This window comes from Pseudomonas sp. MT92 (assembly GCF_058792515.1).
Map to the genome: position 1 here is coordinate 165,065 of NZ_JBXAFA010000012.1, position 57,671 is coordinate 222,735.

Consider the following 57,671-nt stretch of genomic DNA (forward strand, 5'->3'; position numbering starts at 1 on the left):
TTCTGGGCACCAATTCAAATTCAAGGTTACGGCCTTGAATTTCACAGAAACCCGCGAAAGCGGGTTTTTGCGTTTCTGGCTTTGAAAATCAACACGCCCTCCCCCCGTAGGAGCGAGCTTGTTCGCGATGCATTTAAAAGGCGGCGCTCTCTCGCAGACAGAACGCTTTATCGCTCTTGCCGATCGCGAGCAAACTTGCCCGCGACGATATCACCCCTGACAACGCATCAAGCCCTGAACTGCCCCAGACTCGCCTTCAACTGCGCTGCCAAGCCGTCCAGCACCTTGCCACTGGCCGTGGTTTCCACCACTGCCTGAGCCGCCTTCTCGGCCTGCGCATGAATGGTCTCGACCCGACCACGCACCGCTTGCGCACCCTGAGCCTGTTGCGCGGCGGCCTGGGTCGCCAGACCGATCGCCGCATGCACTTGCTCCACCGAGGCCTGCACAGATTGCTGAAGACGCGCACTGTCCCTGAGCACCAACAATCCTTCGTCGGCCTGGCGCCCAGCCTGGCCAATCGCCGCTACCGCCTCACGCGCACCCTGCTGCAACGCCACAATGTGCGCCTGAATATCGCCGGTGGAACTCTGGGTCTTGCTCGCCAGTGCCCGCACTTCGTCCGCCACCACCGCGAATCCGCGCCCGGTCTCACCCGCACGCGCCGCTTCAATGGCCGCGTTCAGTGCCAGCAGGTTGGTCTGCTCGGCAATCCCGTGAATGACCGTCAGCACCACCTCAATCTGCTCGCTTTGTTGCGCAAGTCGCTCGATCACCTGCGCTCCGGTTTCGACTTGACCCGCCAGCGCCTCGATCAGGCTGCCGACTTTCGCCGAAGTCCGGGTGTTTTCGTCAGTGGCCTGACGGATATCCACGACCTGTTTCAAAGCCGCCTGCATGGCCTGGCTTTCAGATTGGGCTTCGTCTGCCATTTGCGACAAAGCACGCAGACTCTCGGCCACTTCATCGCGCTGCATACCCGCTGCCGCATCGGCTCCGGCATTGCGCAGGGTCATGGCGCCGATTTCCACGCCAGTCCGCTGGGCTACGTCGCCTGCTTCGCGCACGATCGGCTGCAACTTATCCACAAACCGATTGACCGCCGACGCCATGTCGCCGATCTCGTCCTTGCTGTTGATTTGCACGCGCTTGGTTAGATCACCCTCGCCCGCCGCCAGGTCATCCATGGCGATAATCAGCATTTTCAAGCGATTGACCACTCGACGCCCAAGCACCACCGCCAGCAACAGCAGGACACCAAAGCCCACGACCGCCAGACAGATACCGATACGCCAGCGCAGGGTGGCCGCGGCTTCTTGCACGGTACTGGTGGTATTGGCTTTCATTTCAGCCGCCGTGGACTGGGCCGATTGCAGTCGCGAACGCATGGCGGTCGCACTATCGGCCGCTGCCCCCTTCAGACTGTCACCCACCAATTGATCGCTGCTGGCGATCAAGGCGGAGAAGCGTTTGTCCAACGCCGCCAGATCGGTCTCAACCGACGCGGTCGAGACACCCATCAAGACCTTGCCGATTTCCACGCCATTGGGGTTGATCGAGGCTTCGATGTAGAAGACCGAAGGATCGTTCTTCGCCGCATCCAGCACTTTGTCCAGCGCCCGCTCACCCTGACCCTTCTCCAGAAGCGCCTTGTTGATCGGGTTTTCCCGGTTGAGGTAGCGCGTCAGGTGCTGACCCGTGGCGTCGTCATACACCACGAACAGTACATTGGGATTGCGCTGGGCCCTGCGCGCGAACTCGGACAAGGTTGGAATGTCGTTGTCCCACATGGCGCGCGGCGCAACCGATGCCAGGAGTTGCGCCATGTCGCCGGCGGAATCCTTCAGGTCCTTTTCCAACGTCTCGCGCAGTTGTGCCTGCTCCTCCTCCAAACGCGAGGACAACCCGGCCGTGAGGCGCTGACGCGTGCTGGTGGAGAGGCTATCGAGGCTCGACGTGACTTCGCGCCCCGCCTGCTCGAGTTCGCCAGAGAGCTTCTGACTGTCCGCGCCCAGGCGCATGCCCAGATCGGCTTCCAAAGCGGTCACCGTGCTCCGTGTCAGAGCGACCGCCACCACCACTTGCACCAATAGAGCGATACCAAGCGTAACGAACACAGGCCTCAACAAACGGCTTTGTAACAATGAGAGAACGGCCGACACTAGAAATCCCTCTGCTTTGGCGCCATTAAATTGATAGCACACCTGAAAGGAGGCTCTTTTCAATGTTCACAGCAAAGGTCATGCCGTTCAGCAGGCAAAAACGACAAAGGGCCCGATGATGGGCCCTTTGTGTTTCACATCAATGTGTTATCAAGCAAACGGATGACGCAGAACGATGGTTTCGTTGCGGTCCGGGCCCGTCGAAATAATGTCAATCGGCGCACCGACCAACTCTTCGACACGTTTGATGTAGTTGCGTGCAGCCTGAGGCAGCTCTTCCAGGGTCTTGGCACCCAGGGTCGATTCGCTCCAGCCCGGCATTTCTTCGTACACCGGCTCCAGGCCGATGTAGCTGTCGGCGTCGGTCGGTGCATCGATCACTGCGCCGTCCTGATTCTTGTAGCCAACACAGATGTTGATGGTTTCCAGGCCGTCCAGAACGTCCAGCTTGGTCAGGCACAGGCCCGAGATGCTGTTCACATCGATGGCGCGACGCAGGATAACGGCGTCGAACCAGCCGCAACGACGGGCACGGCCGGTGGTTGCACCGAATTCGTGGCCACGCTTGGCCAGGAACGCGCCAACGTCGTCGAACAGCTCAGTCGGGAACGGACCCGAACCGACACGCGTGGTGTAGGCCTTGGTGATGCCGAGGATGTAGTCCAGGAACATCGGACCAACACCCGAACCGGTCGCGATACCGCCAGCAGTGGTGTTGGAACTGGTGACGTACGGGTAGGTACCGTGGTCGATGTCCAGCAACGAACCCTGGGCGCCTTCGAACATGATGTCCTTGCCAGCGCGACGCAGCTGGTGCAGCTCGGCGGTGACGTCCAGCATCATCGGCTTGAGCAGCTCGGCGTATTCCATGCACTCGTCCAGTGTCTTCTGGAAGTCGATTGCAGGCTCTTTGTAGTAATTGACCAATACGAAGTTGTGGTAGTCCAGCAACTCGCCCAGCTTGGCGGCGAAACGCTCGCGGTGGAACAGGTCACCGATGCGCAGGCCACGACGAGCAACCTTGTCTTCGTAAGCCGGGCCGATGCCGCGACCGGTGGTGCCGATCTTCAGCTCGCCACGCGCTTTTTCACGGGCCTGGTCCAGTGCGACGTGATAGGACAGGATCAGCGGGCAGGACGGGCTGATGCGCAGGCGCTCACGCACCGGCACACCTTTCTCTTCCAGCTTGTTGATTTCCCGCATCAGAGCATCAGGTGCAACCACCACGCCGTTGCCGATCAGGCACTGCACGCCTTCGCGCAGCACGCCCGACGGGATCAGGTGCAAGACAGTTTTTTCGCCGTCGATCACCAGGGTGTGGCCAGCGTTGTGGCCACCCTGGTAGCGCACTACGGCGGCAGCATGTTCGGTCAGCAGATCAACGATCTTGCCTTTGCCCTCATCACCCCATTGGGTGCCCAGGACTACGACATTCTTACCCATAACACTTGTCCTCATTCGCGCAAACTTGGTGCCGGCGGTGGCCGGCAGGAAAACTCAAGAAGCCAGTGGCGATACTTGCCAAAGCCCGTTCTGCTGAATCAATTGCCGGTCGCAGTCCGCTTCACGGGCGGCGGCCAAAGGTTGTCCAGGCAAGGCCTGAACGACACGCTGACCCTCACTGCGCAACTGGCAAACCTGCTGCCAGAGTGCCGCATCCGTACTGTCAGGCATCCAGATACCGCCAGACGGTAGCTCGATTTCAGCACGCCCCAGGGTCACCAGGGTTTTCAAATCAGTGGAGAAGCCGGTTGCCGGACGGGCGCGACCGAAATCGGCGCCGATGTCGTCGTAACGACCGCCCTGGGCAATGGACTGGCCAACACCCGGCACGAACACGGCGAACACCACACCCGTGTGGTAGTGATAGCCACGCAATTCGCCCAGGTCGAAGTACAGCGGCAAATCCGGGAAACGCGAGGACAAACGCTCGGCAATCGCCAGCAAATCATTCAGCGCCGCCAGAACCGGGGCCGGAGCCCCCGCCAGACGCTCACGCGCAGCGGCCAGTACTTCGCGACCGCCGCACAGGTCGACCAACGCCCGCAGCATGCCCGACAAATCGGCAGGCAAACCTTCGGTCAAGGTAATGACCTCGTCGATGGCCTTGCGTTGCAATGCATCGAACAACTGCTGTTCGACTTCACCGGACAAACCGGCGGCGCGAGCCAGGCCGCGATAGATGCCGACATGACCGAGGTCCATGTGCACGTCCGGCACATCGGCCAGTTGCAGCATCGCCAGCATCAGGCTGATGACTTCGACATCGCTGCCGGGGCTGCCATCGCCGTACAACTCGGCGCCCAGCTGGATCGGGCTGCGCGAGGACGACAAGGCGCGTGGCTGAGCATGCAGCACGCTGCCGGCATAGCACAGACGACTCGGGCCTTCGCGACGCAGGGTGTGCGCATCGATACGCGCCACCTGCGGCGTGATGTCCGCGCGGAAACCCATCTGCCGGCCCGACTGCGGGTCGATGACCTTGAAGGTACGCAAATCCAGGTCCTGGCCCGCGCCGGTCAGCAGGGATTCCAGGTACTCGATATGGGGAGTCACGACAAACTCGTAACCCCAGCTCTGGAACAGATCCAACACCTGGCGACGCGCAACTTCAATGCGCGCCGCTTCCGGTGGCAGTACTTCTTCGATGCCATCTGGCAGCAGCCAGCGGTCTACCGTTGCCATTACGCCATTCCCCTATATCCGGGCGGCCAGCCAGCCCTCGGCCGAGCCTTGAGTGAAGCAGAAAATGATTGTTCCGCGCATGAACAACGGAGCGAAAAGCCTTCAACCGGCTTCGCCAACCACTTTCCTCGAAAAACCTGTCGAGCCTTTCGACTCGTACGCGTGCACCAAAAACAGCAATCAAACGTGCAGACGCAAAAAAGCCGGGAATTTCCCGGCTGCCGCATCATACACACGTTTTGCCAAAGGATCACCCCGCCAGAGGCGTTAGCCGCCCGGCGGAATGATTCGGGTCAACGCCGTATCAAGGCTTGGCTTTTTCCAGGTAGTGGAAGAAGTCACTGCTTGGGTCGAGGACCATGACGTCGGATTTATTCGCAAAGCTTTCACGGTAGGCGCGCAGGCTACGGTAGAACGCGTAGAACTCCTGATCCTGACCATAGGCCTTGGAATAGATCGAAGCGGCCTGGGCATCACCGTCACCGCGAATCTCTTCAGATTCACGATAGGCTTCAGCCAGCAACACGCGGCGTTGACGATCGGCGTCGGCACGGATGCCTTCAGCCAGCTCGTTACCCTTGGCGCGGTGCTCGCGAGCTTCACGCTCACGCTCGGTGCTCATACGCTCGAACACGCTGCGGTTCACTTCCTTCGGCAGATCGATGGTCTTGACCCGAACATCGACAACTTCAATGCCCAGCTCTTTTTCAGCCATCTTGTTCAGCGAAGCCGTGATATCCGCCATCAGCGCATCACGCTCACCCGACACCACTTCGTGCAAGGTACGCTTACCGAACTGGTCACGCAGACCAGACTCCAGACGACGGGACAGACGCTCGTCGGCAATTTGCTTGAGACCGGACGTCGCGGTGTAGAAACGCTCTGCGTCCTTCACCCGCCACTTGGCGTAGGCATCGACCATCACGGCTTTCTTTTCCAGCGTCAGGAAGCGTTGTGTCGGTGCATCCAGCGTCATCAGGCGTGCGTCAAATTTACGCACCTGGTTAACGTAGGGCACTTTCACATGCAGGCCAGGCTGTACATCGGCCTGAACCACGCGACCGAACTGCAGCAACACCGCACGCTCGGTCTGAGCCACGATGTAGAAGCAGTTCCAGGCAGCGATCGCCACGACGACGCCGACAATAAGGGCGATCAGCGATTTATTGCTCATCAGCGACTCTCCCTGGTACGTGCTTGCTGTTGCTGCAGATCAGCTGCCGCACGCGCATTCGCTTCATTGCTGGCGGCGGCCGCACCGGTCACCGGAGTGCTGGTGTTGCGACCACTTTCGACCATTTTATCCAGCGGCAAGTACAGCAGATTGCTCTGACCATTCTTGTTGCCGGTCACGAGCACCTTGCTGGTGTTGCTGAAGACTTCCTGCATGGTGTCCAGGTACAGACGCTGACGGGTCACTTCAGGAGCCTTGCGGTACTCGGCAACGAGTTTGGTGAAGCGATCAGCCTCACCCTTGGCGCGCGAGACGGTTTCGTCACGGTAGCCATTGGCGTCTTCGAGAATGCGCTGGGCCTGACCACGAGCTTCCGGCACGACGCCGTTGGCATAGGTTTCAGCCTGGTTGCGCGAACGCTGCTCGTCTTCACGGGCCCGGATCACGTCATCGAAGGCTTCCTGGACTTCGCGCGGTGCCGCTGCGCTCTGTACGTTGACCTGAGTGACGGTGATACCGGTGCGATAGGTGTCCATGAAGCGTTGCAGACGTTCCTTGATTTCGCTGGCCATCAATTCACGACCTTCAGTCAGCACCTGGTCCATGGCGGTGGAACCCACCACATGGCGCAAGGCGCTGTCGGTCGCGTGCTGCAGACTGATTTCCGGCTGATCGACGCTCAGCACGAAATCCTGCAGGTTGCTGATCTTGTACTGCACGGTCAGCGGCACTTCGACGATGTTTTCGTCTTCGGTCAGCATTTGACCCTGCTTGGTGTACGCACGCTCACGCGTGACGTTTTCCATGTACTTCTTGTCGATCGGCGGGAAATAGATATTCAGGCCCGGGCCGACGGTTTCGTAGTACTTGCCGAAGCGCAGCACGACAGCCTGCTCCTGCTCGTCCACGACATAGACCGCGCTGTACAGCCACATGGCCGCCAGCACGACCAAGCCGATACCGAGCAGGCCGCCAAAGCCGCCACTCTTGCCCGGACCACTGCCGTCATCACCACGTTTCTTACCACCACCGAACAACCCGTTCAGGCTTTCCTGCAGCTTTCGGAAGGCCTCGTCGAGATCCGGTGGTCCCTTGCGGTCGCCATTATTGCGACGCTTGCCACCCCAAGGATCCTGATTATTCGAGTTGCCACCCGGCTCATTCCAAGCCATAGCGCTCTCCATCTGATAAAGCAAAGACGCACCCACGGCGCGCCGACCAATGCTACAGAATGCCTGTCACCACGGCACAACCGCTTTCTCAGGCTTTTATTGCAAAGTGTGTTGCTCGATGAATTCCATCGGCTGCAATCCTTCGCGGCTTACCAGTCGATTCAACTCGACCCGGGGCAAACGAACGGCCAGCAAACTGATGCCTTCTTCGTCGTGTTCTTCTTTTTGCACAGCGCCGAGTTCGAAAAACTGCGCACGCAGTCGAGCGAATCGTTGCGGCAAGCGCAGGGTACCGATAAACAAATCACTGCCAAGCAATTCGGCAATGGCTTGCTCAAGCAATTCCAGACCAGTCCCATCACGCGCCGACAGCCAGACCCGCTGGGGCTTGCCGTTTTCGTCGCGCTGGATTTGTGGCTCAACGCCTTCAAGCAAATCGAGTTTGTTATAGACCTCGAGGATCGGCAAGTCCTGGGCACCAATCTCGCCCAGCACCACCATCACCTGCTCGATCTGCAACATGCGATCGGGTTCGGCCGCATCGATCACGTGCAACAACAGGTCGGAGTTGCTCGACTCTTCGAGGGTAGACCGAAATGCCTCGACCAGCTTGTGGGGCAAGTGGCGAATGAAACCCACAGTGTCCGCCAGGACAATCGGCCCAAGATCGTCCAGATCCAGACGACGCAGGGTCGGGTCCAGCGTGGCAAACAATTGGTCAGCCGCGTAGACGTCGGATTTCGTCACGTTATTGAACAGCGTGGACTTACCGGCGTTGGTATACCCCACCAGCGACACGGTAGGGATATCCGCACGCGAACGACCACGCCGCGACTGTTCGCGCTGGCTGCGCACTTTCTCCAGCCTGCCCTTGATCTGTCGCAACCGAACCCGCAGCAAACGGCGGTCGGTTTCCAGTTGGGTTTCACCCGGGCCACGCATGCCGATACCGCCACCCTGGCGTTCAAGGTGAGTCCAGCCACGAACCAGCCGGGTGCTCATGTGGTCAAGCTGGGCCAGTTCTACCTGGAGCTTGCCTTCATGGGTACGGGCGCGTTGGGCGAAAATATCGAGAATCAGACCGGTACGGTCGATCACGCGACACTCGAAAACACGTTCGAGGTTGCGTTCCTGACTGGGCGTGAGGACGTGATTGAAAATCACCAGATCGGCCTCTTCGGCTTTGACCAGATCGCGCAGTTCCTCGACCTTGCCGCTGCCAATCAGGAATTTGGCGGTTGGCCGATGACGCGGCACGTTAAAAAACGCAACGGTCTCGGCGCCGGCCGAATTAGCCAACTCCTGAAACTCCTGCGGGTCTTCGCGCGCCTCAGGGTCCTGTCCATCCAAGTGAACGAGGATGACTCGCTCACCACCACCGTGGCGCTCAAAGAACAAAGGAGACTCCTATCAGGCGTTACCTGGCTCAGCATCACCTGCTTCGGATTCGGTTGCGCTAGGCAGACGAATTGGACGAACCGGCACTACTGTAGAGATAGCATGTTTGTAGACCATCTGGCTGACGGTGTTTTTCAGCAGGATGACGAACTGGTCAAAAGACTCGATCGTGCCTTGCAGCTTGATACCGTTGACCAGGTAGATGGAGACCCCAACTTTTTCTTTACGTAAAGTATTCAAGTAAGGGTCTTGTAGCGAATGCCCTTTTGACATGTGCCGCACTCCTTTAAGGATTCAATATAAAAAAATAGGTAAACAGATGACTTTGGCCGTCACACCCCCAAGGATAGACGGCAATTGCAAGGACTCAGCTCAATATGGAGATGGTCCCCAAGTATTTCAAGGCGCGCGGCAGATTGTCGCAATCGAGGCTGTCCAGCCAATGTAAATCAGCCCAACTGCGCAGCCAGGTGAACTGGCGCTTTGCCAATTGGCGCGTGGCGATGATTCCACGCTCCTGCATCTCGGCTGACGTCAGCTTGCCATCCAGGTAGTCCCAGACTTGTCGATAACCTACCGCACGTATAGACGGCAACCCGGCATGCAGGTCACTTCGCTTACGCAGGGCTACGACCTCGTCTATGAATCCCTGTTCCAACATTAAAGTGAATCTTTGTTTAATTCGCTCGTGCAATACCTGACGATTTGCCGGAGCAATGGCCAAGTTCGCGACAGTATAGGGCAATTGTTGCCGTCCCGAAGCGGCTGCGTCAGTACTTTGCGCAGATTGTTGCAAACGCAGCTCGGTCATGCTTCGACCGCTGACGCGATAAACTTCCAGCGCTCGACTGAGTCGCTGCGGATCGTTCGGATGAATCCGCGCCGCCGAAACCGGATCAATGACTGCCAGTTGTTCGTGCAAGGCTTGCCAGCCAAGGCGTGCAGCTTCTTCTTCGATCTGCGCGCGAACCTCTGGATCGGCGGCTGGCATGTCCGCCAGTCCTTCGAGCAAGGCCTTGTAGTAGAGCATTGTGCCGCCGACCAGCAGCGGAATTTTTCCGCGTGCGGTGATATCGGCCATGGCCTCGAGGGCGTCCCGGCGAAAATCCGCGGCGGAATAGCTCTCGGCGGGGTCGAGAATATCGATCAAACGGTGGGGATATTGCGCCAGAAGTTCTTTCGACGGCTTCGCAGTACCGATGTCCATGCCACGGTAAACCAGTGCCGAATCGACACTGATCAGTTCGCAAGGCAGGACTTTGGTGAGTTCGATGGCCAGGTCGGTCTTGCCGGCGGCGGTCGGGCCCATCAGGAAAATCGCAGGTGGGAGCTGGCTCATCAACGACCGCGCAAGAACAGTTTGTCCAGATCGTCCAGGCCCAACTGGGTCCAGGTCGGTCGGCCATGGTTGCATTGACCGCTGCGCTCGGTGTTTTCCATATCGCGCAGCAGACCGTTCATTTCCGCCAGGGCCAGACGCCGGTTCGCCCGGATGGCGCCGTGACAGGCCATGGTCCCAAGCAATTCGTTCAGGTGCGCCTGAATCCGGTCACTGGTGCCGTACTCCATCAGGTCGGCCAACACGTCGCCGACCAGTCGATTGGCTTCAGCCTGCTTGAGCAAGGCCGGAATCTGCCGGATGGCCAGTGTTTCCGGGCCAAGCCGCTGCAGTTCGAAGCCCAGGCGCTGGAACCAGGCAACGTGCTCTTCGGCGCAATCGGCCTCGCGCTGGCTGACCGCCAGGGACTCCGGCACCAGCAGCGGCTGCCCGCTCAAGCCTTCGCTGGCCATGGCGACTTTCAGGCGCTCGTACATGATCCGCTCGTGAGCGGCGTGCATGTCCACCAGCACCAGGCCCTGGGCGTTTTCCGAAAGGATGTAGATGCCTTTGAGCTGCGCCAGCGCGTAACCCAGCGGCGGGATATCGTCCTGACCGGCCGGCAGCGCTACAGCATTGGCCTCCGGCAACGGCGCGAAGAATTCACGATAGGCAGCCTGGGCCTCAGCAGCGGGAACCGCGGACTGAGGTCGCGGGGTGTATTGATACTGATAACCCGAACCAGATCCCGAGCCGGCCGGCGTATTGAACGACGGTTGCGCTTGAGGCTGCTCCAGCAACGCATTGGCAGCCAGGCGCATTTCGCCCTGCGGACCGAACTCGCCGGCCTCAAGCCCGGTAGGACGGACAATGGCCGTCGCCACCGGTGCAGCCAGTTGATCTTCCGGTCGCACATCACCCAGGGCACGGTGCAACGTACCGTAGAGGAAATCGTGGACCATGCGCCCGTCACGGAAGCGTACTTCGTGTTTGGTCGGGTGCACGTTGACGTCGACGCCCGCCGGATCGACTTCGAAGAACAGAACAAAGGTCGGATGCCGGCCATTGAACAGCACGTCGCGATAAGCCTGGCGCACCGCGTGAGCCACCAGTTTGTCGCGTACCGCACGGCCATTGACGAAAAAATACTGCAAATCCGCCTGGCTACGGTTGAAGGTCGGCAACCCGACCCAGCCCCACAGATGCAGACCGTTGCGCTCGATTTCAATCGGCAGTGCCTGTTCCAGGAAGCCCGGACCGCAGATCGCGGCCACTCGCCGGGCGCGGGCCGCATCATCATGGGCCTCGTGCAGGCTGAGAATGGTCTTGCCGTTGTGGCGCAAATGGAACGCCACGTCGAAACGCGCCAGGGCCAGACGCTTGATCACTTCCTGTAGGTGATCGAATTCGGTTTTTTCGGTCTTGAGGAACTTGCGCCGCGCCGGTGTGTTGAAAAACAGGTCGCGGACCTCCACCGAGGTCCCCACCGGATGGGCGGCTGGCTGCACGCGGGGCGCCATGTCACGGCCTTCGGTTTCCACCTGCCAGGCCTGATCGGCATCGCGAGTGCGCGACGTCAGGGTCAAACGCGCCACGGAACTGATCGACGCCAGGGCTTCACCACGGAAGCCCAGGCTCATGACCTGCTCAAGGTCTTCCAGATTACGGATCTTGCTGGTGGCATGACGGGCCAGCGCCAGCGGCAGGTCATCGGCGGAAATGCCGCTGCCATCATCACGCACCCGCAGAAGTTTGACGCCGCCCAGCTCCACATCGACATCGATGCGTTTGGCGCCGGAGTCGAGGCTGTTTTCCAGCAACTCCTTGATCACCGACGCCGGGCGCTCAACCACCTCACCGGCGGCGATCTGGTTCGCCAGTCGCGGGCTGAGCAGCTCGATGCGGGCAGCGTTGGTCAGCACCTGATTCATTCTTTGGCCGCCAGTTCAGTGCCGGGAATGGTCAAGTGCTGACCAATCTTGAGTTCGTCGCTCGACAGGTTATTGGCACTGCGCAGCGTGGCCGGCGACACCTGGTAACGCACCGCGATCATCGCCAGCGTCTCGCCGGGGCTAACCCGGTGGTCACGCGGGCCCTGGGCGATTTTGCCCGAGTCACGCAACCAGGCGATGTAGGTGCCAGGTGGCGGGTTTTGCTGGAAGAACTGACGCACGCCACTGCTGATAGAGCGCGCCAACGCCTGCTGATGGCTCGACGCCGCGAGTTTCGATGCTTCATTGGCGTTGGAGATGAACCCGGTTTCCACCAGGATCGATGGAATATCCGGCGACTTCAGCACCATGAACCCGGCCTGCTCCACCCGCTGTTTGTGCAACGGCGTGACCCGGCCGATGTTGGTCAGGACTTTCTGACCGACGTTCAGGCTGGAGGTCAGCGACGCCGTCATCGACAAGTCGAGCAACACGCCTGCGAGCATGCGGTCCTTGTCGTCGAGGCTGACGTTGCCGGCACCGCCAATCAGGTCGGAACGGTTTTCACTGTCGGCCAACCAGCGCGCAGTCTCCGACGTGGCGCCGCGATCAGACAGGGCGAACACCGAGGCCCCGAATGCGGCAGCTGAAGGCGCGGCATCGGCGTGGATCGAAACGAACAGGTCGGCGCCCTTCTTGCGGGCGATTTCGGTACGGCCGCGCAAGGGAATGAAGTAGTCGCCGGTGCGGGTCAGTTCGGCACGGAAGCCTTTCATGCCGCTCACCTGGCGCTGCAGTTCGCGGGCGATGGCCAGCACTACGTCTTTTTCGCGCTGACCGCGAGAGCCCGAAGCACCCGGGTCTTCGCCGCCGTGGCCGGCGTCGATCACGACAATGATGTCGCGCTTGCCGGCCGGCGCTGGCGGCAGCTTGATTGCAGGTTCCGCAGGAGTCACCGGCACTGCCGGCACGGTCGCGACCGAAGGCGTCGGCGCTGGAGGTGGCGCGGCGTCGGACGGATTGTCGAACAGATCGACCACCAACCGGTTGCCATACTGCGCGTTCGGTGCCAGGGAGAAACTTTTCGGGGTGACAGCCTTTTTCAGGTCGATGACCACCCGCAGGTCGGTCGGCGTGCGCTGGGCCGAGCGCATGGCGGTGATCGGGGTATTCGAGGTGTTGACGTTCAACGGCGATCCCAGGGTCGCGCCATTGATATCGATGACCAGGCGATCCGGGGATGTCAGGGTAAAGACACTGTGCTGCACCGGCCCCGTCAGATCAAACACCAGTCGCGTGTTGTCCGGCGCCCGCCACAGGCGAACACTGTTGACCTTCGTGTCGGCCACAGCGTCGACGGTTACCGCCAAAAACAACACCCCAACGGCAGCAACCAACGCGCGAAAGCGCATACCTAACCCCATCATTTATTTGGATTCCAATGCCAAAGCGGCACACCAGGACTCGCCACGCGAGCCTTGGGGCAAAATTTTCAGCGAACGCCCGCTGTCATGCGGGCTAATGGTAATGGTCAGGTCGGGCTTTGGCAAAAAGCCTGCACCCTTGTCAGGCCATTCGATCAGGCACAGCGCGTCATCTTCGAAATAGTCGCGGATGCCGAGGAACTCCAACTCTTCCGGATCGACCAGGCGATACAGATCGAAATGAAAGGCACGAATATCGCCGATCTCGTAGGGTTCAACCAAAGTGAACGTCGGACTTTTTACCGCCCCGACATGCCCCAGGCCACGGATGATGCCCCGGGACAGCGTGGTTTTCCCCGCCCCCAGATCTCCCTCGAGAAAGATCAGACCGTGCCCTTTCGTGGTTTGGGCGATGCGTGTACCCAATTCAGTCATCGCCGCTTCATCAGCCAGGTACAGGGTTACTTCAGACACGGTGCTTGCTCCTCCAACAACTGACGAATGGCTGGAATCAGATCACTGGCCGCCAGCCCACGGCCGAATTTACCTTGTTGCTCACCGGCATTGGCATGCAGCCAGACCGCCAGGCACGCGGCGTCGAATGCCTCCATGCCTTGGGCCAGCAACGCGCCGACCAAACCCGCCAGCACATCACCCAACCCGGCGGTAGCCATCGCCGGATGACCCTGGTGACACACGGCCAGCCGCCCGTCCGGACTGGCGATCAAACTGCCGGCGCCTTTGAGCACCACGACCGCTGTATATTTTTTGCTCAGCGCATGGGCCGCACCGGGCCGATCCGCCTGAACTTGCGCCGTGCTGATGCCTAACAAGCGAGCCGCTTCGCCCGGATGCGGGGTAATCACACAATCCCTGGGCAACCTCACCCGTTCCTCGGCCAGCATGTTCAGCGCGTCGGCATCCCAGACTTGCGGTACCGGCGCGTTGGCGGCAGCCGACAATAGACTGCGCCCCCAAGCCGCCTGGCCCAAGCCTGGGCCAACCACCAACACGGAAACCTTTTGAAGCAATCCCATCAGTTGATTGGCTGACGAAGCGCCCACCACCATCGCCTCGGGGATCCTGGCCAATGCGGCAGGCACGTGTTCACTGCGAGTGGCCACCGACACCATGCCGGCACCGCTGCGCAGCGCACTTTGCGCACTCAGCAGGATCGCACCACCGAAACCGCGATCGCCGCCCATCAGCAGCACATGGCCGAATTTGCCTTTATGAGAAGCAGGCGGACGCGCAGCCAGGCGTGGCAGGTTGCCGGCATTCAGACGACGCGCACTGACCGGCGCGCCCTCAAGCAACTGCGGATCGGCGTGCAAGTCGTTGAACACCAGTTCGCCCACCACATCCGCCGCGTCACCGGTGAACAAACCCACTTTCAAACCGATGAACGTCACGGTCAGGTCCGCCCGGACCGCGTGACCGAGGATGCGCCCGGTATCGGCGCTCAGACCGGAAGGGATATCCACCGCCGCCACCGGCAGACCGCTGGCATTGATCGCAGCAATGGCACTGGCATACGGCTCGCGCACGTCGCCGCTCAGACCCGTGCCGAGCAAGGCGTCGAGCACGACACCGCGCAATTCGGACTGCGCGTTCCACGCTTCAATAGAGACCTTTTCAGACATTGCCTCGGCATGGGCCAGGCCCGCATCACCTTGTAACCGTTGCGGATCGCCCACCGCCAACACCCGTACCATCCATCCGGCGCGCCGGGCCAGCACCGCCACTAGATAGCCATCACCGGCATTGTTGCCTTGCCCTGCCAACACGCTCAATTCGTTCGCCGATGGCCACTGACGAACCAGCGCTCGCCAGGTTGCCCGAGCCGCACGCTGCATCAATTCGAAGCCCTTTGTTCCGGCCGCGATCAGGCTCGCATCAAGTCCCCGGACCTGTGCGGCGCTGTACAGCGCGTCGGGTAAATCATCTTTAGTGTGCGGCATGCGTCTTCAGGCTCCGATGTCTGGCAGAATTATACGCACCTCAGCTCCGGTTTCTCTCGCCTCATGCCCGCTATTACTCCAGACCTGCCCACTCTCGCCCAATCCATCAAGGACTGGGGCCGCGAGCTGGGCTTTCAGCAAGTCGGCATCAGCGGTCTCGACCTGGGCGAGCATGAGCAGCACCTGGAGCGCTGGCTCGACGCCGGCTACCACGGCGAAATGGACTACATGGGCGCCCACGGCAGCAAACGCTCGCACCCGGAAGAACTGGTGCCGGGCACATTGAGAGTCGTTTCCCTGCGCATGGACTACCTGGCGGGCGACACGCAAATGGCGCAAATGCTCGCCCAGCCGGAAAAAGCCTACGTCTCACGTTATGCCTTGGGCCGCGATTACCACAAATTGATCCGTAAGCGCGTGCAACAACTGGCGGAAAAGATTCAAGCTGAAATCGGCCCGTTCGGCTATCGCGCCTTTGTCGACAGTGCGCCTGTTCTGGAAAAAGCCATCGCCGAACAGGCCGGCCTGGGCTGGATCGGCAAGAACACGCTGGTTTTGAATCGCAAGGCCGGCAGTTATTTCTTCCTGGCCGAGCTGTTTGTCGATTTGCCGTTGCCGGTGGACCCGCCCCACGCCACCGAGCACTGTGGCCGATGCAGTGCCTGCCTCGATATTTGTCCAACCAACGCCTTCGTCGGCCCCTATGTGCTGGACGCCCGGCGCTGCATTTCCTACCTGACCATCGAGCTCAAGGGCGCCATTCCCGAAGACTTGCGCCCACTGATTGGCAACCGTGTGTTCGGTTGCGATGACTGCCAGATCGTCTGTCCGTGGAACCGTTTCGCCCGACCGACCGGCGAAAGCGACTTCAAGCCCAGGCACAATCTGGACAACGCCGAGCTGGCCGACCTGTTTATGTGGGACGAGGATAAATTCCTCAACAGCACCGAAGGCTCGCCATTGCGCCGCACGGGTTATGAAAACTGGTTGCGTAACCTGGCGGTAGGCTTGGGCAATGCGCCTTCAACGATTCCGGTGCTGGAAGCGTTGAAGGCGCGTCGGGAATACCCGTCGGAACTGGTCAGAGAGCATGTGGAGTGGGCACTGCGTCAACACTCGGCCCGACAGGCTTAGCCGGAGTGCCGGGTCAGGTATGCCCTCCCACTTCCAGAATGGTGACTAACCGATCAGTATCATCCACCAGATACGTGACACGATCTTTCCCTCCGATCCGCACCTCCCACATGTTTACTTTGTTGGTTGCGTTGCCTTGGGCGTCTCGACCAGCCTTTGAGACGCTTTGCAGCATTTTTGGAAAAGGGTTATCCATGCTTCGCGCGGCCTCGGAAGGGTCGACTCCCCCGTGATAAATGGCGTTCTTGAACTTGTCGTACTCGCCCTGTTGGGATCTGCCCAGTTGCTTGATGATCTTGTCGGGCTTGGCCAGCTTGATTTTCCAGGGACCGTTCCCTCTGAAAGCGTCATCCATGCCGGCTGTCGCGGCCCGAGCCGACCTTGAAGTTCCCTGTCCCATCCCCCTGGCCATGGCTCTCGCTGCATCCGCGGGTTTTCCACTCAACCCGGGCTTGAAGGCATTAGCCAATTTACCCCCCAATTGAGTGGCACTTTTGCCCAAGGCGCCCAAGCCGGCCCCTGCCGACAGCACACCAGTGGCCAGGCTGGCCCAGCCCAAAATCTCTCCGATCCCTGACTGCGGCGCCACCTCGTCGACAATGATGCCGGCAATCCCCAACGTTGTAGAAGCTGCCGCCAGCGTCAGGCCAATAACCGCCAGTGGCGTGGCTGCGCCCATTGTCACGACACTCAGGGCAAAGCCGACAACGGACAACGCTATCCCCAACAAGGCTTTCCAGAAATGCCCTGTCGGGTCCACCCGATTGATGGGGTCGCCGCCGCAGTAGGCGTAGGGGTTCAATCCGCCGGCGCCGAACGGGCTCATGCTGTCCGGGCTGACAAAGCGCATCAGCGCAGGGCTATAGGCTCGGTAGCCATTGCCCAGCAAGTACAAGCCTGTCGAAGGATCGAGCGCTTCGCCACTGAAACCCAGCACGCTGAACAGGCCGCCCTCTGCCGGACGATGTCCATATGGGCTGTAGGCAAAATCCTGGCGCCGTGACCCAGCGACTTCGCTCAACACACTCTGCTGCTGGTCGGCACCCAACAATCTGGTGCCGGCGTCCTGCCCTTGCCGGTTCTGCCCCAATAAAATGTCGGCGTTGCGCAAGCAGGTCCTCTTGTCGGGGCCGCACACTTGGTTCAGCACGCGGCCTTCGCGGTAATATCGCTGGGTCGGCGGGCCGACCGGCTGCGACAGTTCGACCAACCGATCCTGCGCGTCGTAGTGATAGCCGCGCACCACGTCCCCGACGGCGCTGGCCACTTGAGTCAGGCGCCCTAGCGCATCGTAAATCAGCCTGCGGGCCTGTTCGTCCCTGATCAACTGACCGTTGGCGTCATACTCCAGCACGACCGGCGCCGGATAATCCTTGTGGCTGTGCCGGATGCCGATCAATTGAGTAGGATCGCTGGCACTGTAATCGAAGGAAGCCAGGTTTTTACCACCGGGAAATTCGGTTTCCAGGGAGACGATGTTGTCCATCGCATCAAACACGTAGGTTTGCTTGATGATCTCTTTGCCATATGGGTCGCGCGGTCGGTGCGTGCCACGGCTGCTGTACTGGCTCAGGCGGCCGCGCGAGTCGTACGTGAAGCGCTCGTCGCGTATGACGTCATCGCCGCTTTTCAATGTGCGTTGCGCCAACTTGCTGGTCGGTGTGTAACTTGAAGTCAGGGTTTGGCTGCCTGATCCGCTGGCCTCGAAACGGCGTGAGATTTCGCGCCCCAGATCATCGTAAGCCAGTCGGGTGACCAGCGAACTTTCCCCCTTCATGTCTTGGGCGTCGACCTCAGTCAATTGGCCCAGCGCGTTGTAGGCAAATGAGGCTTTGAGTGCATGTTGTTCAAACGATTTGGGACGCCCCCATTCATCGTAATCCGTCGTGTGTCGGTGACCGAGCACATCGGTGCACGTGAGGGGACGCCCCCCCAAGGAATAGCTATAGAGGGCCTTCTCCTGCTTTTCTCCCACGATGGACAGCTCACGCTTGAGTCGCCCGGAAGGGTAATACTCGAAACGGGTCTCGCGTCCTTGTTCCGTACACATCGTCGGCAGGCCGAGCGTCGGATGGTAGGCATACCTGGCCACTAATCCATTGGCACTGCGTTGAATCACTTGCCCGCCCAGGTTGCGTTCGTACTGGTATTCGATCCTTTCACCACCTGGCGCCTGCTCCCAGGCGGGCTTGCTGAAGCCCGATTCGAACCCCGCCCTGGTCACTCGACCGCCGACGTTGCTCTGGATCAACCGTCCGAGCCCATCAAAGGCCTGCTGGCCCAGACTACGGCCCGCGACTTTGACCTCGACGGGCATTTGTCCGGGACTATGGAGTGCATACTCGGTTTCCACGGCATGGCCATCGGGCAATACACTGCGCCGGAGTCGATTGAATACGTCGTACTGATAACGCGTTGTATTCCCCACCGGATCGGTTCGACTGACAGCCCTTCCCAGGCCATCATATTCGTGAAGGGTCTTGCCCAGACTCCTTCCCTTCAGGTCGAACACCTCGACACTTTCGGGTTTGCCGAAACCCTGGTAGAGCGTGACGGTCTTGCCCATGCCTTCTTGCCACTGCTCTTTGCGAAGGGTCACTGGATCGAATTCCACGTGCTCTTTTCGACCGTCACCATGGAGCGTGGTTTTTACCTGCCCCCACTCATCAAGGATGAAGGCGGTTTTTATCGCCAGGGGAGCGCCCTGCAACCAGTCAGTGCCGGTTTCTTCGATGAGCTGGCCCGCCGCGTCGTATTGCGCCGAGTAAACCCGGCGTAGCGGCCCATCGGCCTGGTGGTCGCTGTCTTGCTCCTCGATACGAATCGTACGCCCCAGACCATCAAAAGTGACGCGCTGCTGCTGGCCGTTTACGTCAGTGCTGACAATCGTCGCCGGCGTGCTATTGCCAACCGCAGGCTGATAGATATTGCGGCGCCTGGCGGTATACGCGGTGTCAGGCGCCACGGTCTCCGTCACCACTCGGCCAAGAGCGTCGTACTCGAAGACAACTGTCCCTTCATCCTCGTTGCGCTCGGATAATTTCACCCCATTGAGGGCCGAATAGGCGGTGGTGACCGTTTTGCGGGTGCCATCAAATCCTATCAGCGTGGTTTGCAGCGTGCGGGTCGTGCCACCATGGCTGTACTGGAATTCAGATTGGGTCGATTGGCCATTACAGGTGATGGTTTGCTTTTCCAGCAGACCGTGAACCAGGGGATCGGTGGGGCGATCGATGTAAACCAGGTCAGTTTGAGAGCAGAGCGTCTCGCTGCCTTGTACCCGTTCAAGAAATTGCTCGTGCACGCGGACGATGTTCTGCACTGATGCGCCGTTCACCCCACGCTGTAGCTGATAACGATAACGCGTGGTGGTGGTCTCGGCCGCAGCGAATCCAGGTGCCGGAAAAACTGTCCGCTGTTTCTCGAACCGCACGAAACCCAAGGGGTCCGCCGGACAACCATCGGCGCCCGCCGCCGGGTAGAACTCACAAACCGTGGTCACGCCACTCGGTTCGACCTGTTTGAGCAAGTTGCCAAAAACATCGAATTCGGTACGCAGAACCTCGTCCCGCGATCTGTTCGTCTCGCGGTCGTGGTAACGCAGGGTCTGAACTCTTGGCAACCTGAACTGTGCTGGTTGCTCTGAAAAATCTCTGCGCGGATCAAGGTGATACTCAATCAGTTGCGAGGTAGCCACCTTCTTGCAATTCGCCACCTCCGAGACCTGCAGATGATATTTGTTGTAGGTACGGACAGTAGAGCGATGAACCTTCCCATCCAGCATCAAGCGCTCGGTCGAAGTATAGGAATAGTCCTCTGAGGCCTGATAAAGGTTATCTCCTCCCTCCGTCCACTTGATGCCCTCGGCGTCGAAGCCCAGAAAATTGTTGTCGGAAAACTCGTAATTGGTGGTTATCGCCGGCTGATTATGCCGAGGGAACACCGTATGCGAGTTGACATAGGGAATGGATCGCAGGGGAGCTCCGCGCGGAAACCGATGCCCCTGCTGCTGATAACCAATGAACTCGCGTGCACCCAGCGGCGAGTCGACTTGCTTCAGATAACTTCGACCTTCGATATCCTCGTACGTCAGGATCCACGCATCACCGGTCGGCAAATCAATGGATACAACCCGGTCATTGACGAGCGACAGAACAAAGCGCGCCTCACAGGGGGTGTCGGGGTATTGAACAAGGCTAACTGCACCGGGCGTGCGCGAAACACTCAGCAAAATACGCTGATCGTCCCTCACTTTCCTGAGTATTGGCTGATCGTTTATAGCGGTGTAATCGAGCGTGATGCTGCCGCCATTTGGCGCGACAATCCGCTTTGGAACCGCTATGTCACTCGCACCGTAGACTTCGAGTTCTTCACGCAGGCCGCTCTTATGCACAATGTCGTAGCGATTGGGTGCGGGACGACTGGCCTTGATGGTTTCCAGCTTCAGTTCATCGAAGGCCAAGCGTGTGGCCAATGTCCTGGCCTTATAACTTTCGCCGCTGGACAGCGTCAGCGTCTGCGCCGCCGAGTCATAGCGGGTCAATGCCAGCGACCATCCCACCCCCAAACCGATATCAGCGCCGTTGAGCGGATTGAAATACAGGTTGATCGGCAAGGAGGGGCCATTTAACCCACCGGACTTGATTTCACCCATCGTTATGGAGCAGGTATAAATTCCCGTACGTGGGTCGACCCCCCCGGAAATAAAATCATGAAAATTAAAAGCATTCGAATAAATACTTCTTGAATTACTTGTAGTCATTTGACGTTCCCATCAGCATGAATCCCAGTCTCTTTCATAGAGACGAGACTGGCGCCAAACTTCCGAAAAAATTCAGGCGCCAAGCGAGTATCAACCCCTGCGCAGATTAAACTTTAGATTACGCTCGTCTATTTCGACCGACAGGGCATGATCATTGCCATATTCATCAATAACGGTAAACGGAAACACCTCATTTCGAGTCTGAAAATTACCGCCAAGCCTTGACGAAAAACCATTAACCAACGAGAGCTCCCCAGAACGCTTATGCACTTCAATATCGTATTGCCCGCCGGGCAAATTGACTCGAACACTTTTCTGAGTAGCAGAAGGTAAAACACCAGTGAAATACTTGATCGCCCACGCGAGACTATTCGGGCGCACCCGACAAAACTCTATTGGGTATCTGTTATCCGGGTTGTACCTGGCACTTTCCCAAGAGAACAGCTCGACCTGTCTCGAACCAAGATAGAGCCCCAGATGGTATAAGCTAAAAGTGTTAAATGCATCACCAACCTTGAGCGGCTCCGACTCCCAGCGAAACTGCTCAACGGCATAAGTCGCCTTTTTCTCTGCATGAAGAACGACACTATTGTTTATTTTTGTGCCACCTGGGTTAGTTGTATTGTTAGTTCTGTAAACTTTCCCTTGCACCGTCACCTCTACCGCGACCTGTGTCTGTCCGACCACAGAGGACGACACCCAAAACACCAGGGGTGCCTGTCGAAATGCGGAAAGACGATCGCTGACCAAGGACGACAGCCCCCATCCCGGCACCTCGTGGGAATACTTGTTCTCGACATGGCTGGAGTTCCAGCCCTGCAACGGTCTGCCGGTATAGACATCCTGCTGCAAGGGCTTGCCAGTGTGATATTCAATCAGCCTTGCCGAAACCAGGTCAGGAAAATATGGCAGCGAAACAGCATTGCCATCTGCATCCTGGGCTTCTACAAAGACCCATACCTTCACTTGCATTCTGCCATTGGCATATAACCGTTTCGACTCAACGCCAGGCGCTTCGAATCTGACTTCAAGCCGGGTTACTTTATCGATCTGCACGGATGCCTGCGCTTGCAACGCATTTTCAACAGAACCCACTTCGACACCCAGTTCCTTCGAGTCACTCATATCCATATTCCTTGCCATTTTTTAGTAGCAACCTTTTGGCTGCATTTGGATGCTGCACCCAACAACTGGCAACTTCACCAACTGCCTGACTACACGCGTTTACCAAAAACAAATAACAAGAAAGATAGATCGCGACCATTCATAAGATTAACAGACTATTTCCACCACCCCCTATAACCACCGAGAACACTCAGCACTCGAAGAAACGCAAGAGCTGAAGACCGCACGCCCTCTAACTTAAGCACTTGGCGCGCGACAACCTCAGCTCTTCTTGACTTTATATTTCTAAATCCAGACCGACTACAGCCCTCAGAAAAACACGCAGCAATCGCAACAACAATCAACACGTCGATTGTATTCAGTCGTCATCCACACTACTTTCATCACCCGTTTCCACCCCACTTTCATCGGATTCCGTTTCGACACCCAGATCATGAAATTCGTCTACCAACTCGTCATCCACCTGAATCAGGATCTGCTTATCAATGCTGAAATTGTTTTTATATTCGGCAACACGTTGCTGACTCGCAGCACTCAGGGGGTTATCCGTAAAGTTGTAATTCACAGGGCGGGTATCAGGCACATCGAACAACTCATCAGGCATTTCTACAATGTCATTGAACGTCAAGTCGGCAAACGCCAACTTTTCCAACCCAAACAGTCCATCGGGCACTTCCCTCAATCCGGTGGACTTCAAGTGGAGCCGCTCAAGCTTCTTCATGTGGACCACCTGAGGGCTGAGACCCAACGGATTATTGTCCAGGTCCAACTCTTCAAGGTTCTCCATATGAGCCAACCCTTCTGCAGTAGCCTGCGTCAAACGAAGGTTGCAATTCTCGAGCGTCAGGCAGATGAGTGATCTCATCTGAAAAGTCTCGACAGGGAAGGCTTCCAGGCGAACGCCCCTCATCGTCAGGAACTGAAGATTGGGGAAGCTTTCAAGAAAGCGGCCCGCCCTTAGACAACCACTGCTGTTGACCAGCAAAAACTCGGACACATGACTGAAATCCGCCGACAGTTCAGGCAAGTCGCCAATGACGTCCAGTTTTGAAAAGAACCGGCTAGTGTCAAAGCGGTTTTCCGGGGTCAGTTGCCGGCGCCAACAGGCCTTCACCACCTCAATGAAAGCGGCGCGATTACGCCTTTGCGCGGCGCTCACCTCGGCAGACAGTGCAACATCCGTCAGAGGGTGACGGGCGGGCACATCGTCGGCCCAGATCTGCAGGTCATTGAGCAGTGTCAGGTGTTCATTTTCCAGATGGGCCAGGGCTGGCAACGGATCGGCACCCAGGCGGGTCTCTCGCAAGGTCTGTAAATCTTCTTCCGCCAACGTGGGAAACAGCCTGCGCAAGCGCGGCTCAATCGCGCCGGATGCCGCGGGCAGGCTGTCACCACCGCCCAGCAAATAACCGGAACGACCAACCGCCAGCCCCATGGGAGAGCGCGTACCGGGTTCCAGAGGCGGTTGCCCGAACAACGCTCGCAATTCGGACCGCGGCAGCAATGGCCGACGCCTGATGGCCTGCTCCAACTCCCTCCCCTGCCCGACGTGAGGCAAACCAATGGCTTCGCGCTGCGCCTGGGGCAACGCATGCTGGACAGCACCGAACAGATTATCCAGGCCATGGAGCGCCTCGCCATGCTCATCAAAGGCCTCGTATCGCCCCTGTTGCCTGACCAGAACCTTGCGTATCGGCGCATCGGGGCGGCCGATGCTGTCATGCAGAGCGCCCGCCACATCGACGTCACGCACTTCGATGCGAATGTCCGCCGACCAGCCGTCGAGCGTTTCGAGCATATGCAGGGCCAGCATGTCCGTATCCGTGCTTGATTGCGCCTCCAGGTAGAGTCCCTCATAGGCGCGGTTCAGGCGCAATTCACGCAGGTAGTACAGCGCTTCGTGAGCCATTCGCCGCGGCATGCCATGCCTGTTGTGCAGGTGCAGGCGTTCAGCGGCTCCGGACTCGGCCCACAACTCCTGCGCGATCGTGCGCGGCAACCGTGGAAAAACCCGGCGCATCTGCCGGGTGTGGCTGTCCGCGCCTGACTCGAAAGCCTCCTCAAGGGCCTCGAACAACTGTTCGCGACGGGTTTGTGCCCATTGCGCCATGCGGCTGCGCAGCAGCGAGGCACGAACCGACACTGACGGCAGCGCGTCACCCGGCGCGGTGCTCAACCCAAGGAGTCTTTTCAGGGCCCCCTCTTCCAGTGTGGTCACAACGGTTTGAATCACGTTGCCGTCAAGCAACTGCCCCTCGGACAACACCACCTCCTGCGTCTTCAGCAGCTCCAATTGCAGAGACACGTCAGCCTTGGCGTAAAGGCCAGGGTCCGGGCTGGCGACGTATTCACGGAACGCCCGAACCCGCTCATCGACCTTGAAACGTCGAATCGTATCCTCCAGCAAGGCCGGTGGACGCCGCGCGTTAACGTGCAGGTGCCGCAGCATCGCTTCGTCGATCCCGCTGACCGCCAATATGCGTTGCGCGGTCTCGTCGGAAAATTCTGCAACCGAGTGCCCCAGCCGCCGGAACAGTTGCGCACCCTGCCATTGCATCGGTCGCTCGACCTCGTGGGCCCAGGCGCCGGTGCCGTTGTGGGCGAGTCGCGGTCGGTAGGCGTCGGCCCGCTGCGGGTGGCGAATGGAATATGTACCGCTTTCAGCCTCGGCGCCCACTGCATAAGTGCGCCCCTCAAGCGTCAAAAAGGTTTTGCCAGCGTGATGCTGTAGCCCCTGCTCGTCCGGTATGCCGCCGGTCGGCAGCGCAGCGGTTTGTTCGTAGGGTTGCAGGTCGGGATTCCATAAACGCATGCGACCGTCGGGCAGTGCTACCGGTTTAAGCCCCTCGATAAACGCCGACGGCTTGAGGGGGAGCACCTTTGCGGCCACAGCCCCCGCCACCCCGAATGCGCCGAGCTGCGCGAGGTTCTCGGCGATGACCAGCAGATGATCAGCGGCCTCGGACACTTGCCCTTCAGCCCAATCGAGAACACCGGTAAAGGCTTCATCGAGCAATTGATAAGCGGTATACGCCAGCATCACTTCACCCAGAAACGGCACGAAGGGCATTGCCACCAGGGTTGCGACCTGCAAGACGATCGAAGCCACGTTTTCCAGGCTGTCCCACAGCGCCCAGCGCGACTGGCGATCCTCATCGGCCGTGGGCACGGCGATGATGCGCGCATCATTGAGGATTTTGTCGAGCTTGTCCTGATACAGCCATTGCCATGGATCACCCTGAACCGGGTGCGCGTGGAATCGCAACTTGGGGTTGTCGACGGGCGTGCGTCGCCAGGCCGGCCGCGGGTCACCCGGCTGTACTGCATGCCAGGTCTCGGCATTCAAGTGCTGGTCGAGCGCGGCAAAAAAATAACCGCGCTGCTCATGGGCGATGAACCGGGCAAAAAACCGTTGGTAGGCCGGTGAACGCAGTTGCTCCGTCAACGCTGTCTTGAACGCCAGGGTTGACGGGTACTCTTTGATCGGATGCTGTGGATCGTCAGGCACATACACGATCAATGGTTCCACGCGGGATGAACGTTCCAGATCATCCGCCAGCACCATGATCCCGGTCAGCCGGGCCGTCATGATCTGCAACTGGTAACAACGCAACGCCAGTCCCGCCACACCATCCAGCAGCCGCAGCAGCGACGCCTGGGAATCGGTGCCGATGTCCCCTTTCATCCGCGCCAGGATCACAGCCGCCCTGAATGCGTCTTTTTGACTGGTCTTGACCCTGAACGCCAGCCCGGCCTTGGCCACCGAATCCCTGGGTAACAGAATCGCCTCCAATTGTGATGCGTACTGACCGCCGATATCCAGTTCGCGGCACATTGAAGCAAAGGCGCTGATCGTTATTCGTTCGTTAATGGGCAATACATGAAAATGGCCACGGCTATCAGGCTCGCTGATAAAACAGGATGCATTATCAAAGTACTGGTCAGCGGCTTCCTTCTTCTCAAAGTTATGCAGGGCCGCGTCTAACAGGGAAAGGGTTTTAACTTGATACCCCGGCAAAATGCCTTTGGGCAAATAGAGCCGCAAGTATGAGCGGGTAACATCGAGTTCGACGCCAAAACGATTCTTCAGCGCCTGGCGCAGCAAGGGCTCGGCAAACCGACGGGCATCGGCCAACGACTCTAACACCCGGTCCAGCTTGGCCTGGGATATCCAACTGGCTTTGACAGCCTGCGCCAACTCTGCGTGTGAAGCCGCTGATACCGTTCGGTACCATTCAGGAACGATGACAGGTGCTTGCCGCAACGCCAAGCGTCTGTCGGGTGATGCCCGGGTTAACCAATCAGGAATTTTTTCTTCAATGAATCGCTTATGACCGTCATCAGTGCAATGTTCTAAACATAGATCAAACATACAAGCAGCCTATAAACCGAAGTTGAACTTCAGCTTATAAAAACCAACCACCCAGCCTGCGTTAAATAATTACCGCATCTTCGCTTGCATGTTATGCAGATCCTTCACTGCTCATCGTTATAGACAAACTTTGGCATTTCCCAGTGAAAACGAATCGCCAACAAGCGCAACAGGAAACCGCCGAACAGGGTGATCAGGATGGCCTGTTCGCCGGGCAAATTCAGGTACAGACAAAGCATGTAGCACCACGCCGCGGCGAACGAGACGCTGGCGTAGAGCTCACGACGGAAGATCAGTGGAATATCGTTGCAGAAGATATCCCGCAGGATGCCACCGAACACCCCGGTGATTACCCCACTGACCGATGCGACCAGCATGCCATGGCCCATTTCCAGGGCGGTCATGCAGCCGATCAGGGTAAACGCCACCAGACCGACGGCATCGAGCACCAGAAACAGCGAACGCAGGTGACGCATCCAGCGTGCCGTGAACACCGTCACCATGGCCGCGACAGAGGTCAGCACCAGGTATTCCGGGTGCTTGACCCACGTCAGGGGGTAATGCCCCAGCAGCACATCACGCACCGATCCCCCACCCAGCGCCGTGACGCACGCAATCAACACCACCCCAAACCAGTCCATGCCGCGACGGCCCGCAGACAGGGCGCCGGTCATGGCTTCGGCGGTGATGGCAATCAGGTAGAGCATCAGCAACATGGTGGCGGTCCTTGCAGAAAGGCGCGCAGTCTACTCACTTCACCCAAGCACCAAAAGAGGGCAATCGGAAAACCTGAGGCGAGGGGCTAGTCGGGACGCCGCACCGCCCTGTTGCCGTGCGAAGCGCTCCCTTGCAGCCTTCCAGTCAGACCGTGTTTGCAGGTTTACGACTGCTGCGCAGCCGAGCGGGACGGTGCGACGTCCCGACAAGCTGCCTCGCCACAATGGCCCTCGCGATGCATGATCAGAACTTGATGAAATGCTTGCGGTAGTGCTGCAACTCGGCGATGGACTCGCGGATGTCGTCCAGGGCCAGGTGGGTACTGCCTTTCTTGAAGCTGTCACGCACATCCGGCGCCCAGCGCGCCGCCAGTTCCTTGAGCGTGGACACATCGAGGTTGCGGTAGTGGAAATAGCTTTCCAGGGATTTCATGTGGGTATAAAGGAAGCGACGATCCTGGCAGATGCTGTTGCCACAGATCGGCGACTTGCCCTTCGGCACCCACTTTTCGAGGAACGCGATGGTTTCGGCTTCGGCTTCGGCCATGCTGATGCGGCTCTCGCGCACGCGTTGGGTCAGCCCCGATCCGCCGTGTTGACGGATGTTCCACTCGTCCATGCCGGCGAGGACTTCGTCGCTGTGATGGATGGCGATCACCGGGCCTTCGGCCAAAGTGTTCAGGTCACTGTCGGTGACGATGGTGGCCATTTCGATGATGACGTCGGTATCAGGGTTCAGACCGGTCATTTCCAGGTCGATCCAGATCAGATTCTGCGGGTTTTGCATGTGTCGGCTCCTAGGCAATGCTGCGCAGTTTAGCCTAGGCCGGTGGCCGGGCGTGCTAAACTCGCGGCCGTTTTACCTAATCGCTGCATTCTTGATACGGAACACCCATGGCCAAACGCCAACTCAATCGTCGTCAAAACTGGCGCATCGAAAAGATTCAGGGCGAACGCGCTGCCCGCGCCGCCAAACGCGAGTCCTCGGCTGTCGAGGCACTTGAGGGCGGCGACCTCGGCCCGGAACAGCACGGTCTGGTGATCGCGCACTTCGGCGTGCAAGTCGAAGTCGAGGCCATTGATGGCGAACAGGCCGGTGAAGTTTTCCGTTGCCACCTGCGCGCCAACCTGCCGGCGCTGGTAACCGGCGACCGAGTGGTCTGGCGTGCCGGCAACCAGGGCATCGGCGTGATCGTGGCCCAATTGCCACGCAACACCGAACTCTGCCGGCCGGACAGCCGTGGCCAGCTCAAGCCTGTTGCGGCCAACGTCGACATGATCGTGATCGTCTTCGCCCCGCTGCCCGAACCCCATGCCAATCTGATCGACCGTTATCTGGTGGCGGCCGAACATGCGGGCATCAAGCCGCTGCTGTTGTTGAACAAATTCGATTTGATCGACGAAAACAACGCGCCGGCACTGAACGCTCTGCTCGCGGTTTACCGCACGCTGGGTTACCCGGTGCTGGAAGTGTCGGCGCACCATGGCAACGGCATGGAGCAACTTCAACAACAATTGGACGGACGCATCAGCGTGTTCGTCGGCCAGTCCGGTGTCGGCAAGTCCTCGCTGGTCAACAGCCTGTTGCCCAACGTCGAAACCCGCGTCGGCCCGCTGTCCGAACTGTCCGGCCAGGGCACGCACACCACCACCACCGCGCGACTGTTCCACTTCCCCGGTGGCGGTGAGTTGATCGACTCCCCAGGCATCCGCGAGTTCGGTCTTGGCCACGTCAGCCGTGCCGACGTCGAAGCCGGTTTCATCGAGTTCAACGACCTGCTCGGCACCTGCCGCTTCCGCGACTGCAAGCACGACCGCGAGCCCGGATGCGCCCTGCTCAAGGCCCTGGAAGATGGCCGCGTGCAGCAACAACGAATGAACAGCTACCGCTCGATCATCGCCAGTCTGCCGGAAAACGGCTACTAAACAGACGCATCGCCCGCCCTGCCCCACTGGGGCGGGCGATCGCTCGTTCCTGCCTACGAATACCCGCTCGCCTTAAACGTCAGACGCCTCTGTAAGACACCTGCCCACGCACTTGCAGGGCATTTCTGATTCACCGCGCAAGCCTTGTTAGCGCCCCTCAATTGCATACATTCGAACCCTCTTCGCATTCAGGCGACACCGAGGGCACCCATGCAAACCTATCACCTGTTCATCAGCCATTCGTGGAACTACTCCGATGCCCACGACAGACTGGTAAAACTGCTCACCGCGCACCCGACCTTCACCTTCAAGAATTTTTCAGTCCCCCCACACAACCCAATCGTTGGCGCACAAACCGACAAGCAACTTGAGCTGGCCATTGAAAACAAAATCCGCCCTTGTTCGGCGGTGCTGATCATGGCCGGGATGTATTCGGCCTACAGCAAGTGGATCAACAAAGAGATCGAAATCGCCAAGCGCATGGGCAAGGTGATCATTGCGATCAAACCGTTCGGCGCCGAGCGCATTTCCACGGTGGTGCGGGACGCCGCACATGCCGAATGTGCGTGGAACACCAACAGCATCGTTGGTGCCATTCGCCAGCATACGGCGGTGTAGCCATGCGCAAAGGATTGTTTATCGGCATCAATAACTACACCCATGTTTCCCAACTGAGTGGCTGCAACAACGACGCGATGGCCATGGCCTCGGTATTGAAGACCGATGCCAATGGAGATCCGAACTTCAAGAACATCGTGCTCACCTCCGCCGAAGACTACTTGAGTCGAGAAAAGCTCGAAGACCAGATCCGCGAATTGTTCTCCGGCGACTGCAACGTCGCGCTGCTGTATTTCGCCGGCCACGGCAGTTTCGACCTCGACACCGACGAAGGCATGCTGATCCCTCAGGATTACAAGTCCGCGAAGGACGGTATCCGGATCAGCGACATTCTCAACTGGGCGAGCAAAGCCACGAAAATCAAAAACAAGGTGATCATTCTCGACTGCTGCCAGGGCGGGTCGGCCGGCGAAATACGCGCATTGCGCAGCGAGAGCAGCGTGATTGGCGAGGGCATGACCATTCTGACGGCGTGCAAAAAAGAACAGCCGGCGATGGAAGGCGCCGGCCACGGAGTCTTCACCGGTTTGCTGCTTCAGGCATTGCATGGCGGGGCCGCGAACATCCTCGGCAAAATCACCCCGGGCAGCCTTTATTCATTCGTAGACAACGCCCTCGACGCCTGGGAACAGCGGCCGGTGTTCAAGACCAATGTGTCGCAGTTCATTTCCCTGCGCGAGGTCTCGCCGCTGATCCCCAAGGAAATCCTGCGCAAGCTGCCCGAGTGGTTTGCCGAAGCGGAGTCGGTCTACCCCCTCGCCCCCAGCTTTGAGCCCACCGAACCTGAATTCAACCCGGAGCACGGCGAAGTCTTCGCCCAATTGCAAAAGTGCAACCGCCACAGCCTGGTCGAACCAGTGGATGCCGAACATATGTATTACGCGGCCATTCACTCCACCGGATGCCGCCTCACCGCCCTCGGCGCCTATTACCGCGAACTGGCCATCAAGGGACATTTCTGATGCCTGTGTTTATCAGCTACCGCCACATGGATCGCGCCTATGCGATGAACATCAACAGCCGCCTGATGCAGGCCAACATCAGAACTTATCTGGATGTGCTGGACCCAGAGTCCCAGACCACCGACGACATCACCGGCGTAATCACCCGCAATATCAGTGAGTGCACGCATTTGCTGGCGGTGGTATCGGAAAAGACGGCGTTGTCCTGGTGGGTGCCGTTCGAAATTGGCGAGGCGACCATTACCAACCGGCGCATCTGCTCGTTCAAGACCGGACCGACAGAATTGCCGCTGTACCTCGATAAATGGCCGAAACTGACGCGTGAAAAGGACATCGATTTTTTCATCGAGGCCTATCGCGATGAAGCGACACTCAAACGCTCGATGTCACTGGAATCGATCACCGGCCGCGAGTCCATGCGCAGCGTCAACAGAACGAACGCCGATCGGTTTCATACTGATCTCAAATCCAGAATCTCCCGCGGTTTCTGAAATCGCGCCCACAAAAAAGGCCGACTGCGATGTCGGCCTTTTTTGTGGGTCATTGCTTCGGCGCTGGGGCCGGTGCAGTGGCGGGGGCTGGTGCCGCACTCCCGGGTGCTGACGGTTTCGGCGCCGGATCTTCGAACAAATTCAGACGCTCGCGAAGCTCATGCGCCGGCAACGGTTCCTTGTCCGCCGGCAACGCATTTGGATCGACGGGTGCAGCCGGCGCTGCTCCGGGCGTCCCGTTTGCTTTCGTGGCATCAGGGGCAGGTTCGGCCCCTTGCGAGCCTTCGATGGCGCGTTGGGCTTTCTTGGTCAGCACGATGATGTCGATACGACGGTTGATCGGATTGAACGGATGTTCACGATCAAACAGCGCCGATGAGGCATACCCCACGACACGCGCCACCTGCTGATCCGGATAGCTTCCCGCGACCAGCGCACGGCGGGCGGCGTTGGCACGATTGGCCGAAAGTTCCCAGTTGCCGAAATCACCGGTGCCGGTGTACGGCTTGGCATCGGTATGGCCGCTGATGCTGATCTTGTTCGGCACCGCTTTGATGGTGTCGGCCATGGCCAGCAGGATGTCTTCGAAATACGGCTTCAAGCGGGCACTGCCGGAGTCGAACATCGGCCGGTTTTCGGCGTCCACGATCTGGATGCGCAAGCCGTCCGGAGTGATCTCGAACATGATCTGGTCTTTGAATTTCTGCAGTTGCGGATTCTCTTCGACCTTGTTCTGCAACTCTTGCAGCAACAGTTCGAGACGCTCCTTCTCGACCATCTCGGCCATGCCTTCGACCTGTTCGGCGTCGACGGTTACCTTGTCCGGTTGTGGCTGGGACTTCACCTCGGGATTGAGGGTGTTTTCCGGCGCCAGGGTCGGCGTGCCGCCCAGATCGATGATGTACGGCGTACCGCTTTCCGAGAAGCCGATCGGGTCCTTGAAGTAACCGGCGATGGCGATCTTCTGCTCCGGCGTCGCCGTGGACAACAGCCACAACACCAGGAAGAACGCCATCATCGCCGTGGCGAAGTCGGCGAAGGCGATTTTCCAGGCGCCCCCGTGATGCCCACCGGCATAGCGCTTGACGCGCTTGATGATTATCGGCTGATTGTTTTCCATGCTTAACGACCGCGAACCGCTTGTTCCAGCTCGGCGAAGCTAGGACGGTGCGCCGGGTACAGAACCTTGCGTCCGAACTCCACGGCCAGCGATGGCGGCATGCCGGAAGCCGAGGCGACCAGCGAGGCCTTGATGGCTTCGTAGACGTTCAGCTCTTCCTTGGCATCGTGGGCCAGGGAATGGGCCAACGGGCCGAAGAAGCCGTAGGCGGCGAGAATACCGAAGAACGTACCGACCAGTGCCGCACCCACGTGCAGGCCGATGGACTTCTGGTCACCTTCGCCCAGGGACGCCATGGTCACCACGATACCCAGTACCGCCGCGACGATACCGAAACCGGGCATGGCGTCGGCGATGCCGTTCACGGCGTGGGATGGATGCTCCAGGTCTTCCTTGAGGCTGAAGAGTTCCATGTCAAACAGCCCTTCAAGCTCATGAGGTGCCATGTTGCCGGAAGACATGATGCGCAGGTAATCGCAGATGAACGCCGTCATGCGCTCATCCTTCAGGACCGCCGGGTACTTGGCGAAGATCGGGCTCGCGGCGGCATCTTCGATGTCACCTTCGATCGCCATCATGCCTTCACGGCGGCTCTTGTTGAGGATTTCATAGATCAGGCCCAGGACTTCAAGGTAGAAGCCGTGGCTGAAACGCGAGCTGAACATGCTCAGGGACTTCTTGAGCACGTGCATCGTCATGTAGCCGGGGTTGGCCTGCAAGAATGCGCCGAGGGCCGCGCCGCCGATGATCATCACCTCGAAAGGCTGGATCAGGGCTGCAATTTTGCCGTGGGAGAGCACGTATCCGCCGAGCACGCTCGCGAATACGACGATGATGCCGATAATTTTAGCCATAGGTAGGAGAGCACTTACTGAGTCGGGTTCAAGGTCATATTCGGAAGTTAAAAAATCTCTTCTTCTACTTATCGGCAAAACTGCGCCAGACTATAGCCAGTTCAGGCGAAAAGCCAATTTGACCCACTCCGGGCACAGTTAACGCTGACGATGATCGCCTCCAACATGGTTAACGAAACGAACGTTCCAACGCCAAAACCGACCACACTCGAAGGCTGGGTCAAGCTTCTGGATGATGTGCGCCTGCCGGTTCCCAAGGCCATCCATGACCGTGTCTGGCTGGCCATTCGCGACCATCGCAGCTCGTTGCGCGACATCGCCGAATTGATGCAGGAAAGCCCGCCCCTGGCTTTGAGCGTGATTCGCGAAGCCAACCGGCATACCCATGGCAGCATGACCGAGCCGGCGGAAAACCTTGAGGTCGCCATCAATCGTCTTGGCCTCAAACGCACTGAAGAACTGCTCGACCGGATGCCCGTACTGCCGCAAACCGACATCCCCAAAGCCCTGCGTCAATTGCAGATGATCAGCCAGCATGCCACGCAACAGGCCAATGGTTTTTTTGCCAGTCGCCTGGCGCGCCTGTGGCAGGACATCTACTGGGGCAGCCTGTTGTTTCTGTCGCCGCTGTGGCCACTGGCCCTGACTCACCCGCAATTGCTGGAGGACTGGGAACTGCGGGTCATTCATAAAGGCGAGTCGGCGCGCAAGGTCGAAAAGCAATTGTTTGGCGTACGCCTGCTGGACATCGGCCAGGCCCTGGCGGACATCTGGCGCCTGCCGATCTGGGTGCAGCAGGGCTACCGTCTGCTGCTCACCGAGCAACGGGAACTGGTGAAGGTTCTGCGCATTGCCCGCGACAGCGAGCATCCATTGCGCCAGCAGAACCGCCTCGATGACGATCCGACCCTGCGCCGCTGGCTCAATCAACCGGCCAATACCGTGTTGCTGGCCAACGGTCTGGCATTGTCGGCGCACCAGGCCTGGGACAGTCCGCACAGCCAGCGGTGGCAGTATCTGACCAGCCTATACCTGCAAGTACCGATGGAAGACGTGCAACAGCAATTGCACCAACAGGCCGCCAACAGTGCGCGCCATCACGCCATGCCTGACCTTTGGCACCCCGCCGAAGCGTTGATCTGGCCGTGGGGCATGAATCGCATCCATGCCGCTTTGCTGCCGGCACCAGCGCCCACCGCCGAGGACCTGGCGAAATGGCGCAAGCAATGCGCCGAGCTGTTGGTCGAACCGAGTCACTTCACCAATGCCATGCACTTGACCATCGCTGCCCGGGACGCCCTCGTCGCCTGCGGCATGCGCCGCGTGATGATCCTGATGGCCGACCGCACCCACGCCAACCTGCGAGTGCACCAAACGGCGGGGCTGCCCAAAGAAGTGGCGGCGATGAACTTTGCGGTCAGCCAAAGCACCGTGCTGCAACGCTTGCTTTCGCAACAGGCCCAGGTACGGATTAACCCGACCAACAACGCACAATTTTCAGCCCTGCTGCCCAACGGCCTGCGCGCGCAGTTCAGCGGCGAACACCTGCTGCTGCGCTCGCTGGTCAACAATGGCCGGGTGATCATGATTGTCGTGGCGGATCAGGGCGGCGGGCCGTTTTCGGAAATCACCGTGCAAGCCTTCGGCAAAACGGCACAGTGCATCGAGAAAGCGCTGCAAAACTTTAGCCGCCGCGGCCAATAGCGCTGCGCTACAATCCTCCCTTTTGTGCTCTGGAGACCTCACATGTCTGACTTCTCTGGCTTGCCGCTGGTGATCGAACCGAGCGACTTGCTCCCTCGCCTCGATGCCCGTGATCTGATTCTGGTGGACCTGACCAGCAGCGCCCGCTACACCGAAGGGCATATTCCCGGTGCGCGGTTTGTCGATCCGAAACGCACACAGCTCGGTCAGGCGCCCGCCCCAGGCCTGATGCCGTCGCAAGCCGCACTCGAAGCATTGTTCGGTGAGCTGGGGCACAATCCCGATGCGGTCTACGTGGTTTATGACGACGAGGGCGGCGGTTGGGCCGGGCGGTTTATCTGGCTTCTGGACGTCATTGGTCACAGCAACTATCACTATGTCGACGGCGGCCTGACGGCCTGGCTGGCAGAAGGCTTGCCCATGTCGATCCAGGTCCCCGCTCCTGTGGGTGGCCCGGTTGCATTGACCCTGCACGACGAACCCACTGCGACCCGCGAATACCTGCAAAGCCGTCTCGGCGCCGCCGACCTGGCGATCTGGGACGCGCGCGGGCCGCTGGAGTACTCCGGTGAGAAAGTCCTGGCGGCCAAGGGCGGACACATTCCTGGCGCGGTCAATTTCGAATGGACCGTCGGCATGGACAAGGCCCGGAACCTGCGTATCCGCACCGACATGCCGCAGATCCTCGAACGACTCGGGATCAGCAAAGACAAAGAAGTGATTACCCACTGCCAGACCCACCACCGTTCTGGCTTCACCTATCTGGTGGCCAAGTCCCTCGGTTATCCGCGGGTCAAAGGCTACGCCGGCTCCTGGGGCGAATGGGGCAACCACCCCGATACCCCTGTAGAGATTTAAGGTTTTTAAGGACAGTTAATGAATAAGCGTCTGTTTATCCTCAGCCAGTACCTGCTGCCCCACCATTTGCTTTCGCGACTGGCCGGCTGCATCGCCGAATGCCGCGTGCGCTGGTTCAAGAATGCATTCACCGCGTGGTTCGCCAAACGTTATCAGGTGGACATGTCCCAGGCGCTGGTCGAAGACCTGACGGCCTACGAGCACTTCAACGCCTTCTTCACCCGCGCCCTGAAGGACGGCGCGCGTCCTCTGGACCAGACACCGGGCGCGATCCTCAGCCCGGCCGACGGCGCGGTCAGCCAACTCGGTCCGATCGAACACGGCCGCGTGTTCCAGGCCAAGGGCCACAGCTTCAGCGTGCTGGAATTGCTGGGCGGCGATGCGGCGAACGCCGCGCCGTTCATGGGTGGCGATTTCGCGACCATTTACCTGTCGCCGAAGGACTACCACCGTGTGCACATGCCGCTGGCCGGCACCCTGCGCGAAATGGTCTACATCCCGGGCCGGATTTTCTCGGTGAATCAGACCACCGCCGAAAACGTGCCGGAACTGTTCGCCCGCAACGAGCGTGTGGCGTGCATCTTTGACACCGAACGCGGGCCGATGGCCGTCGTGCTGGTGGGCGCGATGATCGTGGCATCGATCGAAACCGTGTGGGCCGGGCTGGTGGCGCCGCCGAAACGCGAGTTGAAAACCTTCCGTTACGACGAGGCCGCTCGTGCGCCGATCCATCTGGAAAAGGGTGCGGAACTGGGCCGCTTCAAACTGGGTTCGACCGCTATCGTGCTGTTCGGGCCGGATCAAGTGAAGTGGGCTGAAGAACTGGCGGCAGGTTCGCCGGTGCAGATGGGCCAGGGAATGGGCTTACCGAAAGCCTGATAGAGACACACATGTAGGAGCGAGCCTGCTCGCGAAAAACGTGACGGCGCCGCGGACATTCAGAATGCCCGCGTCATCGTTAACGTCCATCGCGAGCAGGCTCGCTCCTACAGGTGATTTGCGGCGTTACAGTTGTCCGTCGCGATCGCGAAAGCCCAGCAGATACAACACGCCATCGAGCCCCAGGGTGGAAATTGCCTGCTTCGCCGACTGTTTAACCAGCGGCTTGGCGCGAAACGCCACGCCCAACCCGGCAATTGCCAGCATCGGCAAGTCATTGGCGCCGTCGCCGACCGCAATGGTCTGCTCCAGACGCAAACCTTCCTTGTGCGCCAACTCTTTGAGCAGATCAGCCTTGCGCTGCGCATCGACAATCGGCTCGATCGCCACGCCTGTCACCTTGCCATCCACCACTTCCAGCTCGTTGGCGAACACGTAGTCAATACCCAGCTTGGCCTGCAATTGCTTGGCGAAGTAGGTGAACCCGCCCGACAGAATGGCGGTTTTGTAACCCAGTCGCTTGAGTTCGGCGAACAGGGTTTCAGCGCCTTCGGTCAGGCGCAGTGACGCACCGATGGAATCCAGTACGCCTACATCCAGACCTTTGAGCAACGCCAGACGCTCTTTGAAACTGGCGCGGAAGTCCAGCTCGCCCGCCATCGCCCGTTCGGTAATTTCCGAGACTTTGTCGCCTACACCGGCGGCCTTGGCCAGTTCGTCGATAACTTCGGCTTCGATCAGGGTCGAGTCCATGTCGAACACCGCCAGGCGACGGTTACGACGGAACAGCGAGTCTTCCTGGAAGGCGATGTCGACGTTCAGCTCCTGGGCGACGCTGAGGAATTCGGCACGCAGCGCCTGCGGATCGGCCGCTTCGCCACGTACGGAAAACTCGATGCAGCCCTTGCCTTTATCCGCTGGCGTATCCAGCGGCATGCGCCCTGACAACCGATCGATGTGGTCGATGTTCAGGCCATATTTGGCAGTGATGGAACTCACGGCCTGCAATTGCCCGGCCGTCACTTTGCGGGTCAGCAAGGTCACGATGTGGCGTTTTTTGCCCTGGTTGCCGACCCACTGCTGGTAATCCTCTTCGGACACTGGCGTGAAACGTACCTGTTGATCGAGCTCGTAGCCCTTGAACAGGATGTCCTTGAGCACCGACTTGCCTTGCTCGGTACCAGGAATTTCAACCAGGATGCCGAACGACAGGGTGTCGTGGATCACCGCCTGACCGATGTCGAGAATGTTCACACCACCCTGGGCCAGAACGCCGGTAATGGCCGCAGTCAGACCGGGACGGTCGACTCCCGTGATGTTTATCAGGACGATTTCGCGCAAGGCGCACCCCCGCAGGTGGAAAAAAACCGCATTCTACCCACTTTCAGTGACCATCGGGCACCGTGAGCGCTTTGCCGGTCTAGACCCTGTCGCTATACTGCGCGTCAACTTCACAGATAAAAGAGCCGAGCTCAAGTGAACCGGCCCACGCCAGTAAAAACCGACAACTTCTTCCTGCTGATCTTCCGGGCACTGCGCCACCGCCGTGTACCGATTGCATTGCGCATCGCCAGCCATAACGTGATCCTGGTCGCTCTGGCCCTGGTCATCTACGCCTGCGTGATGGGTTTGCAGTTCAAGCAGGCCATGCACGAACAAGCGGATGCGCTGGGCGAAAGCCTGACCACGCAGACGGCCACCTCGGCCACCGAGCTGCTGGTGTCCAACGACATCCTCAGCCTCAACGTACTGCTCAACAACCTGACCAAGAACAAGCTGGTGGCCCACGCGGCTATCTATAGCGTGGATAATCGCATCCTCGCCGAAGCCGGCCAGCGTCCCAAGCATGGCCTGCTGGGTGAAGCCGAGGGCATGTACCAGAGCAAGATCACCTTCCAGGACGTGACCGCCGGTCAACTGCGCATCAGCCTCGACATGGATCAGTTCCAGCAACCGATGACCATCAGCCTGCAAAGCATGGGCATCCTGAGCGCGATTCTGCTGGCCCTATCCCTGGCCTTGAGCCTGCGCCTGGGCCGGCACATCTCCACGCCGCTCCTGCAATTGCGGGTGTGGCTGCGCAATATCGACGAATACACCCCGGCCACCGAGCGTCAGGACGAAATTGGTGACCTGGCTCGCCAGTTGCACGCCAACTTCGCACCGGAACCTGCCGAGCCGGAGCCCGTGCCAGAGCCGGAATTCGACGACATCGACGATGCAGAGCCGGGTTTCGAAGTACGCAACCTGCGCGACCCAAGCTTTGACGAAAGCCGTCCGATGGCGGCGATGAAAGCTGCACCACGGCGTGCCATCAGCACCGTCGAAGACGATGACGATGACGAAGAGGCCTTCGCCGATTTGCTCGATGATTCGACAGTCAACGCGCCGAGTCCGGCCGCTCGACCTGTCGTTTCGAACGTGCCGCAGCACAGCGCCGTACTGGCGGTACAACTGGGCTCTCAGGAGCAACTGCGTCGCCTGCCTCGCACACGCCTGGAAGAACTGCTCGAGCGCTACCGTGACTGCCTCGACCAGGCCGCCTCGCTCTATCAGAGCGAACTGCACACTCTGAACGACGGCAGCACGCTCATGCTGTTCCATAGCGAAGACAGTGGCGACGATTACCTGACCAATGCCATTTGCTGCGGTGAGTTGCTGCGGGCGCTGGGCCATCAGTTGCAGATCGAAGTCGCCGACAGCGGCATCACCCTGCAATTGCAACTGGGCCTGACCCTGGGAGACGACCTGTTCGGCCTGAGCCAGATCGACCTGCTGCTGACCGACACCGCCCAGGATGCCCTGGCCTTGTCGCAACACAGCCGCAATCTGCTGCTGGTCGAGCGCAAGATCGGCGACGACGCGCTGATCCGCCAGCGCGCGCGGATCCGCCCGATTGCCAGCCCTGAAGGGGCTTGCTGTGTGGAGCGTTTGATGGAGCCTTATCCATCGATGCTCGAACGGCAGCTGGCACGGATGCATGAGCGCCGGGCGTAAGCCGTAGCTGCCGAAGGCTGCGATCTTTCAGCCTTACATATGAAGCCCGCAGATGATCACTCGTCTGCGGGTTTTTTATTGCCTGTACAGTCGCTATCGCTGGCAAGCCAGCTCCCACAGTGGTTGATGTCGTACACACAATCTGCGTTCAACAGTTACCCTTGTGGGAGCTGGCTTGCCAGTGATGGGGCCATCAGCCGCACTGGAAGCCTCCAATCAGCAGAAACAACAAAGCCCGCACAAGGCGGGCTTTGGTTTGACTCGATCCAGACTTAGAAACGGAACACTTCCATATCTGTCCGAATCGGCGCAGCCATCGGGATCTTCGGCTGCTTATCCTGTTCTGCCGCCGGTGCCGCAGGCTTGGCCGCCGGTTTTTTTGGCGCTTCGGCAATCGGTGGCTGGTTGGCCAACGGCTTGAGCGCGACAGACAACTGTTCCGCCAGTCGCTGCAGCAACACACCCTGAGCCTGGACCTGGGCCGCGGTACTACCGGCATGCTGTTCCTGCAGATGAATGATGCGGTTATCGCGCACCTGACCACGGCGGTCGATCAGGCGCCATTGCGCATCGAGGATCGCCGGTTGCGACTGACCCGAATCCAGACGGGTAATGGTCAACAACACCTGAACATCCGGCGTGAAACCTGCATTGGCGGGTGCCAGGACGACACGCTGGCTGTCCAGATGGCCGGAGACCTGACGCAGTAACAACTGGTCGATATCGGAAGACAAGCTACCGGCCCAGCGGCCATCGAGCGAAGCTTGCAGGCTGCCATCGGGCTGACGCTGCAAAAGGGTTTCGCGTTGCAGGTAGTCAGCGACGGTCACCGGACCCAACAAAACCGCCATGCCCGCGCTTTGCGCAGGCTGAACCGGACTTCCGCTGTCCAGTTGGTACAACGACACCGGCTGGTGAACGCTGCAACCCGCCAGGCCAAGAACCCCAGCGAGCATCAAGATAAAAGGAAGGCGCAGAGCAGTCATCGTCCCATCCAGGTGATCGCCACAAGGCTGACCACAGTGAAAATACTCAATAAATATGAAGAACGCTCGGCCACGCCGGCGCTTGAAAGGCCATATCATCCGTGAATATGCGTTCCGACTCCAGCGCGAAAGCGCCGATCTACGGGTTAAATCGTAGATCGGAGCCTCTAACACGCCTAATTGAGGTTTTCGACGAGCAGCGCATCTACCCTCTGGAAGCCACGTGGCAATTTGTTACCACGGCGCCCACGCTCACCTTTGTAGTGCTCCAGGTCGTCCGCTTTCAGTGACAAGGTGCGTTTTCCGGCCTGCAGCACCAAGGTGGCGCCCTCCGGTAAAACGGCGATGTCCGTCACATACTCTTCACGACTGGCCACTCGCTCACCGGAAATACCGATGATCTTATTGCCTTTGCCCTTACCTAATTGTGGCAGATCGCTGATTTTGAAGATCAGCAGGCGACCCTCGGTGGTCACCGAAGCCAGCCAGTTCTGCTCACGATCAGCCACCGGACGCGGCAGGATCACCTTGGCGTTGTTCGGCAGGCTCAACAGCGCCTTGCCGGCCTTGTTCTTGGCCTGCAGGTCTTCACCCTTGACCACGAAACCGTAACCGGCGTCGGAAGCAATGACGTACAGCGCGTCGTCCTCGGGCATCAGCACGCATTCAAAACTGGCCCCCGGCGGTGGCGTCAGACGGCCGGTCAGCGGCTCGCCCTGTCCACGGGCCGATGGCAAGGTGTGCGCCGCCACCGAATAGCTGCGACCCGTGGAGTCTATAAACACCGCAAACTGGTTGGAGCGCCCCGCCGCCAGGGCTTTGAAGCCATCCCCGGCCTTGTAGGAAAGCCCAGTGGCGTCGATTTCGTGCCCTTTGGCGGAACGAACCCAGCCTTTTTCCGACAGCACGACGGTGACTTTCTCGTTCGGCAGCAGATCGTGCTCGGTCAGGGCCTTGGCTTCGGCGCGCTCGACGATTGGCGAGCGACGGTCGTCGCCGTAGGTTTCGGCGTCTTTGATCAACTCGGTGCGCACCAGCTTTTTCAGCTTGGCTTCACTGCTCAGCAAGGCTTGCAGCTTGGCTTGTTCCTTGAGCAGTTCATCCTGCTCGGCACGCAACTTCATCTCTTCCAGTCGCGCCAACTGACGCAAACGGGTGTCGAGGATGTAGTCGGCCTGGATTTCGCTCAGGGCAAAGCGCTCGATCAGTGCCGCTTTCGGATGCTCCTCGGTACGGATGATATGAATCACTTCATCCAGGTTGAGGTAGGCAATCAGCAAACCGTCCAACAGGTGCAGGCGACGCTCGACCTTGTCGAGGCGGAATTGCAGGCGACGACGAACGGTCTGCACCCGGAACTCCAGCCATTCGACCAGCAGGGCCCGCAGGTTTTTCAGTTGCGGCTTGCCGTCCAGCCCGATGATGTTGATGTTGACCCGGTAGCTCGACTCCAGCTCGGTGCTGGCGAACAGGTGTTGCATCAATGCATCGTGGTCAAAGTTTTTGCGTGCGCCCGGAATGATCACGATCCGGCATGGGTTCTCGTGGTCGGACTCGTCGCGCAGGTCGGCAATCTGCGGGGCCTTGGACGGCTTGGCCTGCATCATCGCGGCGATCTGTTCCAGCACCTTGGCGCCGGAAACCTGATGCGGCAGCGCGGTGACGATGATGTCGCCGTCTTCGACGTGGTACACGGCGCGCATGCGCACGGAACCGCGACCGGTTTCGTAGATTTTCAGCAGATCGGCGCGCGGTGTGATGATTTCCGCTTCGGTCGGATAATCCGGGCCCTGAATGTGTTCGCAGAGCTGTTCGACCGTGGCCTTGGGCTCATCGAGCAAACGCACGCAGGCGCTGGCGACTTCGCGCAAGTTGTGCGGCGGGACGTCGGTGGCCATGCCCACGGCAATACCGGTGGTGCCGTTGAGCAGGATGTTCGGCAAACGTGCCGGCAACACCAGCGGCTCGTCGAGGGTACCGTCGAAGTTCGGCCCCCAGTCCGCAGTGCCCTGGCCCAGTTCGCTGAGCAGCACTTCGGAGTAACGCGATAGCCGTGCCTCGGTGTAACGCATGGCGGCGAAGGATTTGGGATCGTCCGGCGCACCCCAGTTACCTTGACCGTCCACCAGCGTGTAGCGATAGCTGAACGGCTGAGCCATCAGGACCATGGCTTCGTAGCAAGCCGAGTCGCCGTGGGGGTGGAATTTACCGAGCACGTCACCGACGGTACGCGCCGACTTCTTGTGCTTGGAGTCGGCGTCCAGCCCCAACTCGCTCATGGCGTAGATGATGCGCCGCTGGACCGGTTTCAGGCCATCGCCGATATGCGGCAAGGCACGGTCCATGATCACGTACATGGAGTAGTTGAGGTAGGCATTTTCGGTGAAGTCAGCCAGCGAACGGCGTTCTACGCCGTCCAAGCTGTCTGCAAGGATATCGCTCATGCGGGCCTCATCAATTCGTTGTCTGGCGCAGCAGCATGGTGCCACCGCGCTGGGTAAATTCAAGTTTGTTCAGTGCGCTCATGCCGAGCAGCACTTGATCGCCATGCAGGCCTGGCGCGACCAGTGCGCGTACATCACGCAACACGATGTCGCCCAGTTGCAGCCGGTCGATGCGGGTTCGATACCCCTCGCTCAAACCGTTGGCCGTGCTCAGGGTCACCCCGAAGCCTTTCTCCAGCTTCAGCCGCTCGGCCAGGCTGGCCGGGATCGACACGTCGGTCGCCCCGGTATCGAGCATGAAATCCACCGGCTGACCGTTGATATGGCCGCTGGCGACGAAATGCCCTTGGCCATTGCTGACCAGTTTCACTTCGATAAAACCTTCGCCCTGCTCCGAGCTCACCGCCACATTCGGGTTTTGCTGGCGCTCTTCCCACTGGCCAAAAAAACGCGTCGCCAGAAACAGCGCGGCGCACCAGGCCAGCACCATCAATACCCGGCCGGCGCGCTTGCCCGGTGGTTGCTGACTCATGGCTTGGCACTCCAGCCACCTTCAGGCGCGGCAAAGCGCCAGACGATCGGCCGTAACTCGCCATCGGCGCGGGCACCGAAATTGTTGTCGACACCGATCCACGCACCGTCTGCGTCCACGATCAATGCCTCTTCGAGGCCATAGTTCTGTGGATAACGACGCTTTTCCTGCAACAACTCGTCAGCATAAGACCAGCAGCGCTCCACTTTGGCCGTTTGCGGGTCCCGGCGACAGATCTGATAGGCATTGCGCTCCAGGGTAAACAGCTTGCCGTTGAACAATGACAGATCGGAAAAATCCCGTGAAACCGCCTTGGCCTTGGGAAACTGCGGCGGCTGCATTTCCATGCCCGATTCGCTCAACAGCACACAGCCACCGTCGCAATCCCACACGGTCTGCTTGCGCTTGATGAGTACCAATCCGCGGCTTTGGCGCTCGGCGGCGAGCCACAACTGGTCCCCGGTCGAATTGATCGCCAACCCTTCGAACAATGCATTGAATTGCAACAGCATGCCGCTGGCCCGCGCTTCGCGCACCATCATCGGCGAGATTTTCAGCCAGGACGCTGGACCCGTTGGCGGCACTTGCAGGACGGCCGCATGGCCTTCGCTGACGAGGTAGCGATTGCCGGCGCTGTCGCAGGTGATGCCTTCGAAATCCAGATCACCGCCACGCACGAACGACGCCGCCCAGGTCCGCGAACGCAATCCCCAGGGCAAACCGCTGTCAGGCACCGGCGGAACACCGATGCCCACGGCTTGCGCGTGCCAGACGCCAGCCTGGGTATCGAGCCGGTAGATCTGATAGTCGTCGCGATCGGAGACCGCCCACAAGTCCTTGCCGCACAGGGCCAGCCCGGACAGGTTGCCCCCGCGCATGCCTTCGATGGCATGCTCGGACACCAGACGCAACGACGGTGCCGGCTCGGCAGACACCGTGATCGAGGTCAGCAGCAATGCACACGCCAGGGCAAAGCCCAGACGCATCAGCCCAGAACCTCGGCCAGGTTGCCTTTGGATTCCAGCCAGGTCTTGCGGTCGCCGGCGCGCTTTTTCGCCAGCAGCATGTCCATCATTTCCGACGTCGCTTCGAAATCATCCAGCGTCAGTTGCACCAGGCGCCGGGTGTTCGGATCCATGGTGGTTTCGCGCAGCTGCGGCGGGTTCATTTCACCCAGGCCTTTGAATCGGGTGACCTGCGGCTTGCCACGTTTCTTCTCCGCCACCAGGCGATCGAGAATGCCATCGCGCTCGGCTTCGTCCAGGGCGTAGTAAATCTCTTTGCCCAGGTCGATCCGGTACAGCGGCGGCATGGCGACATAGACGTGGCCGGCATCGACCAGCGCACGGAAGTGCTGGACGAACAATGCACAGAGCAGGGTCGCGATGTGCAGACCGTCGGAGTCGGCGTCGGCGAGGATGCAGATCTTGCCGTAGCGCAGTTGGCTCATGTCCGCCGCGCCAGGGTCGACGCCGATGGCCACGGCAATGTTGTGCACTTCCTGGCTGGCGAGTACTTCGCTGCCGTCCACTTCCCAGGTGTTGAGGATCTTGCCGCGCAACGGCAGGATCGCCTGGAACTCTTTGTCCCGCGCCTGCTTGGCCGAACCGCCGGCGGAATCACCTTCCACCAGGAACAGCTCGGAACGCATCGGGTCCTGCCCGGCGCAGTCGGCGAGCTTGCCCGGCAGGGCCGGCCCCTGGGTGATGCGCTTGCGCTCGACTTTCTTGCTGGCCTTCAGGCGGCGGCCGGCGTTGTTGATCGCCAGTTCCGCCAGGAGCATGCCGGTTTCCGGGTTGGCGTTGAGCCACAGGCTGAACGCGTCCTTGACCACACCGGAAACGAACGCCGCCGCTTCACGGGACGACAGACGCTCCTTGGTCTGACCGGAGAATTGCGGCTCTTGCATCTTCATCGACAGCACGAACGCAATGCGTTCCCAGACGTCTTCCGGCGCCAGCTTCACGCCGCGCGGCAACAGGCTGCGGAATTCACAGAACTCGCGCATGGCGTCGAGCAGGCCCTGACGCAGGCCGTTGACGTGGGTACCGCCCTGGGCGGTCGGGATCAGGTTGACGTAGCTTTCCTGCACCGCGTCGCCACCTTCCGGCAGCCACAGCAACGCCCAGTCCACGGCCTCTTTGTTACCGGCCAGGCTGCCGCAGAACGGCTCGTCCGGCAGGCGTTCGAACTCGCTGACCGCGTCGACCAGATAGGAGCGCAAGCCATCTTCGTAATGCCATTCGACTTTCTCGCCGCTGGCCTTGTCTTCAAAACTGACCAGCAGCCCCGGGCACAGGACGGCCTTGGCCTTGAGCACGTGCTTGAGGCGACTGATGGAAAATTTCGGTGAATCGAAGTATTTCGGGTCCGGGGCGAAGAACACGCTGGTGCCGGTGTTGCGCTTGCCAACGGTGCCGATCACTTCCAGCTCGGTTTTCTTGTAACCGTCGGCGAAGGTCATCTGGTATTCGTTGCCGTCACGCTTTACGCGGACCCGGACTTCGGTCGACAAGGCGTTGACCACCGAAATACCGACCCCGTGCAGACCGCCGGAGAACTGGTAGTTCTTGTTGGAAAACTTGCCGCCCGCATGGAGTTTGGTGAGGATCAGCTCGACGCCGGAAACGCCTTCTTCCGGGTGAATGTCCACTGGCATGCCGCGACCGTCATCACTGACTTCCAGCGAGTGATCGGCGTGCAGGATGACCTGCACCGATTTGGCATGCCCGGCCAAGGCTTCGTCGACGCTGTTGTCGATGACTTCCTGGGCGAGGTGGTTTGGCCGAGTGGTGTCGGTGTACATGCCGGGGCGCTTGCGCACCGGGTCGAGGCCCGAGAGGACTTCGATGGCGTCTGCGTTATAAGAGCTAGCGCTGGGAGTGGCCATAGGGTCTCGTCGTCAGTGATTCAATAAAAAGGGGCAACGATTCACAGTGCGCTGAAATCAATCGCCTGATACAAATCTGCGCCTATGCCGGCAAAGCTCAGCATGGCTGGAAGTTGCTCGGCAAACCCTTGGTAACCATGGTCGCCGCCGGCCTGAATACGCAAGGCACAAGCCCGGTAATACTGCTGGGCGAGGCGATAGTCCAGCGTTTCGTCGCCGGTCTGCAACCACACCTGATAGCGCTGCGGATCCTGCGGTGCCGGCACTTCCAGCTCGGCCAGGGCCGTCACATGGTCGTGGGTCAGTTCCCAGGTCTCATCGGTATACAGGTTTTTCTGCGTCCCCAGAAACCCGTCGAACATCCGGTGCGGACTGACGGCAGGGTTGATCAACAGGGCTTTGAGGCCATGGCGTTCGGCCAAGTGAGTCGCATAGTAGCCGCCGAGTGAGCTGCCGACCAGCAGTGGCCGTCCGAGCGCCTCAATCGCTTGCTCCAGCTGACCGATGGCTTCACGGGGATGGTGATGCAAGGCCGGCACGCGCAATCGATCGCTCAAGCCCAGACGCTCCATCACTTCGCTCAACTGAGTGGCCTTTTTCGACGCAGGCGCGCTGTTGAACCCGTGGATATAAAGGATCGAGCCGGACATTTGAACTCCCTGTGCGTCGGATAAAGAGGCGCAGTTTACAGGGTGCCGGGGGAATCGGGGATACCCGTGAAATCGGGTCGCCCGGGCGGACGCCTTCGCGAGCGAGCTCGCTCCCACAATGGATCTGCACCGTTCACGAAGCCCTGCTCGCGAAGGCCGCAATGCAATCGTGGGGAATGACTAATAGCCGTTGGAGCTGTAATCGATCTGGAAGTCGAAACCGGTGACGCGCTCCACCCCGGTTTCGAGCTGGCCATCGGGCAACAGCCGCAGCCAGCGATACCCCGGCGCCTGCTCTCCGACCTTGAAATCCTCACTGCGCGGCTCGAACTGAATGCAGGTCGACGGCGAAGCGATCAAACGCACCCCGTTACGCCATTGATCGATTTCCTGATGCACATGCCCCCACAGCACGGCGCGCACCTGTGGAAAGCGATCCAGCACAGCAAACAACGCCTCGGGATTACGCAGCCCGATCGGCTCCATCCAGGCACAATCGATCGACACTGGATGGTGGTGGAAGCACACCAGGTGATGACGCTCCGGTGCTTCACTCAACGAGCACGCCAGCAACTGCAACTGTTCGTCCTGCAAATACCCCGGCACCGAGCCCGGCACGGCCGAATCAAGCAGCGTGACCCGCCAGTTACCGATGTCGACCACCGATTCCAGCAACGCGCTCTGCACCGCCGCCTCGGCCATGATCAACGGCTCGTCGTGGTTTCCGGGAATCCAGCGGGCTGGCGCACCGAGTTGCCCGGTCAGGTCGCGAAACCGCTGGTAAGACTCCAGCGTGCCATCCTGCGACAGATCACCCGTGGCCAGGATCAGGTCGATCTGCGGCTGTTGCTGGCGTACCAGCTCGATGACTCTTTGTAGGCTGTCGCAGGTATTCATGCCCAGCAGCGTGCCATCCGCCTCGGCGAACAGATGGCTGTCGGAAATCTGCACCAGCAACGCCGGATCGGCGGCACTCAATGTGGATACGCTCGGCAAGGTGTTCTCCCAGGGCGTGATCACGGGAATGGATGAATGGCGCAATTATGCTGGGGGACGATCTAAAGGGGAAACCTGTGAACCTGACGCAGTTCACAACTGCGGCTCACAATTAACGTACGACTTCGTACTCGTGCCCCAACGCCAGGCAATGGCTCAACCATTCGCCCAGAAACATGTTCAGTTGGGCTTTTTCATCCGGCTGGTGCATCGCGGCGTTCGGGTAAGGATAGATGCCACGAAAGCGCCGCGCATGTTCGGCGCTGACCACTTCGGCCATGCACGCGTCATGATAGACCTGTACTTCCAGTTGCGGCACCGGCAGCCACGGCAGGCTGTGTTCCTGGCGCACTTGCAGGGTCGTGGTGTACGGACAGACTTGCAGCACTTCCAGCGCCAGCACCCCGAGCATCTGATCGCCATGGGTCACGGCGATGCGCCGCGCGGCCGGCTCGCTGCGCATGTCCGGCAGCAGTCGCATCAGTCGCGCGTAGTTCGCCTCGCAGGACGCTTGCAGCCCCACCAGATCCACCCGATAGCGATCGCGCAGCTTGTTTACGACCATAACCCCCTCACTTCAACGCGATTCAAAGCCAGCCATTGCAAGGCAATGATGCTTGGTGCGTTGGCAATACGTCCGTCGCGTACGGCCTGCAGGGCATCTTCAAAGGCCCAGACCGAGACGCGGATATCTTCTGCTTCTTCCTCCAGCCCATGCAGGCCGCCGACCCCGGTTGTCTCGCAACGCCCCAGGTACAAATGCACGAATTCATTGCTGCCGCCCGGCGATGGAAAATATTGGGTGATCGGCCACAGCGCCCCGAAAACAAGCCCAGCTTCCTCCTGCCCTTCGCGGCGAGCAACTTCTTCCGGTACTTCTTCCTTGTCGATCAGACCAGCGACCAGTTCGATCAACCAGGGATTGTCGGTCTTGCCCATGGCGCCGACGCGGAACTGCTCGATCAGCACCACTTCATCGCGCTGCGGATCGTAAGGCAGCACGCACACTGCATCGTGGCGCACGAACACTTCACGATTGATCTCGCGGCTCATGCCACCGGCGAACAATTCATGGCGCAAGTGCACGCGATCAAGCTTGTAGAAGCCCTGGTAGCACTGTTCGCGCCGAACGATATCAACGGCGGTCGGAGTGGCGGTGGCAAAATCAGTCATGACAATCCTCGTTACTGCTAATCCTGTACGAGGTTCCCACCTCGACTTCGCGCCATCCTAACGCGCCGCAGACCTTTGATGCAGCCCCTTTCCCGTCAGCGGGATAGACGGTGAGGGCGAAACCCACTCTAATTAGCTTAGTGGCGAACTGACTGCTTCGTTGACAGTCGAAGCGGGTAACTTTTCGCCTTTCCCAGTTTTATGAAGGACAACCATGTCGCTTTTTAAAATCGCCTCCGTGGCCGCCATCGCCCTGACCCTGGGCGCTTGCCAGAGTCTGTTCCAGCCCAACTATCGGGCGCCGCTGGAAACCACTCGCGACGCCTCCGAACAGCTCAAGCCTGGCTGCAAGGATCAGGATTGCCCGCTGGTGAATATTGATATCGTGCACTTCCCGGCCGAACCTACGCTTGACGGCATCATCGAAAAACGCCTGCTGCAAATGACCCGCACCTCGCCCGATGCCCCCGTGGCGCCGACACTGGCCGCGTATCGCGAACAGTTCTTGCGCACCGCCGGCCCGCGCAACAGCAGTTATTTGCAATCGAAAGTACGCGAGCAGCATGACGGACTGGTGATTGTCGAACTGTCCAGCTACCTGGACAACGGCGGCGCCCATGGGATTCCTGGCCGCGGCTTCATCAACTACTCACGTCAACAACATAAGGTGCTGACGCTGTCGGACATGCTGGTACCGGGACAGGAAGACGCGTTCTGGAAAGCCGCGCAGGTGGCGCACAACAGCTGGCTGATCAGCACCAAGCTCGATCAGGAACCGGAGTTCGTGAAGAGCTGGCCGTTCCAGAAAACCCAGAACGTGGCGCTGACCTATGGCGGGGTGATCCTCAAGTACGAAACCAGCAGCATCGCGCCTTACGCGCTGGGCCATGTCGAACTGAAGATCCCTTACCCTCGCCTGAATGGCATCATCAAGCCCGAGCTGTTTCCCGGCCGTAACTGAAGGCCCGGCCCAGCACGAGTTGCAGCAACCCTGCCAGCACCAGCGCCGGCAGGGTTGCGCCGATGTCCGGATACAGATTGGCCAGCAGATGGTAGGTGCTGATCCCGCCCAGCCAGGCCAGCAACGCCGGCCAGCGCAATGCGGCTGCCGCGACCTGGCCACTGCGTTTGCGCAGGATGAAGTGGTCCACCAGCACCACGCCGAACAGCGGCGCAAACACCGAACCGATCAACAGCAGGAAGTTCTGGTACTGAGCCAAGGGTGCCAGCAAGGCGATCAAGGTGCAGACCACCCCGATGGCCAACGCCAGGTGCTCGACCTTCCAGCGCAACAGAATCCCGCTGGACACCGCCGCCGAGTGAATGTCGGCAAAGGCGTTCTCTGATTCATCCAGCAAAATCAGCAGCAACGGAATCCCCAGGCCTGCACCGGCCAGAGCCAGCAGCAAGGCATTGACTTCACCGCTCGGCGCGAACGCCAGGGTGTAGGCCACGCCCAGGCTCATCAGCCAGAAGTTGCCGATAAAGAAACCGATCGCGGTGCCACCGAATACGTTTTTCGCCCGCTTGCCGAAACGCGAGTAGTCGGCGATCAGCGGCAGCCACGACAGCGGCATGGCAATCGCGATGTCGAAGCCCACGGCGAACGGCATCGAGCCATCACCGGCCTGCGCCCACACGCCCGCCAGATCAGCCTTGGCGAACAGGTTCCAGGTCAGCCAGGTGCACGCAGCCAATAGCAACCAGATGCCCCACTTGCGCAGGATCTGGCGCACGAACGTCAACGGACCACTGACCGCCAGCAAGGTCGCCAAAGCGCCGAAGAACAGCGTCCACAGCATCGGGCTGGACAGCAGACTGCCTTCACTGAAGGCCCGCGCGCCCAACAGGCTGGCGGCATCGCGCATGACGATGATTTCGAACGAGCCCCAACCGATCAGCTGCAGCAGGTTCAACACCGCCGGCAGGCTCGCGCCTTTGGCGCCGAGGCTGAGTTTGAGCGCGGCCATCGACGACAGGCCGGTATCGCTGCCGATCACGCCAACCGCGGCCAGCAGCAGAACACCGACCAGCGTGCCTAAAAAAATCGCCAGCAACGAGCCGGACAGCCCCAAACCTGGCGCCAACAGCGCACCGGTCTGCAGCACCATCAGGCCGATGCCGAGGGAAAACCACAGGGAAAACAGATCCCGGCCGCCGAACACACGCCTGTCAGACGGCACCGCGATGTCGGGGGAGTAAGTACTGGGTTGAATGCTCAAGGGTGTTATCTCAGAGGGACATTGTTGTTGTGTTGACCGCTATCGCCAGCAGGCTGGCTCCCACAAGGGACTTGTGGCGCTCACAAATCCAGTGTGGGAGCCAGCCTGCTCGCGATGGGGCCTGTAGGCCCCACCCTTTCAGGTCAGGTCAAACTTTCTGGTACAGCTGACTGCCTTCTTTCTTGAAGCGCTCGGCCTGCTCGGCCATGCCTTGGGCGACGTCCACGTCCACTGCTTCGATCCGCTGGTTGGCCGCGTACTCGCGCACTTCCTGGGTGATTTTCATCGAGCAGAACTTCGGCCCGCACATCGAGCAGAAATGCGCGACCTTGGCCGAATCCTTCGGCAGGGTTTCATCGTGATACGAGCGAGCGGTGTCCGGATCGAGGCCGAGGTTGAACTGATCTTCCCAACGGAACTCGAAACGCGCCTTGCTCAAGGCATTGTCACGAATCTGCGCGCCTGGATGCCCCTTCGCAAGGTCGGCGGCATGAGCGGCGATCTTGTAGGTGATGATCCCGGTCTTCACGTCATCCTTGTTCGGCAGACCCAAATGCTCCTTCGGCGTCACGTAGCAGAGCATGGCGCAACCGAACCAGCCGATCATCGCCGCACCAATACCCGAGGTGATGTGGTCGTAGCCTGGCGCGATGTCGGTGGTCAGCGGGCCGAGGGTGTAGAACGGCGCCTCGTCGCAGCACTCGAGCTGCTTGTCCATGTTCTCTTTGATCAACTGCATCGGCACGTGGCCCGGGCCTTCGATCATGCATTGCACGTCGTGCTTCCAGGCGATCTTGGTCAGCTCACCGAGGGTCTCCAGCTCGCCGAACTGCGCTTCGTCGTTGGCGTCGGCAATCGAGCCCGGACGCAGACCATCGCCCAGCGAGAAGCTGACGTCGTAGGCCTTCATGATTTCGCAGATTTCGTCGAAATGGGTGTAGAGGAAGTTTTCCTTGTGGTGCGCCAGGCACCACTTGGCCATGATCGAACCGCCACGGGAAACGATGCCGGTCACTCGCTTGGCGGTCATCGGCACATAGCGCAACAGCACGCCGGCGTGGATGGTGAAGTAGTCGACGCCCTGCTCGGCCTGCTCGATCAGCGTGTCGCGGAACAGCTCCCAGGTCAGGTCTTCAGCGACGCCGTTGACCTTCTCCAGCGCCTGGTAGATCGGCACGGTACCGATCGGCACCGGCGAGTTGCGGATGATCCACTCGCGGGTTTCGTGGATGTGCTTGCCAGTGGACAGGTCCATGACCGTGTCCGAACCCCAGCGGATACCCCAGGTCAGTTTCGCCACTTCTTCTTCGATGGACGAACCCAGGGCGCTGTTGCCGATGTTGCCGTTGATCTTCACCAGGAAGTTACGGCCGATGATCATCGGTTCCAGTTCGGTGTGGTTGATGTTGGCTGGAATGATTGCGCGACCGCGGGCGATTTCTTCGCGGACAAACTCCGGCGTGATTTCCTTCGGGATGCTGGCGCCGAAGCTGTGACCGGCGTGCTGCTGTTTCATCAGGCCGGCAGCGCGGGCCTCTTGCAGCTTCATGTTTTCGCGGATGGCGACGTATTCCATCTCGGCGGTGATGATGCCTTTGCGCGCGTAGTGCATCTGGCTGACGTTGGCCCCGGCCTTGGCGCGGCGCGGGCTATTGACGTGAGCGAAGCGCAGCTTGGTCAGTTCCGGATCGGCCAGGCGCTCCTGGCCGAAGTGCGAGCTCAGGCCAGGCAAGCGCTCGGTATCACCCCGGTCGTCGATCCAGGCCGAGCGCACATCGCCCAAGCCCTTGCGCACGTCAATGATGACGTTGGGGTCGGTGTACGGGCCTGAAGTGTCATAGACAGTGACCGGGGCATTGATTTCGCCACCGAAATCGGTGGGGGTCACGTCCAGGCTGATTTCGCGCATCGGCACGCGAATGTCCGGGCGAGAGCCCTGCACATAAATTTTTTGCGAGCGGGTAAAAGGCTGAACCGACTGCTCGTCGACCTTGGCCGATTCGCTCAGGTGGGTGTCGTTTTTTGCTTTTGTCGTCATCACGGGCTCTCCAGACAGCATCCAGGCAGTGGATTTTTGTCGGAGCGAACCTGTAAACGAATGGACGCACGGGCGCTGGGAATTCCAGCAGTGCTGTGCTCAGTGCTCGAGGGGTGTTCGATTGTCGAACAACATCCCGGACGAAGCACAAGAGGACTCGCCGGGTGACGAGAAATCTTGTTCCCTACGCAGGCGCTAACCTGATCAGGTTCAACGGGATCCGAAATTATTCGATCTCAGCCTCATAGCAAGGCACCCCGACAAGAACCCGGCCAGTCTAGACACAACTGGCAAAGAACGCCAACTCTGCGGCAAATACCATGATGAATGGCGTAATTGCAGGATTGTTGGCGCCCCGATGCACCACTACACTCGCTACGCCGTCGCGCGCATTGACGTTGCACGTGTCGCGCCTTAGCCTTGGCGCTCAAATTACTTGTGTAATATTAATTGTAGGGAACGCCTATGCTGCGCAAACTCTCACTGGCCCTGGCCGTGTCTTGTGCGTCCAATGGAATGGCCTGGGCAGAAGCGCCCTTATCCAACAAAACCGATCTGGTCAGCGTCTACCAGGAAGCGGTGAACAACAACGCCGACCTCGCCGCCGCCATGGCCCAATACGGCGCCCAGAAGGAAGTCGTGCCCCAGGCCCGCGCCGGCCTGCTGCCTAATCTCTCGGGTGGCGCGCAAGTGTCCAGCGCGCGCACCTCGCTCGATCAGCCGTCGACCACCGCCAACCGCAATGCTCATTCATACCAGGCCACGCTGGCGCAGCCGTTGTTCCGTGCCGATCGCTGGTTCCAGTTCCAGGCCGCCAAGGACGTCAATGAGCAGGCCGCGCTGCAACTCTCGGCAACCGAGCAGAACCTGATCCTGCAAACCGCCAACAGTTACTTCAACGTACTGCGCAGCCAGGACAACCTGGCCTCGACCAAGGCCGAGGAAGCCGCGTTCAAACGCCAGCTCGATCAGTCCAATGAGCGCTTCGATGTCGGTCTCTCGGACAAGACCGACGTGCTCAACTCACAAGCCAGCTACGACACCGCACGCGCCAACCGTATCGTCGCGCAGCGCCAGGTGGATGATGCATTTGAAGCGCTGATCACCCTGACCAACCGTCAGTACAACTCGATCCAGGGCATCAGCCACAACCTGCCGATCCTGCCGCCAGCGCCGAACGATGCCAAGGCCTGGGTCGAAACGGCGGCCAAACAGAACCTCAATCTGTTGGCCAGCAACTACGCCGTCAGCGCTGCCGAGCAAACCCTCAAGCAGCGCAAGGCCGGCCACGCGCCGACCATCGACGCCGTGGCGAAATACGAAAAAGGCGATAACGACGCGTTGGGCTTCAGCAACCCGAATGCCTTTCCCCAACCCTACGGTGGCAACGTCGAGCAAACCTCGGTGGGCCTGCAGCTGAACATCCCGATCTACAGCGGCGGCCTGATCAACTCCCAGGTGCGCCAGTCCTATGCACAACTGGACCAGATCGAGCAGCAACGCGAATCCCTGCGCCGGCAAATTGTCGAAAACACCCGCGACCTGCACCGCGCAGTGAATACCGACGTCGAACAGGTACAGGCGCGCAAGCAGTCGATCATTTCCAACCAGAGTGCGGTGGAAGCGACCGAAATCGGTTATCAGGTGGGAACACGAAACATCGTTGACGTGCTGGATGCGCAGCGCCAGCTGTACACCTCGGTGCGCAACTACAACAACACCCGCTACGACTACATCCTCGACAACCTGCGCCTCAAGCAACAGGCCGGCACGTTGAACCCGGGGGATTTGCAGGACCTGGCGCGGTGGCTCAAGCCTGACTACAACCCGGACAAGGACTTCCTGCCGCCGGATCTGGCCAAGGCGGCGGCTGACCAGTTGAATGCAAGACCGGGTCAGTAACAAATAAGTCCTGGCGAAAGACTTTTGTGGCGAGCGAGCGTGCTCCCTCGCCACAATGGGTCAGGAAGGGATTCAAGCCCGCTCGATCAACCGCCCCAACCCATCCAGCAACCGCTGCAAGGCGCCCTGATTGGTGCGCATCACCTTCAAGCCCGCCTCCGCCATCCGCTGCGCATCCCTGGGCAATTCGAACAGACGCTGCACCGCCAGTGCCAAGCCTTCGGCATCCTCCACTTCCTGCAACGCCCCGGCGCTGCGCAACTGCGCAGCGATTTCGAGGAAGTTGAACAGATGTGGACCGCTCAACACTGGCTTGGCCAGCGCCGCCGGTTCCAGCAGGTTGTGCCCGCCATTGGGCACCAGGCTGCCACCGACGAAGGCGCTGTCGGCCAAGGCATAGAGAAACAGCAATTCGCCCATGGTGTCGCCCAGCAACACTGACGTCGAGGCAGTGACCGGCTCGCCCGTGGAACGACGGACCGTGGCAAAGCCCTGCTGTCGGCTCAACTCGAACACCGCATTGAAACGCTCAGGATGGCGCGGCACCAGAATCAGCAAGGCATCGGGATGGCTCGCCAGCAACTGACGATGGGCCGCCAACACCACCTCGTCTTCGCCCTCGTGGGTACTGGCCGCGATCCACACCGGGCGTTCCTGCGCCTGCCATTGGCCACGCAGTTCGGCGGCTCGCTGCAACAGCTGCGGGTCGATGGTCAGGTCGAACTTGATTGAGCCGGTCACCTCAACGGTTGGCGCCCGGGCCCCCAAATCGCGGAAGCGCTGGGCCTCGGCTTCGGTCTGCACCGCGAACAGGCTCATTTCGGCGAGCATCGGCCCGGTCAGCTTGGCAAAGCGGCCATAGCCTTTCGCCGAGCGCTCGGACAGGCGCGCATTGGCCAACGCCACGGGAATCCCGCGTTTGGCGCATTCATGGATATGGTTGGGCCACAGTTCTGTCTCCATGATCACCGCCAGCCTTGGCTGGACCCGATCAAGGAAGCGCCGGGCGGCGCACGGCAAGTCGTACGGCAAATAGCAGTGCTGGATGCGCGGCTCATTGGCAAACATCGCCTGGATGCGCTCCGAGCCGGTCGGGGTCATGCAAGTGACGGTAATCGGTAGTTGTGGATATCGTTGCAGCAAAGCGCGAATCATCGGCGCGGCGGCAATGCTCTCGCCCACCGATACCGCGTGCACCCAGAGGCCACCCGGTTGCATCACCGGCATCCCATAGGAGAACCGCTCACCAATGCGTTTGGCATAGGCCGGCGCCTTGCGCGCCCGCAGCCAGAGTCGAATCGCTACCAACGGCAGCCCAAGGTAAAACAGCGCGGTATAAAGAGTTCTATTCATGGCGGCGGAGTTTATCGGTTTTTTCGCCGATCGCCTGCAAGTGCACGGCAAAACGTTCCGCCAGCCAGCGAGCCGCCGGACCGAGGGGCTCATCGCGGCGCCAGACCAGTTCCACCACCAACGCCGGCGGGGTCCACTCGCTGCTCAACTCGACCATTTGCCCCTGATAGGTCGGGTACTGCACCACATGGCGCGGCAGCCAGGCCCAGCCGAGGCCGCGCACCAGCCATTCCGCCATCACGTAAAAGCTGTCGGCCCGCCAGACTTGCGGGCTGGCCGGCTCGCTGCCGGGATAGAGGCTGGACTGGGTCGACATCAGCAGCTGGCGATGCCGGGCCAGCGCCTGGCGATCAACCTGGACCTGCTTCGCCAGCGGATGGTCGACGCCGCACACGGTGACCATTTCCACGCTGCCAAGCACTCGGCGCTCCAGCGCTTCGGGGATCTGGTCGTGAAAGAACAACAAACCCAGATCGGCACGACGCTCCACCAGTTTGCGCGCCACCTCGCCCTGGGCCGCACTGGTCAATTGCACCTCCAGGCTGGGAAAGCGCTCAGCCAGCGCTTCGAAACTTTCGATGACCGGCTGGTAAGGCATGGCCTCATCCTGAGCCAGGCGCAGACGCGCCTCCTGCCCACGCATCATCGCCAGCGCCCGGCCATTGAGGCGCTCACATTGACGCAGCACTTCCCGCGCTTCTTCCAGCAAGGCGTTGCCGGCTTCGGTGAGTTTCGGCTGTCG

General features: G+C 59.9%; 44 protein-coding genes and 1 riboswitch (1 of these 45 cut by a window edge). Of the genes, 11 read left to right on the top strand and 33 right to left on the bottom strand.

Translation table 11 applies throughout. The annotated features are described in order from the left end of the window. Positions 1-227: 227 nt before the first annotated feature. From AC1Q6D_RS22225 to AC1Q6D_RS22280, 12 genes are all read right to left on the bottom strand, one after another. The gene (locus AC1Q6D_RS22225; protein ID WP_103403321.1) at positions 228-2,162 is read right to left on the bottom strand and encodes a methyl-accepting chemotaxis protein; all 1,935 of its coding nucleotides are present in this window, start codon (positions 2,160-2,162) and stop codon (positions 228-230) included. A gap of 150 nt (positions 2,163-2,312) precedes the next feature. Continuing rightward, positions 2,313-3,605, bottom strand: coding sequence for an adenylosuccinate synthase (locus tag AC1Q6D_RS22230; RefSeq protein WP_047536735.1), 1,293 nt, complete (start codon positions 3,603-3,605; stop codon positions 2,313-2,315). A gap of 54 nt (positions 3,606-3,659) precedes the next feature. Beyond that, positions 3,660-4,847 carry an ATP phosphoribosyltransferase regulatory subunit gene (locus AC1Q6D_RS22235; protein ID WP_103403322.1) on the bottom strand — a complete coding sequence of 396 codons (1,188 nt, stop codon included), beginning with the start codon at positions 4,845-4,847 and terminating at the stop codon, positions 3,660-3,662. A gap of 304 nt (positions 4,848-5,151) precedes the next feature. Further along, a complete protein-coding gene (gene hflC, locus AC1Q6D_RS22240; protein ID WP_090465431.1) occupies positions 5,152-6,021 on the bottom strand; it encodes a protease modulator HflC in 870 nt (289 codons plus the stop codon). Continuing rightward, entirely contained in the window at positions 6,021-7,193 is a 1,173-nt protein-coding gene (hflK, locus tag AC1Q6D_RS22245; RefSeq protein ID WP_103403323.1) for an FtsH protease activity modulator HflK, read from the bottom strand. The genes hflC and hflK overlap by 1 nt, the downstream gene beginning before the upstream one ends. Before the next feature lie 96 nt (positions 7,194-7,289). Further along, complete coding sequence (gene hflX / locus AC1Q6D_RS22250) at positions 7,290-8,591, bottom strand: ribosome rescue GTPase HflX (protein ID WP_046819838.1); 1,302 nt, start codon at positions 8,589-8,591, stop codon at positions 7,290-7,292. A 12-nt stretch (positions 8,592-8,603) separates the two neighbouring features. Next, positions 8,604-8,864, bottom strand: coding sequence for an RNA chaperone Hfq (gene hfq / locus AC1Q6D_RS22255; RefSeq protein WP_007902656.1), 261 nt, complete (start codon positions 8,862-8,864; stop codon positions 8,604-8,606). A 94-nt stretch (positions 8,865-8,958) separates the two neighbouring features. After that, positions 8,959-9,930, bottom strand: coding sequence for a tRNA (adenosine(37)-N6)-dimethylallyltransferase MiaA (gene miaA, locus AC1Q6D_RS22260; protein ID WP_103403324.1), 972 nt, complete (start codon positions 9,928-9,930; stop codon positions 8,959-8,961). Then, entirely contained in the window at positions 9,930-11,828 is a 1,899-nt protein-coding gene (gene mutL, locus AC1Q6D_RS22265) for a DNA mismatch repair endonuclease MutL (RefSeq protein WP_178083103.1), read from the bottom strand. Before mutL ends, miaA begins: the two co-directional genes overlap by 1 nt. An 8-nt stretch (positions 11,829-11,836) precedes the next feature. Beyond that, positions 11,837-13,267 (bottom strand): N-acetylmuramoyl-L-alanine amidase, encoded by a 1,431-nt coding sequence (locus AC1Q6D_RS22270; RefSeq protein ID WP_103403326.1) that lies wholly within the window; start codon positions 13,265-13,267, stop codon positions 11,837-11,839. Further along, entirely contained in the window at positions 13,268-13,738 is a 471-nt protein-coding gene (tsaE, locus tag AC1Q6D_RS22275) for a tRNA (adenosine(37)-N6)-threonylcarbamoyltransferase complex ATPase subunit type 1 TsaE (protein WP_047536712.1), read from the bottom strand. It lies immediately after the preceding gene. Beyond that, entirely contained in the window at positions 13,726-15,225 is a 1,500-nt protein-coding gene (locus tag AC1Q6D_RS22280; protein WP_103403327.1) for an NAD(P)H-hydrate dehydratase, read from the bottom strand. Before AC1Q6D_RS22280 ends, tsaE begins: the two co-directional genes overlap by 13 nt. 63 nt (positions 15,226-15,288) lie before the next feature. On the opposite strand from AC1Q6D_RS22280, the gene queG reads away from it, so the two are divergent. Further along, the gene (gene queG, locus AC1Q6D_RS22285) at positions 15,289-16,359 is read left to right on the top strand and encodes a tRNA epoxyqueuosine(34) reductase QueG (RefSeq protein WP_103403328.1); all 1,071 of its coding nucleotides are present in this window, start codon (positions 15,289-15,291) and stop codon (positions 16,357-16,359) included. A 13-nt stretch (positions 16,360-16,372) separates the two neighbouring features. Here the strand turns inward: queG and AC1Q6D_RS22290 are convergent, their stop codons facing one another. From AC1Q6D_RS22290 to orn, 5 genes are all read right to left on the bottom strand, one after another. Continuing rightward, the gene (locus tag AC1Q6D_RS22290) at positions 16,373-21,121 is read right to left on the bottom strand and encodes an RHS repeat-associated core domain-containing protein (protein ID WP_103403329.1); all 4,749 of its coding nucleotides are present in this window, start codon (positions 21,119-21,121) and stop codon (positions 16,373-16,375) included. Positions 21,122-21,211: 90 nt separating this feature from the next. Beyond that, positions 21,212-22,246 (bottom strand): hypothetical protein, encoded by a 1,035-nt coding sequence (locus AC1Q6D_RS22295; protein WP_256590141.1) that lies wholly within the window; start codon positions 22,244-22,246, stop codon positions 21,212-21,214. A gap of 358 nt (positions 22,247-22,604) precedes the next feature. Further along, on the bottom strand, positions 22,605-26,381 hold the full coding sequence (locus AC1Q6D_RS22300) for a protein phosphatase 1 regulatory subunit 42 (protein ID WP_256590142.1): 3,777 nt from the start codon (positions 26,379-26,381) through the stop codon (positions 22,605-22,607). 341 nt (positions 26,382-26,722) lie between these two features. Further along, complete coding sequence (locus tag AC1Q6D_RS22305; RefSeq protein WP_047536697.1) at positions 26,723-27,334, bottom strand: trimeric intracellular cation channel family protein; 612 nt, start codon at positions 27,332-27,334, stop codon at positions 26,723-26,725. 244 nt (positions 27,335-27,578) lie between these two features. Then, entirely contained in the window at positions 27,579-28,121 is a 543-nt protein-coding gene (gene orn, locus AC1Q6D_RS22310; RefSeq protein ID WP_103403331.1) for an oligoribonuclease, read from the bottom strand. A gap of 107 nt (positions 28,122-28,228) precedes the next feature. Here orn and rsgA point away from each other — a divergent pair, with 107 nt between their 5' ends. The 4 genes from rsgA (at position 28,229) to AC1Q6D_RS22330 (ending at position 31,331) form a co-directional block, all read left to right on the top strand. Continuing rightward, positions 28,229-29,260 carry a small ribosomal subunit biogenesis GTPase RsgA gene (gene rsgA / locus AC1Q6D_RS22315; protein WP_103403332.1) on the top strand — a complete coding sequence of 344 codons (1,032 nt, stop codon included), beginning with the start codon at positions 28,229-28,231 and terminating at the stop codon, positions 29,258-29,260. 210 nt (positions 29,261-29,470) lie between these two features. After that, positions 29,471-29,878 carry a TIR domain-containing protein gene (locus AC1Q6D_RS22320; RefSeq protein WP_103403333.1) on the top strand — a complete coding sequence of 136 codons (408 nt, stop codon included), beginning with the start codon at positions 29,471-29,473 and terminating at the stop codon, positions 29,876-29,878. 2 nt (positions 29,879-29,880) lie between these two features. Then, positions 29,881-30,840: a caspase family protein gene (locus tag AC1Q6D_RS22325; protein ID WP_103403334.1), complete on the top strand. Its 960-nt coding sequence runs from the start codon at positions 29,881-29,883 to the stop codon at positions 30,838-30,840. Further along, positions 30,840-31,331 carry a toll/interleukin-1 receptor domain-containing protein gene (locus AC1Q6D_RS22330; RefSeq protein WP_103403335.1) on the top strand — a complete coding sequence of 164 codons (492 nt, stop codon included), beginning with the start codon at positions 30,840-30,842 and terminating at the stop codon, positions 31,329-31,331. Before AC1Q6D_RS22325 ends, AC1Q6D_RS22330 begins: the two co-directional genes overlap by 1 nt. 49 nt (positions 31,332-31,380) lie before the next feature. On the opposite strand, the gene motB is transcribed toward AC1Q6D_RS22330, so the two are convergent. Both motB and motA read right to left on the bottom strand, forming a co-directional pair. Next, positions 31,381-32,451 (bottom strand): flagellar motor protein MotB, encoded by a 1,071-nt coding sequence (gene motB, locus AC1Q6D_RS22335; RefSeq protein ID WP_103403336.1) that lies wholly within the window; start codon positions 32,449-32,451, stop codon positions 31,381-31,383. Positions 32,452-32,453: 2 nt separating this feature from the next. After that, a complete protein-coding gene (motA, locus tag AC1Q6D_RS22340) occupies positions 32,454-33,305 on the bottom strand; it encodes a flagellar motor stator protein MotA (RefSeq protein WP_103403337.1) in 852 nt (283 codons plus the stop codon). Positions 33,306-33,470: 165 nt separating this feature from the next. On the opposite strand from motA, the gene AC1Q6D_RS22345 reads away from it, so the two are divergent. Genes AC1Q6D_RS22345 through asd form a run of 3 tightly spaced genes read left to right on the top strand, consistent with a single transcriptional unit; the run spans position 33,471 to position 36,746 of the window. After that, entirely contained in the window at positions 33,471-35,009 is a 1,539-nt protein-coding gene (locus AC1Q6D_RS22345; RefSeq protein WP_103403377.1) for an HDOD domain-containing protein, read from the top strand. Between the two features lie 42 nt (positions 35,010-35,051). After that, positions 35,052-35,867 (top strand): rhodanese-like domain-containing protein, encoded by an 816-nt coding sequence (locus tag AC1Q6D_RS22350; RefSeq protein WP_103403338.1) that lies wholly within the window; start codon positions 35,052-35,054, stop codon positions 35,865-35,867. A gap of 18 nt (positions 35,868-35,885) precedes the next feature. Next, positions 35,886-36,746, top strand: coding sequence for an archaetidylserine decarboxylase (asd, locus tag AC1Q6D_RS22355; protein ID WP_103403339.1), 861 nt, complete (start codon positions 35,886-35,888; stop codon positions 36,744-36,746). 126 nt (positions 36,747-36,872) lie between these two features. Here asd and serB read toward each other — a convergent pair whose 3' ends face one another. Then, on the bottom strand, positions 36,873-38,087 hold the full coding sequence (gene serB, locus AC1Q6D_RS22360; RefSeq protein ID WP_103403340.1) for a phosphoserine phosphatase SerB: 1,215 nt from the start codon (positions 38,085-38,087) through the stop codon (positions 36,873-36,875). Between the two features lie 135 nt (positions 38,088-38,222). Here serB and AC1Q6D_RS22365 point away from each other — a divergent pair, with 135 nt between their 5' ends. Then, positions 38,223-39,743 (top strand): AhpA/YtjB family protein, encoded by a 1,521-nt coding sequence (locus tag AC1Q6D_RS22365; RefSeq protein ID WP_103403341.1) that lies wholly within the window; start codon positions 38,223-38,225, stop codon positions 39,741-39,743. A 272-nt stretch (positions 39,744-40,015) separates the two neighbouring features. On the opposite strand, the gene AC1Q6D_RS22370 is transcribed toward AC1Q6D_RS22365, so the two are convergent. The 9 genes from AC1Q6D_RS22370 to AC1Q6D_RS22410 all read right to left on the bottom strand — a co-directional run bounded on the left by AC1Q6D_RS22370 (position 40,016) and on the right by AC1Q6D_RS22410 (position 49,414). Further along, a complete protein-coding gene (locus AC1Q6D_RS22370; RefSeq protein WP_103403342.1) occupies positions 40,016-40,729 on the bottom strand; it encodes a PqiC family protein in 714 nt (237 codons plus the stop codon). 176 nt (positions 40,730-40,905) lie between these two features. After that, positions 40,906-43,173, bottom strand: a complete 2,268-nt coding sequence (gene parC / locus AC1Q6D_RS22375) for a DNA topoisomerase IV subunit A (protein ID WP_047536659.1) — start codon at positions 43,171-43,173, stop codon at positions 40,906-40,908. 10 nt (positions 43,174-43,183) lie between these two features. Further along, the gene (locus AC1Q6D_RS22380) at positions 43,184-43,705 is read right to left on the bottom strand and encodes a retropepsin-like aspartic protease family protein (protein WP_047536656.1); all 522 of its coding nucleotides are present in this window, start codon (positions 43,703-43,705) and stop codon (positions 43,184-43,186) included. Continuing rightward, positions 43,702-44,691: an esterase-like activity of phytase family protein gene (locus AC1Q6D_RS22385; protein ID WP_103403343.1), complete on the bottom strand. Its 990-nt coding sequence runs from the start codon at positions 44,689-44,691 to the stop codon at positions 43,702-43,704. Before AC1Q6D_RS22385 ends, AC1Q6D_RS22380 begins: the two co-directional genes overlap by 4 nt. Then, positions 44,691-46,595, bottom strand: coding sequence for a DNA topoisomerase IV subunit B (gene parE, locus AC1Q6D_RS22390; protein WP_047536650.1), 1,905 nt, complete (start codon positions 46,593-46,595; stop codon positions 44,691-44,693). Before parE ends, AC1Q6D_RS22385 begins: the two co-directional genes overlap by 1 nt. Positions 46,596-46,636: 41 nt before the next feature. Continuing rightward, a complete protein-coding gene (locus tag AC1Q6D_RS22395; RefSeq protein WP_047536647.1) occupies positions 46,637-47,245 on the bottom strand; it encodes a YqiA/YcfP family alpha/beta fold hydrolase in 609 nt (202 codons plus the stop codon). A 180-nt stretch (positions 47,246-47,425) separates the two neighbouring features. Continuing rightward, a complete protein-coding gene (gene cpdA, locus AC1Q6D_RS22400; protein ID WP_103403344.1) occupies positions 47,426-48,241 on the bottom strand; it encodes a 3',5'-cyclic-AMP phosphodiesterase in 816 nt (271 codons plus the stop codon). A 112-nt stretch (positions 48,242-48,353) separates the two neighbouring features. After that, positions 48,354-48,806, bottom strand: a complete 453-nt coding sequence (locus AC1Q6D_RS22405) for a DUF1249 domain-containing protein (protein ID WP_103403345.1) — start codon at positions 48,804-48,806, stop codon at positions 48,354-48,356. Then, positions 48,797-49,414: an NUDIX domain-containing protein gene (locus AC1Q6D_RS22410; protein ID WP_047536639.1), complete on the bottom strand. Its 618-nt coding sequence runs from the start codon at positions 49,412-49,414 to the stop codon at positions 48,797-48,799. Before AC1Q6D_RS22410 ends, AC1Q6D_RS22405 begins: the two co-directional genes overlap by 10 nt. Before the next feature lie 214 nt (positions 49,415-49,628). Between AC1Q6D_RS22410 and AC1Q6D_RS22415 the strand changes: the two genes are divergently transcribed. Then, a complete protein-coding gene (locus tag AC1Q6D_RS22415; RefSeq protein WP_047536636.1) occupies positions 49,629-50,375 on the top strand; it encodes an RsiV family protein in 747 nt (248 codons plus the stop codon). On the opposite strand, the gene cytX is transcribed toward AC1Q6D_RS22415, so the two are convergent. Together cytX and thiC are read right to left on the bottom strand one after the other, a co-directional pair. Further along, the gene (gene cytX / locus AC1Q6D_RS22420) at positions 50,344-51,636 is read right to left on the bottom strand and encodes a putative hydroxymethylpyrimidine transporter CytX (protein ID WP_103403346.1); all 1,293 of its coding nucleotides are present in this window, start codon (positions 51,634-51,636) and stop codon (positions 50,344-50,346) included. The genes AC1Q6D_RS22415 and cytX overlap by 32 nt on opposite strands. A gap of 148 nt (positions 51,637-51,784) precedes the next feature. Then, positions 51,785-53,674 carry a phosphomethylpyrimidine synthase ThiC gene (gene thiC / locus AC1Q6D_RS22425; RefSeq protein ID WP_103403347.1) on the bottom strand — a complete coding sequence of 630 codons (1,890 nt, stop codon included), beginning with the start codon at positions 53,672-53,674 and terminating at the stop codon, positions 51,785-51,787. A gap of 164 nt (positions 53,675-53,838) precedes the next feature. Further along, positions 53,839-53,944, bottom strand: a riboswitch (TPP riboswitch). A 195-nt stretch (positions 53,945-54,139) separates the two neighbouring features. Between thiC and AC1Q6D_RS22430 the strand changes: the two genes are divergently transcribed. Further along, positions 54,140-55,576 (top strand): TolC family outer membrane protein, encoded by a 1,437-nt coding sequence (locus AC1Q6D_RS22430; RefSeq protein ID WP_103403348.1) that lies wholly within the window; start codon positions 54,140-54,142, stop codon positions 55,574-55,576. 72 nt (positions 55,577-55,648) lie between these two features. Here the strand turns inward: AC1Q6D_RS22430 and waaA are convergent, their stop codons facing one another. Next, on the bottom strand, positions 55,649-56,929 hold the full coding sequence (gene waaA, locus AC1Q6D_RS22435; RefSeq protein WP_103403349.1) for a lipid IV(A) 3-deoxy-D-manno-octulosonic acid transferase: 1,281 nt from the start codon (positions 56,927-56,929) through the stop codon (positions 55,649-55,651). Beyond that, positions 56,922-57,671 carry the 3' portion of a LysR family transcriptional regulator gene (locus AC1Q6D_RS22440; protein ID WP_103403378.1) on the bottom strand. 171 nt of this gene lie beyond the right edge of the window, so the window shows 750 of its 921 coding nt (coding positions 172-921); the start codon falls outside the window, past its right edge; its stop codon occupies positions 56,922-56,924. The genes waaA and AC1Q6D_RS22440 overlap by 8 nt, the downstream gene beginning before the upstream one ends.

What these genes read in the sequence shown, in the direction of transcription:
- AC1Q6D_RS22345 (WP_103403377.1), top strand. Translation starts at nt 33,471, where the DNA reads ATGGTTAACGAAACGAACGTTCCAACGCCAAAACCGACCACACTCGAA.
- rsgA (WP_103403332.1), top strand. Translation starts at nt 28,229, where the DNA reads ATGGCCAAACGCCAACTCAATCGTCGTCAAAACTGGCGCATCGAAAAG.
- queG (WP_103403328.1), top strand. Translation starts at nt 15,289, where the DNA reads ATGCCCGCTATTACTCCAGACCTGCCCACTCTCGCCCAATCCATCAAG.
- motA (WP_103403337.1), bottom strand. Translation starts at nt 33,305, where the DNA reads ATGGCTAAAATTATCGGCATCATCGTCGTATTCGCGAGCGTGCTCGGC.
- hfq (WP_007902656.1), bottom strand. Translation starts at nt 8,864, where the DNA reads ATGTCAAAAGGGCATTCGCTACAAGACCCTTACTTGAATACTTTACGT.
- motB (WP_103403336.1), bottom strand. Translation starts at nt 32,451, where the DNA reads ATGGAAAACAATCAGCCGATAATCATCAAGCGCGTCAAGCGCTATGCC.
- AC1Q6D_RS22305 (WP_047536697.1), bottom strand. Translation starts at nt 27,334, where the DNA reads ATGTTGCTGATGCTCTACCTGATTGCCATCACCGCCGAAGCCATGACC.
- AC1Q6D_RS22410 (WP_047536639.1), bottom strand. Translation starts at nt 49,414, where the DNA reads ATGACTGATTTTGCCACCGCCACTCCGACCGCCGTTGATATCGTTCGG.
- parC (WP_047536659.1), bottom strand. Translation starts at nt 43,173, where the DNA reads ATGAGCGATATCCTTGCAGACAGCTTGGACGGCGTAGAACGCCGTTCG.
- AC1Q6D_RS22280 (WP_103403327.1), bottom strand. Translation starts at nt 15,225, where the DNA reads ATGCCGCACACTAAAGATGATTTACCCGACGCGCTGTACAGCGCCGCA.
- thiC (WP_103403347.1), bottom strand. Translation starts at nt 53,674, where the DNA reads ATGACGACAAAAGCAAAAAACGACACCCACCTGAGCGAATCGGCCAAG.
- AC1Q6D_RS22295 (WP_256590141.1), bottom strand. Translation starts at nt 22,246, where the DNA reads ATGAGTGACTCGAAGGAACTGGGTGTCGAAGTGGGTTCTGTTGAAAAT.
- waaA (WP_103403349.1), bottom strand. Translation starts at nt 56,929, where the DNA reads ATGAATAGAACTCTTTATACCGCGCTGTTTTACCTTGGGCTGCCGTTG.
- hflC (WP_090465431.1), bottom strand. Translation starts at nt 6,021, where the DNA reads ATGAGCAATAAATCGCTGATCGCCCTTATTGTCGGCGTCGTCGTGGCG.
- AC1Q6D_RS22330 (WP_103403335.1), top strand. Translation starts at nt 30,840, where the DNA reads ATGCCTGTGTTTATCAGCTACCGCCACATGGATCGCGCCTATGCGATG.
- miaA (WP_103403324.1), bottom strand. Translation starts at nt 9,930, where the DNA reads ATGAGCCAGCTCCCACCTGCGATTTTCCTGATGGGCCCGACCGCCGCC.
- AC1Q6D_RS22430 (WP_103403348.1), top strand. Translation starts at nt 54,140, where the DNA reads ATGCTGCGCAAACTCTCACTGGCCCTGGCCGTGTCTTGTGCGTCCAAT.
- AC1Q6D_RS22370 (WP_103403342.1), bottom strand. Translation starts at nt 40,729, where the DNA reads ATGACTGCTCTGCGCCTTCCTTTTATCTTGATGCTCGCTGGGGTTCTT.
- AC1Q6D_RS22325 (WP_103403334.1), top strand. Translation starts at nt 29,881, where the DNA reads ATGCGCAAAGGATTGTTTATCGGCATCAATAACTACACCCATGTTTCC.
- AC1Q6D_RS22290 (WP_103403329.1), bottom strand. Translation starts at nt 21,121, where the DNA reads ATGACTACAAGTAATTCAAGAAGTATTTATTCGAATGCTTTTAATTTT.
- AC1Q6D_RS22235 (WP_103403322.1), bottom strand. Translation starts at nt 4,847, where the DNA reads ATGGCAACGGTAGACCGCTGGCTGCTGCCAGATGGCATCGAAGAAGTA.
- parE (WP_047536650.1), bottom strand. Translation starts at nt 46,595, where the DNA reads ATGGCCACTCCCAGCGCTAGCTCTTATAACGCAGACGCCATCGAAGTC.
- orn (WP_103403331.1), bottom strand. Translation starts at nt 28,121, where the DNA reads ATGCAAAACCCGCAGAATCTGATCTGGATCGACCTGGAAATGACCGGT.
- AC1Q6D_RS22270 (WP_103403326.1), bottom strand. Translation starts at nt 13,267, where the DNA reads ATGATGGGGTTAGGTATGCGCTTTCGCGCGTTGGTTGCTGCCGTTGGG.
- AC1Q6D_RS22230 (WP_047536735.1), bottom strand. Translation starts at nt 3,605, where the DNA reads ATGGGTAAGAATGTCGTAGTCCTGGGCACCCAATGGGGTGATGAGGGC.
- AC1Q6D_RS22405 (WP_103403345.1), bottom strand. Translation starts at nt 48,806, where the DNA reads ATGGTCGTAAACAAGCTGCGCGATCGCTATCGGGTGGATCTGGTGGGG.
- AC1Q6D_RS22320 (WP_103403333.1), top strand. Translation starts at nt 29,471, where the DNA reads ATGCAAACCTATCACCTGTTCATCAGCCATTCGTGGAACTACTCCGAT.
- AC1Q6D_RS22350 (WP_103403338.1), top strand. Translation starts at nt 35,052, where the DNA reads ATGTCTGACTTCTCTGGCTTGCCGCTGGTGATCGAACCGAGCGACTTG.
- AC1Q6D_RS22395 (WP_047536647.1), bottom strand. Translation starts at nt 47,245, where the DNA reads ATGTCCGGCTCGATCCTTTATATCCACGGGTTCAACAGCGCGCCTGCG.
- AC1Q6D_RS22385 (WP_103403343.1), bottom strand. Translation starts at nt 44,691, where the DNA reads ATGCGTCTGGGCTTTGCCCTGGCGTGTGCATTGCTGCTGACCTCGATC.
- asd (WP_103403339.1), top strand. Translation starts at nt 35,886, where the DNA reads ATGAATAAGCGTCTGTTTATCCTCAGCCAGTACCTGCTGCCCCACCAT.
- AC1Q6D_RS22380 (WP_047536656.1), bottom strand. Translation starts at nt 43,705, where the DNA reads ATGAGTCAGCAACCACCGGGCAAGCGCGCCGGCCGGGTATTGATGGTG.
- hflK (WP_103403323.1), bottom strand. Translation starts at nt 7,193, where the DNA reads ATGGCTTGGAATGAGCCGGGTGGCAACTCGAATAATCAGGATCCTTGG.
- AC1Q6D_RS22415 (WP_047536636.1), top strand. Translation starts at nt 49,629, where the DNA reads ATGTCGCTTTTTAAAATCGCCTCCGTGGCCGCCATCGCCCTGACCCTG.